The 57,671-nt window shown below is 37.5% G+C and carries 48 protein-coding genes and 3 pseudogenes (2 of these 51 cut by a window edge); 40 read left to right on the forward strand and 11 right to left on the reverse strand.

Going from position 1 to position 57,671, the window contains the following annotated elements; genetic code table 11:
- The 5 genes from GSM42_RS14540 to GSM42_RS14560 all read left to right on the forward strand — a co-directional run.
- A protein-coding gene (locus tag GSM42_RS14540; RefSeq protein ID WP_160802269.1) for a hypothetical protein crosses the window boundary here: on the forward strand, positions 1 to 90 show its final stretch. 171 nt of this gene lie to the left of the window's left edge; only the last 90 of its 261 coding nucleotides appear in the window; its start codon lies beyond the left edge, outside the window; it ends in the stop codon at positions 88 to 90.
- 148 nt (positions 91 to 238) lie between these two features.
- The gene (locus GSM42_RS14545; RefSeq protein ID WP_160802270.1) at positions 239 to 1,216 is read left to right on the forward strand and encodes a polysaccharide deacetylase family protein; all 978 of its coding nucleotides are present in this window, start codon (positions 239 to 241) and stop codon (positions 1,214 to 1,216) included.
- Positions 1,217 to 1,280: 64 nt separating this feature from the next.
- The gene (locus tag GSM42_RS14550) at positions 1,281 to 2,510 is read left to right on the forward strand and encodes an insulinase family protein (RefSeq protein WP_160802355.1); all 1,230 of its coding nucleotides are present in this window, start codon (positions 1,281 to 1,283) and stop codon (positions 2,508 to 2,510) included.
- A 30-nt stretch (positions 2,511 to 2,540) separates the two neighbouring features.
- Positions 2,541 to 2,984 (forward strand): dUTP diphosphatase, encoded by a 444-nt coding sequence (gene dut / locus GSM42_RS14555; RefSeq protein ID WP_160802271.1) that lies wholly within the window; start codon positions 2,541 to 2,543, stop codon positions 2,982 to 2,984.
- A 92-nt stretch (positions 2,985 to 3,076) separates the two neighbouring features.
- Positions 3,077 to 3,253 carry an aspartyl-phosphate phosphatase Spo0E family protein gene (locus GSM42_RS14560; protein ID WP_160802272.1) on the forward strand — a complete coding sequence of 59 codons (177 nt, stop codon included), beginning with the start codon at positions 3,077 to 3,079 and terminating at the stop codon, positions 3,251 to 3,253.
- Positions 3,254 to 3,613: 360 nt separating this feature from the next.
- Here GSM42_RS14560 and GSM42_RS14565 read toward each other — a convergent pair whose 3' ends face one another.
- The 5 genes from GSM42_RS14565 to GSM42_RS14585 form a co-directional block, all read right to left on the reverse strand.
- Entirely contained in the window at positions 3,614 to 4,540 is a 927-nt protein-coding gene (locus GSM42_RS14565; protein WP_160802273.1) for a phosphotransferase family protein, read from the reverse strand.
- 78 nt (positions 4,541 to 4,618) lie between these two features.
- Positions 4,619 to 5,335 (reverse strand): hypothetical protein, encoded by a 717-nt coding sequence (locus GSM42_RS14570; RefSeq protein ID WP_160802274.1) that lies wholly within the window; start codon positions 5,333 to 5,335, stop codon positions 4,619 to 4,621.
- A gap of 27 nt (positions 5,336 to 5,362) precedes the next feature.
- Positions 5,363 to 5,740 (reverse strand): GyrI-like domain-containing protein, encoded by a 378-nt coding sequence (locus GSM42_RS14575; protein ID WP_160802275.1) that lies wholly within the window; start codon positions 5,738 to 5,740, stop codon positions 5,363 to 5,365.
- Positions 5,741 to 5,983: 243 nt separating this feature from the next.
- A complete protein-coding gene (locus GSM42_RS14580) occupies positions 5,984 to 6,232 on the reverse strand; it encodes a class I SAM-dependent methyltransferase (protein ID WP_160802276.1) in 249 nt (82 codons plus the stop codon).
- A gap of 173 nt (positions 6,233 to 6,405) precedes the next feature.
- Complete coding sequence (locus GSM42_RS14585) at positions 6,406 to 6,762, reverse strand: THUMP domain-containing protein (RefSeq protein ID WP_160802277.1); 357 nt, start codon at positions 6,760 to 6,762, stop codon at positions 6,406 to 6,408.
- Positions 6,763 to 6,943: 181 nt separating this feature from the next.
- On the opposite strand from GSM42_RS14585, the gene GSM42_RS14590 reads away from it, so the two are divergent.
- The 8 genes from GSM42_RS14590 (at position 6,944) to GSM42_RS14620 (ending at position 26,984) form a co-directional block, all read left to right on the forward strand.
- Complete coding sequence (locus GSM42_RS14590; protein WP_160802278.1) at positions 6,944 to 7,825, forward strand: AraC family transcriptional regulator; 882 nt, start codon at positions 6,944 to 6,946, stop codon at positions 7,823 to 7,825.
- Between the two features lie 399 nt (positions 7,826 to 8,224).
- A complete protein-coding gene (locus GSM42_RS21190; RefSeq protein WP_338055310.1) occupies positions 8,225 to 8,521 on the forward strand; it encodes a DUF418 domain-containing protein in 297 nt (98 codons plus the stop codon).
- Positions 8,522 to 8,566: 45 nt separating this feature from the next.
- Entirely contained in the window at positions 8,567 to 9,247 is a 681-nt protein-coding gene (locus GSM42_RS21195) for a DUF418 domain-containing protein (RefSeq protein ID WP_338055311.1), read from the forward strand.
- Between the two features lie 67 nt (positions 9,248 to 9,314).
- The gene (locus tag GSM42_RS14600; RefSeq protein WP_160802279.1) at positions 9,315 to 9,920 is read left to right on the forward strand and encodes a TetR/AcrR family transcriptional regulator; all 606 of its coding nucleotides are present in this window, start codon (positions 9,315 to 9,317) and stop codon (positions 9,918 to 9,920) included.
- Positions 9,921 to 10,302: 382 nt separating this feature from the next.
- Positions 10,303 to 14,787, forward strand: coding sequence for a non-ribosomal peptide synthetase (locus tag GSM42_RS21200; RefSeq protein WP_160802280.1), 4,485 nt, complete (start codon positions 10,303 to 10,305; stop codon positions 14,785 to 14,787).
- 13 nt (positions 14,788 to 14,800) lie between these two features.
- A complete protein-coding gene (locus GSM42_RS14610) occupies positions 14,801 to 22,444 on the forward strand; it encodes a non-ribosomal peptide synthetase (protein ID WP_160802281.1) in 7,644 nt (2,547 codons plus the stop codon).
- A 1-nt stretch (position 22,445) separates the two neighbouring features.
- Positions 22,446 to 26,267 (forward strand): non-ribosomal peptide synthetase, encoded by a 3,822-nt coding sequence (locus GSM42_RS14615; protein ID WP_160802282.1) that lies wholly within the window; start codon positions 22,446 to 22,448, stop codon positions 26,265 to 26,267.
- 93 nt (positions 26,268 to 26,360) lie between these two features.
- The gene (locus GSM42_RS14620) at positions 26,361 to 26,984 is read left to right on the forward strand and encodes a DUF4291 domain-containing protein (RefSeq protein ID WP_160802283.1); all 624 of its coding nucleotides are present in this window, start codon (positions 26,361 to 26,363) and stop codon (positions 26,982 to 26,984) included.
- Between the two features lie 52 nt (positions 26,985 to 27,036).
- Here the strand turns inward: GSM42_RS14620 and GSM42_RS14625 are convergent, their stop codons facing one another.
- Both GSM42_RS14625 and GSM42_RS14630 read right to left on the reverse strand, forming a co-directional pair.
- Positions 27,037 to 27,330 (reverse strand): hypothetical protein, encoded by a 294-nt coding sequence (locus GSM42_RS14625; protein WP_160802284.1) that lies wholly within the window; start codon positions 27,328 to 27,330, stop codon positions 27,037 to 27,039.
- 169 nt (positions 27,331 to 27,499) lie between these two features.
- Entirely contained in the window at positions 27,500 to 28,759 is a 1,260-nt protein-coding gene (locus GSM42_RS14630; RefSeq protein WP_160802285.1) for a helix-turn-helix domain-containing protein, read from the reverse strand.
- A gap of 348 nt (positions 28,760 to 29,107) precedes the next feature.
- Here GSM42_RS14630 and GSM42_RS14635 point away from each other — a divergent pair, with 348 nt between their 5' ends.
- The 4 genes and pseudogenes from GSM42_RS14635 to tnpA all read left to right on the forward strand — a co-directional run.
- Entirely contained in the window at positions 29,108 to 29,344 is a 237-nt protein-coding gene (locus GSM42_RS14635; RefSeq protein ID WP_160802286.1) for a hypothetical protein, read from the forward strand.
- Positions 29,329 to 29,649 (forward strand): hypothetical protein, encoded by a 321-nt coding sequence (locus tag GSM42_RS14640; protein WP_160802287.1) that lies wholly within the window; start codon positions 29,329 to 29,331, stop codon positions 29,647 to 29,649. The genes GSM42_RS14635 and GSM42_RS14640 overlap by 16 nt, the downstream gene beginning before the upstream one ends.
- Before the next feature lie 83 nt (positions 29,650 to 29,732).
- On the forward strand, positions 29,733 to 30,488 hold the full coding sequence (gene nfsA, locus GSM42_RS14645) for an oxygen-insensitive NADPH nitroreductase (RefSeq protein WP_160802288.1): 756 nt from the start codon (positions 29,733 to 29,735) through the stop codon (positions 30,486 to 30,488).
- A 185-nt stretch (positions 30,489 to 30,673) separates the two neighbouring features.
- Positions 30,674 to 31,002 (forward strand): annotated as a pseudogene (gene tnpA / locus GSM42_RS20690) (IS200/IS605 family transposase); the annotation flags it as partial.
- A 456-nt stretch (positions 31,003 to 31,458) separates the two neighbouring features.
- On the opposite strand, the pseudogene GSM42_RS20695 reads toward tnpA, so the two are convergent.
- Positions 31,459 to 31,725: pseudogene (locus tag GSM42_RS20695) on the reverse strand (hypothetical protein); the annotation flags it as partial.
- A gap of 329 nt (positions 31,726 to 32,054) precedes the next feature.
- Here GSM42_RS20695 and GSM42_RS14655 point away from each other — a divergent pair.
- From GSM42_RS14655 to GSM42_RS20700, 4 genes and pseudogenes are all read left to right on the forward strand, one after another.
- The gene (locus tag GSM42_RS14655; protein WP_160802289.1) at positions 32,055 to 32,660 is read left to right on the forward strand and encodes a TetR/AcrR family transcriptional regulator; all 606 of its coding nucleotides are present in this window, start codon (positions 32,055 to 32,057) and stop codon (positions 32,658 to 32,660) included.
- Positions 32,661 to 32,857: 197 nt separating this feature from the next.
- Entirely contained in the window at positions 32,858 to 35,524 is a 2,667-nt protein-coding gene (locus tag GSM42_RS14660; RefSeq protein WP_160802290.1) for a phosphoenolpyruvate synthase, read from the forward strand.
- A complete protein-coding gene (locus GSM42_RS14665; protein ID WP_160802291.1) occupies positions 35,517 to 36,887 on the forward strand; it encodes an MFS transporter in 1,371 nt (456 codons plus the stop codon). The genes GSM42_RS14660 and GSM42_RS14665 overlap by 8 nt, the downstream gene beginning before the upstream one ends.
- 512 nt (positions 36,888 to 37,399) lie before the next feature.
- Positions 37,400 to 37,634, forward strand: a pseudogene (locus GSM42_RS20700) (transposase); the annotation flags it as partial.
- Here GSM42_RS20700 and GSM42_RS21410 read toward each other — a convergent pair.
- Positions 37,619 to 37,723 carry a hypothetical protein gene (locus GSM42_RS21410; RefSeq protein ID WP_420821003.1) on the reverse strand — a complete coding sequence of 35 codons (105 nt, stop codon included), beginning with the start codon at positions 37,721 to 37,723 and terminating at the stop codon, positions 37,619 to 37,621. The pseudogene GSM42_RS20700 and the gene GSM42_RS21410 overlap by 16 nt on opposite strands.
- A 776-nt stretch (positions 37,724 to 38,499) precedes the next feature.
- Between GSM42_RS21410 and GSM42_RS14675 the strand changes: the two genes are divergently transcribed.
- The 11 genes from GSM42_RS14675 to GSM42_RS14725 all read left to right on the forward strand — a co-directional run bounded on the left by GSM42_RS14675 (position 38,500) and on the right by GSM42_RS14725 (position 49,011).
- A complete protein-coding gene (locus GSM42_RS14675) occupies positions 38,500 to 38,754 on the forward strand; it encodes a YlmC/YmxH family sporulation protein (protein ID WP_160802293.1) in 255 nt (84 codons plus the stop codon).
- Between the two features lie 76 nt (positions 38,755 to 38,830).
- Complete coding sequence (gene dpsA, locus GSM42_RS14680) at positions 38,831 to 39,727, forward strand: dipicolinate synthase subunit DpsA (RefSeq protein WP_160802294.1); 897 nt, start codon at positions 38,831 to 38,833, stop codon at positions 39,725 to 39,727.
- Entirely contained in the window at positions 39,724 to 40,326 is a 603-nt protein-coding gene (locus tag GSM42_RS14685; RefSeq protein ID WP_160802295.1) for a dipicolinate synthase subunit B, read from the forward strand. The genes dpsA and GSM42_RS14685 overlap by 4 nt, the downstream gene beginning before the upstream one ends.
- A gap of 65 nt (positions 40,327 to 40,391) precedes the next feature.
- On the forward strand, positions 40,392 to 41,429 hold the full coding sequence (locus GSM42_RS14690) for an aspartate-semialdehyde dehydrogenase (protein WP_160802296.1): 1,038 nt from the start codon (positions 40,392 to 40,394) through the stop codon (positions 41,427 to 41,429).
- Between the two features lie 13 nt (positions 41,430 to 41,442).
- Entirely contained in the window at positions 41,443 to 42,663 is a 1,221-nt protein-coding gene (gene dapG / locus GSM42_RS14695) for an aspartate kinase (RefSeq protein ID WP_160802297.1), read from the forward strand.
- 14 nt (positions 42,664 to 42,677) lie between these two features.
- Positions 42,678 to 43,553: a 4-hydroxy-tetrahydrodipicolinate synthase gene (dapA, locus tag GSM42_RS14700; protein WP_202404941.1), complete on the forward strand. Its 876-nt coding sequence runs from the start codon at positions 42,678 to 42,680 to the stop codon at positions 43,551 to 43,553.
- Between the two features lie 96 nt (positions 43,554 to 43,649).
- Positions 43,650 to 44,843, forward strand: a complete 1,194-nt coding sequence (locus tag GSM42_RS14705; protein WP_237446627.1) for an MFS transporter — start codon at positions 43,650 to 43,652, stop codon at positions 44,841 to 44,843.
- 167 nt (positions 44,844 to 45,010) lie between these two features.
- Positions 45,011 to 45,181 (forward strand): hypothetical protein, encoded by a 171-nt coding sequence (locus tag GSM42_RS14710; protein ID WP_160802299.1) that lies wholly within the window; start codon positions 45,011 to 45,013, stop codon positions 45,179 to 45,181.
- Between the two features lie 721 nt (positions 45,182 to 45,902).
- Positions 45,903 to 46,184 (forward strand): hypothetical protein, encoded by a 282-nt coding sequence (locus GSM42_RS14715; RefSeq protein ID WP_160802300.1) that lies wholly within the window; start codon positions 45,903 to 45,905, stop codon positions 46,182 to 46,184.
- Between the two features lie 253 nt (positions 46,185 to 46,437).
- Positions 46,438 to 48,105, forward strand: coding sequence for a ribonuclease J (locus tag GSM42_RS14720; RefSeq protein WP_160802301.1), 1,668 nt, complete (start codon positions 46,438 to 46,440; stop codon positions 48,103 to 48,105).
- A 288-nt stretch (positions 48,106 to 48,393) separates the two neighbouring features.
- Positions 48,394 to 49,011: a histidine phosphatase family protein gene (locus GSM42_RS14725; protein WP_160802302.1), complete on the forward strand. Its 618-nt coding sequence runs from the start codon at positions 48,394 to 48,396 to the stop codon at positions 49,009 to 49,011.
- A gap of 236 nt (positions 49,012 to 49,247) precedes the next feature.
- On the opposite strand, the gene GSM42_RS14730 is transcribed toward GSM42_RS14725, so the two are convergent.
- Together GSM42_RS14730 and GSM42_RS14735 are read right to left on the reverse strand one after the other, a co-directional pair.
- The gene (locus tag GSM42_RS14730; RefSeq protein ID WP_160802303.1) at positions 49,248 to 49,955 is read right to left on the reverse strand and encodes a YdcF family protein; all 708 of its coding nucleotides are present in this window, start codon (positions 49,953 to 49,955) and stop codon (positions 49,248 to 49,250) included.
- On the reverse strand, positions 49,952 to 51,091 hold the full coding sequence (locus tag GSM42_RS14735) for a helix-turn-helix domain-containing protein (protein ID WP_160802304.1): 1,140 nt from the start codon (positions 51,089 to 51,091) through the stop codon (positions 49,952 to 49,954). Before GSM42_RS14735 ends, GSM42_RS14730 begins: the two co-directional genes overlap by 4 nt.
- Before the next feature lie 472 nt (positions 51,092 to 51,563).
- Between GSM42_RS14735 and GSM42_RS14740 the strand changes: the two genes are divergently transcribed.
- From GSM42_RS14740 to hisJ, 8 genes are all read left to right on the forward strand, one after another.
- Positions 51,564 to 51,842, forward strand: coding sequence for a PqqD family protein (locus tag GSM42_RS14740; RefSeq protein ID WP_160802305.1), 279 nt, complete (start codon positions 51,564 to 51,566; stop codon positions 51,840 to 51,842).
- Positions 51,843 to 51,870: 28 nt separating this feature from the next.
- On the forward strand, positions 51,871 to 52,002 hold the full coding sequence (locus GSM42_RS14745; protein ID WP_160802306.1) for a lasso RiPP family leader peptide-containing protein: 132 nt from the start codon (positions 51,871 to 51,873) through the stop codon (positions 52,000 to 52,002).
- A 459-nt stretch (positions 52,003 to 52,461) separates the two neighbouring features.
- Positions 52,462 to 52,992 carry an ABC transporter ATP-binding protein gene (locus GSM42_RS14750; RefSeq protein ID WP_160802307.1) on the forward strand — a complete coding sequence of 177 codons (531 nt, stop codon included), beginning with the start codon at positions 52,462 to 52,464 and terminating at the stop codon, positions 52,990 to 52,992.
- A 15-nt stretch (positions 52,993 to 53,007) separates the two neighbouring features.
- Positions 53,008 to 53,433: a lasso peptide biosynthesis B2 protein gene (locus tag GSM42_RS14755; RefSeq protein ID WP_160802308.1), complete on the forward strand. Its 426-nt coding sequence runs from the start codon at positions 53,008 to 53,010 to the stop codon at positions 53,431 to 53,433.
- 85 nt (positions 53,434 to 53,518) lie between these two features.
- Positions 53,519 to 55,141 carry an asparagine synthase-related protein gene (locus GSM42_RS14760; RefSeq protein ID WP_160802309.1) on the forward strand — a complete coding sequence of 541 codons (1,623 nt, stop codon included), beginning with the start codon at positions 53,519 to 53,521 and terminating at the stop codon, positions 55,139 to 55,141.
- Between the two features lie 18 nt (positions 55,142 to 55,159).
- Complete coding sequence (locus tag GSM42_RS14765) at positions 55,160 to 56,581, forward strand: S8/S53 family peptidase (RefSeq protein WP_160802310.1); 1,422 nt, start codon at positions 55,160 to 55,162, stop codon at positions 56,579 to 56,581.
- A gap of 150 nt (positions 56,582 to 56,731) precedes the next feature.
- Positions 56,732 to 57,490 carry an alpha/beta hydrolase gene (locus tag GSM42_RS14770; protein WP_160802311.1) on the forward strand — a complete coding sequence of 253 codons (759 nt, stop codon included), beginning with the start codon at positions 56,732 to 56,734 and terminating at the stop codon, positions 57,488 to 57,490.
- 81 nt (positions 57,491 to 57,571) lie between these two features.
- Positions 57,572 to 57,671, forward strand: partial view of a histidinol-phosphatase HisJ gene (hisJ, locus tag GSM42_RS14775; RefSeq protein WP_160802312.1) — the beginning only. The gene runs 731 nt beyond the window's last position; 100 of the gene's 831 nt are visible here — the first part of the coding sequence; the start codon lies at positions 57,572 to 57,574; its stop codon lies beyond the right edge, outside the window.

Genomic DNA, 57,671 nt, shown 5'->3' on the forward strand with positions numbered 1-57,671 from the left:
GTACCATCACTATTGAAATGGACTGTAGAGAAGGGCAAAGATTCTCTACATGAAGAAGTTCGTGAGGCATCTAAAGATTTTGCAATATAATAACCGAAAGTGGGCTTCTATACAGGAGCCAATAAAGTCTTTCTATTTTCTTTTTATCTGAGAACTCCATCATGCTTAGAACAACGTTTTGTTTTTCATTTTTTCCTTTTCCTCTCATACAGTAAAAGAGAGAGGAGATGACATAATTGTGAAAAAGAACTATTATATAGCAAGTGTTTTGACGCTCATTATTGTAACAATTATCTGCTATCATTCTCCTGTATTCGTATACATATCAGCATTGCGTAATCAAACTGCAACTCCTGTGTTTTTATCAGATGACGTTGGATTAAAGGCAAAGATCGATAAGGAAGCTTCCAGCCATGAATCAGCTCCTATTAATGCACGAAATGATCGAGTATGGAAGCTAATTCCTGGTTTAGATGGGCTAATAGTGGACAAAGAAAAAACATTTGAAAAAACAAAACAACTTCATAGCAAACAAATCCAGTGGGTTTACAAAATTGTCAAGCCTGTTATTGATCTTAAGGATTTGGGGACAGGACCTATTTATCGAGGCAATGAGCAGAAAAAAGCAGTGGCACTAATGGTTAACGTAGCTTGGGGAACAGAGTACTTACCAGAGATGCTCAAAATTTTCCAAAAAGAAAATATCAAAGTTACCTTTTTCTTAGATGGTACATGGCTCAATGATCATCGTAAAGAAGGTCTAGCTTTAGAGAATGCAGGGCACGAAATTGGCAATCATGGATATACACATCGTATGATGAGCCAAGTGACCGTAGATAGAATGCAAAGAGAAATAGGTCGTACAGAGGAAGTAATCAAACAAGTTTTTCATCATCCAAGCAAATGGTTTGCCCCTCCCGCTGGGGATTACAATACAAAAGTTGTTCAAATAGCCAATGAATTTCGATTGGGTACTGTACTCTGGACCTTGGATACGATTGATTGGCGAAAGACGACTTCGTCTTCTTCTATGATACAAAAAGTTAGCACAAAGGTAGAACCCGGAAATTTGATTTTGATGCATCCTACTGATCGTACAGTAAAAGCATTGCCAGGTATAATTCATGCAATAAAGCAAAAAAATCTTGTTCTTACCACTGTTTCAGAAGTACTCTCTACGAAACGTATGAACCCCCCGTTGAGGGTTCATCCTTAATCTGGTATAGTGAAAATACTTCTTGAATTTGGAATCAGGAGTAGTATACTAGGAGGTTTTTTCAATCATTTCCCATACCTTATCGAATGGAATACGCATCGTAGCAGAGCAAATTCCTCACGTTCGTTCCATTGCATTAGGAATTTGGATAGGTGCAGGATCAGAGGGAGAATCCAAGCAATTAAATGGAATCTCTCATTTTATGGAGCACATGCTTTTTAAAGGGACAACGACTCGAACAGCAAGACAAATTGCAGAAGGCTTTGACCAATTTGGGGGTCAAGTCAATGCATTCACATCCAAAGAATTAACGTGTTATTATGCAAAAGTGTTAGATCAACATTTCTCTATGTCACTCGATCTTTTAGCGGATATGTTTTTTCACTCCACGTTTGATGAACAAGAGATGGAGAAAGAGAAGAAGGTCGTCTTAGAAGAGATTTCGATGGTTGAAGATACTCCAGATGACCTCATTCACGATATGCTTTCAGAGATTTCGTTTTCTACCCATTCACTTGGTTATCCGGTTATTGGAACAGCTGAAAACGTTTCATCTTTTACAAGAGAGCAACTCTTAAAATATAGAGAACATCATTACAATCCGAATAATGTTGTTATTGCCCTTGCTGGAAATCTCCCTAATAACTTCATGCAACAAGTAGAGAAATATTTTTCTCATCATCGAGGCGAAGCCATGCAAAGAGATGGGCATATACCCATCTTTACTCCTCAATTGATAGCAAAGCAAAAAACAACAGAGCAATCCCATTTGTGCATCGGTTTTGAAGGGGTTTCTGTAAAGGATGCTCAACTATACCCAGTTATTTTGTTAAATAACATTTTAGGTGGCAATATGAGTTCTCGTCTCTTTCAAGAAGTTCGAGAAGAAAGAGGATTAGCTTACTCTGTATTTTCATATCATTCTTCGCATCGCAATACTGGGTTGTTTGCAATATATGCTGGGACAAAGCATGGCCAAGAACAAGAAGTATGTAATGTGATAGAAGATGTACTGTGTCAAGTAGCGGAACAAGGAGTATCGTCACAGGAATTAATAAAAGCTCAAGAACAACTGAAAGGCAGTATGATGTTGGGATTGGAGAGCACCAATAACCGTATGAGCCGATTAGGGAGAAATGAGTTATTGCTGCAGAAACATTTATCACTCGATGAAATCATTGGAAAAGTGGAACAAGTAACCTTAGATAGTGTTAACTTCATGGCAAAAAGAATTTTTCAATCAGCCAAGTCGCTTGTCATTATTTCACCTGATGGAAAATTACCTACTATTTAGCAATTTGCAACAAAGGAGTAATCATATTACATGCAAACGGTACAAATATGTCGTATAGCTGGAAATGAAGATTTAATATTACCAAAGAAAATGTCTACTGGGGCAAGTGGATTTGATTTATCTGCTGCTGTTACAGAAGAATTAGTGCTAAAACCTGGAGAATGGAAGTTAGTCCCAACTGGAATCTCGATCGCAATGCCTGAAAATTTAGAAGCCCAAGTACGTCCAAGAAGTGGTCTAGCTTTTAAACACGGAATTTCCATGTTAAATTCGCCAGGGACCATCGATGCAGATTATCGCGGGGAGATTAAAGTGATTATGGTCAATTTTGGTGATCAACCTTTTCGTGTAAACAGGGGGGATCGTATTGCACAGCTGGTCTTTCAAGAAGTGGCAAAAGTCCATCTAGAGCAAGTAGAAGAATTGATCGGTACAGTTCGTGGAGCAGGTGGATTTGGTCATACTGGCGTATAAGTAAAGAGAAGAGATATATGGGTCAAAGGTTAGAGAAGAAGTGTATAGCTACCAATATTCATTATTCTATGCTAGGGCAGGGGGATCTTTCCATGGGAGATGCATGTCCATTGAAGAGTTTAGAAGAAGAGTTGGAGCGAGTACGCAAAAAGCTACATCAATCTGTAAAAGGGGAACCAAGTAGATTACTGGACCCCACCGTTTTACCCATTAGTCGAGAACTTGATTTGCTCATTGTACGGTATCAACATTTGAAGCATGGAATTTAGCAAGTATTGTTCAAACCCCAGAGAGTATTAGCTCTCTGGGGTTTTGTGTGTAGTGTGTCCAGTAATTCGTTTGGAATGAAATAGGGAAAGTTGAAGAAAGGTAATTGCTTTTTCATTCAACCATTGGTGGAGTCCTTTCGTTCGTGGTAATCTTTGTTGTAACTTCCAGTTCACTCAACCAAATACATAGCGTAACCAGATATTGTCACTGAAACTTGCTTGTTCTCCCCAAAATGAAATTCTTCTTTCATGCCTACTCTTACAGAAAACACGCATTCTTTAAATGATTCCTAAAGAATGGCGTGTTTTTTTGTTTTGAGGGATTCATTTTGGCTTTAACTTGATGGGCGTGTTTCCTCTCTAATTGGTCAAGCTTAAAAGCTCTTTGCGAAGTCCGAAATAAGCATCCTTCCAGCCCATCTTTGCATAGAATCGTAATCCAATCAATCCATTATAATACTTAGCGCCAATTATTCTTTCCTCAAAATTAGGAATAGAAATGTCAATTTGCTGCTGATAATTCTGATATTGCTGAATCACATCGAGTGTCTGTAAGTGCCAATCTAATGTAGCAAGGTCGACTAGAAAATCGCCATATTTACCATTACTGTCAATAATGCCTGTTATATGTTGACCATCAGATAAGATATTAAACTGATGGAAATCACCATGAATAAAATAGCGATGTGGTTCATTATAGGTCGAGTAAGCCAATAAACGGTTATAACATTCATCGAACACATCCTTTTCAAGGCAGGAAGTTTTGAACAAGTCGTACCACCCTTCCCAGAAGGAGCCCGTTTGATTCTCTGCATTAACGGCAATTACATATTCTGTCCATGAGTTATGGGTACCATTTCCGTCCGAATTTATCATGCCATAACCGTTTGTTTCACCTAACTCAACGTGGTTCATTCGTGTTAACAACTGAACGACCTCTGGCAGCAAGTGTCGTCGTTGTTCAGGAGAACAGCTTGCTAAATTGTGACCACTGATCTTTTCAGAAATGAGATAGTCTAATGATTGGAATTTACCTAATCTGTGACAGGAAGGAAAGGGAATTCCTTGGGATGATAAGAGTTTGGAAATAAATCTTTCCTTTTCAAAATGCCCTGCCAGATCGCTAAATTTAATCACATATTCCTTATCCAAAACCACGAAGGAGAATACAGTGCTTAAGTTTCCCCCTTCCAATGGCGTTATCTCTGTCACTGTCGATTGAAAATATTCACTTAACACAACTTCCACTTGCGGGATCTCCAATGTTGGTTTTTCGTATACAGTCATCTAATCTCATCCTTTTCCTATGAATTAAGGGGATATCATCCCTGGTACTTTCGTAAGAGCAAGCTAGTGTTTAACGAATCAGGTGAATGGCTTCAAAAATGTTATCTTTCGTTTACCATGATGAAATGCATGAATTTTTTCAAAATTTCCATGTATTACTTTTTGTTTTTTATCGCAAACGATGGCAACGATCGAATTGTTTAAGTCCAATATCTGATAAATATTAGTGAGCATTTGTTGTATATGATTGTCCTTAGATCCTTTCCAATCGACAATATTTCCATAAGGTAGGTCTGTAAAGACTATATTGACGTTTTGTATTGGAGGGCGTGTAATTCCCGCTATATGAAAGGGAAAACATTGCAGTTGTTTAACCGCTGTTTGATTTAACCTTTCAAGACGTTCTACACTTTCCAAGGCATGCAGATGAGATTCTTTTTGATAAATATCAAAATCCCTTTGAAGCTGTTCCTTTCTTGCAAGAAGACCTTCCTCAGTTAGAAGTTTTAAGTTTCGTTTTGCATATTCAAGGACCTGCTCATCAATATCCGATCCATAGATTTCAGCAAAGTGTTCCCTGTAAAGAAAGCCAATGAATGTTAATAGATGTGCGCCACCACAACATGGATCATACAGAATTAAGTTTTTATCGGTCCTTAATTGGGTTAAACATCTAGACATAATCTCCTTACCTAACCTGGCAGGAAATCCCGTTGTATTCGGAGCATTATGTAATACCCTGCCACTTGCAAAATCACTATAATCCTCTTTCTCCATTTCATATTTATAAATCATTGTTCCTCGTCCCCATTTAAATACTGATTACGATTTGATTCTTGCCACTGGAATCCATAGCTCATATAGAGCATCTGCTTTTATAACTCGAGAAAACTGTGCATTTTCTACAAGTTCGTACCGATTCGTAAGAAACCACACGGAAAATAAATAATACCAGGTGTTATAAAATTCACGCTGCGATGTTGAAGAAAGTACAAAAACTGCCCACTGTTGCTTAGCAATTATCAACTCTATAAAAGAATTAGGACATTCTGCTACTGCATGGTCAACTGCTATATATAGGATTTCATCTACTTGTTCCATAGATACCTGCTTAAAATAAGTTTGCATATTTTTATATGTGGTTTGATCAATACCCGGAACAAAGACACCATTTTTATATATTGGTGCAGTATCTTTCATACCGAAGACAATCTTGAAGGATTCCTTAGATACAAAAACGGCAGTTGACTATCTACCAATCTTTCAATTTTTTGCCTTTAAAACTTCTTGAAAACATAGATAGCAGGGTACAGTCCCTTGAGACTTAGCGGGAATGCTTTTATTAATCGCAAATGTAATGATGCAGCAACTTGTAAAATCTCAGACCAATTTCCTGATAGAATGACAACTTTCCCTTGAATTTTTATCACTCGTGATATTTAATCAAGATTGATCGGTTGATTTCGTTTGTTTCTCTCCCGAATGAAATTTGCCTTCCAAATGAAGATTTTTGACGATTTTATCAATAGAAGTATCGGCAAAGGCTAATTCACGAGCATCCCAATGAATGACCTCTGCATAAGTATCCATGAGATTATCTTTCGCTACATCCAGTATTTGATGATCGATATCTCCTCCGATATAGGTAGAGGAATACGATAAGATTGTGCCTGACCCCACAACATGGATCAACAAAAATATCCTCTTCTACAGGATCTGAAAGCCAAACCATGGCATGCGCGAGAATGGGTAAAAGAGATGCTGCTGAGAAACGTCTATCATTTCGTCTGAATCGATACGATGCATTCGTTAACTTAAGTGAAAAAATACCTTGATAATCCTCAATGTCTAGTCGAAATTCCACATCAGGCTGACAATTCGTACTCATTTTTTTGTGAGGGTAACGTTTTTTTATTCCTTCCATTGCAGCGTCTGCTACTTCCAATTGGTAAGTATGTGATCCTTAAGAATGGCTTAAGATTTATATGAAAAACTTGATTACACCATTGTTGAAGATGTTGACGATGCAATCCAACTTCTAATTCAGTGATAACGTAATATAAATTATTTGCTAATCTTTTTAGATCTTCAACATCTAGTATCGAGGTAAAGAAAACTTTACCTCGATTTGCTTTTGTAATCATAGTTTCAAAACATCTATGTTTAATCTCCTGAATAAAAAGATCCTCTAAACCTGGTAACACTGTAGCAAAATAGTTCATTTAAGAAGCTCCTTTCTTCTTAAATGAACATTAACACCATTGGCATCATTGTTCCCGACAAAACTGATATTGTTTTGGTCGGATCTAAAGCATTAAACTTAGTTAGAGTAAAGTTTTTATAAACATTAGATACGGATTGTCTGGAGCATTTCATTGATATCAGAGAGAGGAGGCGGAAGACATGAATTCACTAAAGGATATGAATGATGCTTTAACTTATATTGAGAAAAACCTTGATAATGAAATAGATATGGCTGAAGTAGCAAAAATTGCACGATGCTCAGAATTTCATTTCAAAAAAATATTCTCCTATTTAGCAGGCATTACGTTACTTGAATATATAAGAAGAAGACGGTTAACCGTGGCTGGTTTTGAATTAAAAGATCAGCATAAGAAAGTCATTGATGTTGCTGTCAAGTATGGCTACCATTCACCTGATTCGTTCGCGAAAGCTTTTTATCAATTGCACGGTGTTAACCCTTCTCAGGTTAATAAAGAAGGAAAATCCTTAAAAGCTTTTCCACGCTTGACTTTTCAATTAACCATTAACGGCGGGAGTGAATTGAATTATCGCATTGAAAAAAAAGAGGCATTTACGATTGTAGGTATAAAAGAAACAATTCCTCTCGTATATAAAGGAGAAAACCCTGCTATAACAGAAATGCTTATGAAAATAACAGATGATGTTTATTCCAAGCTAAAATCTCTTGCAAACGTGGAGCCTTTAGGCGGCTATAATGCTTCCTTTCATTTTAGGGAAAGAGAAGATGAGGAAAAGGCTAAATTAGATCATCTTATTGGTGTGGCAACAACAAAAAAAGATTTATTAGGTTTGAATTCTATAGATGTTGCACCATCTACATGGGCTATCTTCACGGTGTCTAGTAGTCCTAGTAAAATACAGGAAATATGGGGACAAATCTATGCGGGATGGTTTCCCTCATCTAATTATCAAGTAGTAGAGGGTCCTGAGATTTTATTTACAGAATACGAAGATACTGATAGTTCAGGATATAAGAGCGAAATCTGGATTCCTGTTTACAAAAGGAGTTCGTTAGGCTAATCAGCAGATTTAGATATATGAAAGCATCATTTACTATAATGCTTTCATATATCCAACATGTTGACATATAGGGGAATGAATGGTCAGGGTCCAGATAGTATAAAACAAACATCTTCTGTTACTGACAACATATTAACCTATATGGACAATATGAATTTAATACCTAACAAGAGTCCGTAAACATGAATGTAAGTATACATAAATTAGGAATAGAACTTGTTTTTTATCGTACGACTGTGCTTCTATTTTTATAGAACGATCGTGTTATAAAAAGGACTGATTTGGATTACTCAAAGACAAGATAGAATCAGAATATTAGATATTTTACGTGGTTTTGTCATTTTCGGGACACTCGGGACAAATATTTGGATTTTTTCCCACTTAGGTGATATAAATGCCATGCTAACAGATCCAAACAATGTTTGGTGGTCATCGGCGGATACCTTTTTCTCCACCCTTATCCTTTTGCTGGTGAATGGTAAATTTCTCGGGCTATCTAATATGTTCGGGGTAGGGCTGGAACTCAAATATCAGCAGTCTCTACGAAAAGGGAAAGCTTGGCCAAGTATGTACATTTGGATTTCTCTCATTTTAATGGTAGAAGGTTTCCTACATTTTATGCTTGTCATGGAATATGACATCCTGATGAGCTATGCTGTCGCTGCAATTATAGTATCATTTATTGTCAAAACATGAGAGAAATCTATAAAAAGAGCAATGGTGATCTTTGGGAGCATCCATGTGCTTTTCTATCTGGGGATTTTATATTTACAATTCAATGGATTACAGATTTCTGGCGGAGATGCAAAAGAAGTGATAGCTCTTTATCAAAATGGAACATGGGGAGAGCAGGTTATCTATCGAATGGAAAATTTTATTGTACTTCGGCTTGAGCTGATTTTAGCCTTTAGTTCAAATATACTTTTATTTCTAGCTGGAGTTCTACTCATGCGAATGGGAGCCTTTTCACCCGATGAAAAAGGAAGCATGATTTGCGGGAAAATGTTGAAGTTTGGTTTATTCATAGGGATTCCTCTTAATTTACTTCTGTTTATTCCGGGTGGTTATTTTGATGTAATTGTTCGTTATGTTTTTGCTCCGGTTATGGCAGTAGGGTATATGGGTTTGCTTGCTCGATTAGTAGAAAAACAAGAAAAATGGGTACTATGGAGATGGTTTGAGAATACAGGGAAAATGTCACTCAGTTGTTATGTCTTACAAAATATTCTTTGTTCATTTATTTTTTATGGTAGGGGAATGGGCCTTGGTGGAAAGATGGATTCTATCACGATTATTGGTATTTGGATAACGGTCATGTTTTTCCAAATTATTTTTTCTCCATTATGGTTACGTTTCTTTGCTTTAGGTCCAATGGAAACAGCACGAAAAAGGGTAGCTGGGACAATCCCATCTACGAAGTAAGTTTCCTTGAGCATGGAATCACCATTATTTTAATGGTACAATTGTACAAAAAAGGAATTGGAATCTGATGCCTAAGATCGTTGATCATCAAAAGCAAAAGGAGAAAGTGGCGCAAGCAGTCTGGCAAGTGATTTTAAAGAGTGGAATTGATAAAGCCACTGTGCGTAATATTGCCGAGGAAGCCAATTTATCGGTAAGTACCATGCGACACTATTTTACCAATCAATCTGAGTTACTTTACTTCTCCATGAATCTCATTATAGAGAGAATGGAAGCAAGAATCCAAAGTAGGGTTCAACAATTTGACGGTTCTCCCCTTGAAGCAGCTCAAAAAATAGTCCTATTTTTCATCCCGCAAAATAAGGAAGAGCAGATAGAATTACAAGTATGGCTTGCTTTTCATGCAAAAGCACTTAGTGATGCTAAGATGATTGAATTGAGTGATAAGATGTACTCAGATGTGTATAGAGGGATGGAATGGGCTCTTCATATACTGAAAGAATCCAACTTGTTAAAACAAGATTTAGATATGGAATTAGAAATAGATCGTTTATATGGTTTAGTGGATGGTTTAGCCATTCATCGAATTCTAAAACCGGATTTGTTACCACCTGAGAAAATCAGAGCTATTGTATTCCATCACTTGAAAGAATTATGTACAAAACAATGTTAATAAAAACAGCGATACTCTTTGTTTTACCCATGAGGGGAGGATAGAGCACCGATTTCGGTGCTTTTTATTCTTTTATTAGGTGAAAATATGGATATTCTTTTTCACTTGTACTTCAAAAAGGAAAAAAGCTTTCCAACTTTATTCTGCGAAAGGCTTAGTTAGTGGTATTTTCATCATTTTAAGCATGAACTTTATCCGTTTAAAATTTTTAAATACTCCACTAATCCTATCAAGAAAGATTGTTTAAACAACGATTTGAGCGTTCATTCATATAATGTTAATAAAATTTCGTTTGTCAGGATAATTGAAAAATGAGTTTTTTTGTTTATAATGTAAATTATTACAAAAAATTCCATGATTTGACGAAGGAGGTATATATAGGGTGATTGAGTTCTTTCCGTTAACAGATGCTCAAAAAAGAGTTTGGTTTACCGAAATGTTCTTTCCCAATACCAGCGTGAGCAATATTACTACTAGAACAAAAATGGTTAAACCAGACCTAGCGCTTTTAAAAGAAGCAATAAAAACTTTTCTTTCTCATCAAGAAATGATAAGAGTGCAAATTGCTATGGATTCGACAACAGATGAACCAATGCAGTTGGTGGAAAAGGCGAAGGAAAAGTATGACATAAAGGTAGTAAAAATATCTGCGAAAGAGGAAATCAATACATGGTTTGATCATTATGCAAGTACTCCAATAAATCTCTATAATCAGGAATTGTACCAGTTTACCATTGTTCAATGGAAAGATATCTGTTATCTAGCAATTAAGTGCCATCACATCATTATCGATGGTATTTCGATCACTTTGATCATAAAAAAGATAAAGGAAATATATGAATGCCTGAAAAGAGGACAGCCTTTCAAAGAAAAGGAAGTAAACTTGACACTTTCTGACTATATTGAAATCGAACAAAGATATAAATCATCTCCCAGATATAAGAAAGATCAGCAGTTTTGGAGAAGTGAATTTGGGAATGAACTTCCTGCTTATATTGCAGATGAACTAGATCAGCTATATGCTGGCAGTTTAACTGCAAAAAGAAAAGATTTTCTAGTACCAGATGATTTGAAACAAAAAATAGAAGCATTTTGTAAAGAAAACAAGACAAGCATTTATACGTTATTTATGTCATCGTTATTTCTCTACTATTCGCGAATACACAATGAAAAAAATATCGTACTTGGAACATACTTTGCCAATCGATGGTCAGGAGAACGAGATTTACTTGGTATGTTTGTCAGTACACTGGCATTTCATATGGAAATAGTGGATGGACTATCTGTACAACAATGGATCCAAGCTGTGAATCGGAAACAAATGAAGTTGTTACGTCATCAACGATATCCTTACAACCAGTTGATTCAAGATGACAGATTAGAAGGAAAGGATCGAAAACAACTTTTTTCCGTTGGGGTGGAGTACCAAGAAATAAGCACTGAAGATTCACAGCAGGTATTTGGTGGAACAGATGCTAATTTAATGAGTATACATATCAAAAATTTTACAATTTGGGATAAGCTACATATTCAAATTGATTATCAACTAAAGGCATTGAAGGAAGAGGAGATAGATCAATTTATAGATCGTTTGTTTTCTCTAATGAAAGCCATGATAGAAGCTCCTTCTTCCAAAATAAATCAATTGGATATTTGTACAGATGCAGAGAAGTCGATTCTCTTGGAGGAATGGAGCGGAAAATCCAGGCAAAAAACATCTGAGAAACAAACAATCCAACAAGCCTTTGAAAAACAAGTCAATCAGACACCGCACCAAGTAGCCATTGTTGATCAAACGAGAAAGCTTACTTATCAAGAACTAAATCGAAAAGCAAATCAGATAGCTCATATTTTACGGAATCAAGGAGTACAACCCGATGATCGAGTAGGTATCGTGATGGAACGTTCTGTCGATATGGTAATTGCTATTTTAGCAGTCTTAAAAGCTGGTGGAGCTTATGTACCACTCGATGCTTCCTATCCAGCGAAGAGAGTGCAATATGTTTTAGAAGATAGTAATACCCGACTAGTTCTAAGTCATGCAAAAACGATGGGGAAATATCAAAAGGTAAATATGATGACGAATAACTGGTTATCCATAGAAGATTTGGAGAAGAGAAGTATAGCAGATAGTAATTTACCGATCGTCAATATCCCCACAGGTCTAGCATATGTGATATACACTTCTGGAACTACTGGTAATCCCAAAGGAGTAATGGTAGAGCATGCTGGTTATGTGGAAATGATCGATCACCTGAAAACAGATCTATCCATCACAACTTCGGATCGGATCGGCCAGTTTGCTAGTATTTCCTTTGATGTTTCGATATGGGATATCGGAATTGCTATTCTTACTGGTGCAACCCTTTATGTCATATCTGATGAAGTGATTTCTGATGTCCGTGTATTTGAAAAATTTGTGCAACAAAATAGTTTAAGTATGATTACGTTACCACCTCCCTATTTGCGTCAATTGGATCGAAGGAATTTATCTTGCCTCCGTCAAGTGATCGCTGGAGGATCTGCAAGTACCATCGAAATCGTAGAAGAGTGGAAGGATATTTATAGGAATGGCTACGGCCCAACAGAAGCTACAGTTTGGGCTACGATGTGGAAACCAGACGTACAGCAAGATCATACAGTTGTGTCAATAGGTAAACCACTTACAAATAAACTGATCTACATTCTAAACGATCATTTACAGTTACAATCGATCGGTTCACTGGGCGAATTGTGTATCGGTGGTTCTGGTCTAGCACGTGGATATCTCGGTAAACCACAGTTAACAAGGGAAAAGTTTATCGATAATCCATTTATCCCAGGTGAAAGAATATATCGAACAGGGGATTTGGCTCGTTTTCTGCCAGATGGAAACATAGAATTTTGCGGGAGAATAGATCATCAGGTTAAAATACGTGGTCATCGGGTCGAAATAGGGGAACTGGAATCCGTTATAGCCGCTCATCCGATGGTTAAAAATGTAACGGTTCGAGAATGGAAAGATATTCATGGTGAAACCTATTTGTGTGCATATGTAGTAGGTAACAATTTCTTTTCAATCATTGAAATAAAAAAAGACATAGAGCAGAAGCTTCCTGGATATATGATCCCAGCTTTTTTCGTGGAATTAAAAGAGCTACCTTTGACAACGAATGGGAAAGTAGATCGTAAGGCATTACCAGAACCTACAAAGTTTCAAAGAATAGATGAACTGGTCCCACCCAAAACAGATGATGAACAATTATTGGTTCAGATTTGGGAACAAGTACTTGGTATAGGAAAGGTAGGTATAACAGATCATTTCTTTGAATTAGGAGGAGACTCCATAAAAGCAATCCAAGTCGCTTCCTTATTACAAAAAGAAAACAAAAAGTTAAGTATTCAGCACTTTTTTCGAGCCCCAACCATTCAAAAACTGATTCCTTATTTAGAAGACAAGAAACAAGAGATTTATCAAGGAATGATTGAAGGGAATGTTCCTCTTAGTCCTATCCAGAACGATTTTTTAGTGAAAAATGATCCTTCTGTTGTGCACCATTATAATCAAGCTGTATTACTCTATCATTCATCCCTACTAAGTCACGTCCATTTGCAACAAGCTTTTTCACATTTGATGAGACATCATGACGCGTTGCGCATGAAATTTCAGCAAGTAAACGGTATATGGGAGCAAATAAATCAGCCAATGAGAGATAATTTGTTCGATATTACTACAGTGGATTTAAGCAACGAAGCAGAAGTAGAAAAGAAGATGGAAGAATGGGGAAACTACTTGCAACAGAGTATTCATATATCGAATGGGCCATTGATGCGTGTGGGACATTTTCACACTTCCCAAGGGGATTACCTGTTATGGATCATTCATCACTTAGTTGTAGATGGAGTTTCTTGGCGAATATTACTGGAAGACTTCCAACATGTCTATCAAAAATTGATCCAAGACAAGCAACCTGTTTTATCAGCAAAAACTCAATCTTATCGTGATTGGGCTAGGTTGATACAAAATGTCGCACTAGATAGCAAAATACGTGAAGAGTTTGATTATTGGGAAAAGGTAGGACAAGTAGATATACCGCCATTGCCAAAAGATTATATTCATCATAACAGTAAAGTGGAAGATTGTGACGAAGTTACCTTTTTTCTATCCAAAGAACACACGACTCAGCTTATTAGTAACATACATCGTATTTATCAAACAGAAATAAACGATATATTGCTAACCGCAATAAGTTTATCGATTAAAAATTGGATACATTCGGATCGGATTGGATTCATGTTAGAAGGTCATGGTCGAGAGGAAATAGTAAGTGATGCCGAGGTTCATCGAACGGTAGGTTGGTTTACGAGTATGTTTCCTGTTGTATTTGACTTTTCTTCCCAATCAACAAAGGAGGTTGGACAGATCATAAAAGAGGTGAAAGAGACACTCAGACGTGTGCCAAACCGTGGGATTGGATACGGAGTCCTGCATCATTTAAATTCAAATCACCTTCGTACTCCAAAGCATCCAGAAATCTTATTTAATTACCTAGGGCAATTTGATGAGATATTTACAAAAAAATCTATTTTTTCATTATTTAATCAACCAACTGGAAAATGTAGTCATCCACAAATGAAACGAGCTTATACCTTGGAGATAGATGCCATTGTACTAAATGAAAAGTTTACCTTATGTATCCGTTACAGTAACAAAGATTATGACAAAGAAACAATGGAGGAGATATCAACCAATATAAAAACCCAGTTGGAAATGATTATCAAGCATTGTCTTGATCAGACAGAAATAGAAAAAACGCCAAGCGATTTCGGAGATACAGAACTTTCATTAGAAGAATTAGCATTTATTCAAGCGTCATTTGAGAGTTAAGGAGGATGGATATATGGCAACCGAGGTAAAAGTGGAAAAGATTTATTCTTTATCGCCAATGCAAGAGGGAATGCTTTATCACTCCCTAATGGATGAGCAAAAAGAAACTTATTTTCAACAGATTTCTTTTTCCATTCAAGGCGATTTTAACGTTGATAGATTTAGTAAGAGTGTACAGATAATGATTAATAAACATGATATCTTACGAACTAATTTTATTTATTATAATATGGACAAACCGCGGCAAGTAGTACTAAACCATCGTGAAGTTCAAGTATATAGGGAAGATCTATCACACCTCTCTGTCAAAAAAGCAGAGAAAGTAATGGAATCTTATGAACTGCAAGACAGAAAAAAAGGATTTGATTTGAAGAGTGAACTTCTCATGCGTTTTGGAGTTTTTCAATTAGAAAAAAATCATCATCGAATTGTTTGGAGTTTCCATCATATCCTAATGGATGGTTGGAGTTTGGGGATTTTTCTGAAAGATTTATTTACAATATATTTTTCTAGTAAAGCAGAGATACCAGAAGGAAGACCATATATCGAGTTTATCAATGGTCTTAAAAAATTTCCTCAACAAGAAGCAGAGGACCATTGGATGGAATATTTAAAGGGTTATGATGATTTATCTATCTTTCCAAGAAATAATAGAAAGGTTATATCTGCAAACTATCAACAAATTCAATTTTCTATTGGAGAAGAACAAACATCAGCATTAACAAATATGAGTAAACAGTACCAGCTAACAACCAACAATGTTTTTCAAGCTATTTGGGCGATATTATTACAGCGGTACAGCAATCAGGATGATGTGGTATTTGGCTCTGTAACCTCTGGTAGATCTCTTGTAGAGGGTATGGAAAATACGTTAGGACTATTTATAAATACTATTCCAGTTCGGGTTAGGGAATTTCAGGATTCTTTTGTAAATCTGGCAACCAAATTGCAGCAACAAGCACCTATCTCAGAAAAGTTTAGCTATTGTCCATTGTATAAAATGCAAAAACGCCAAAGTCAGCAAGATTTATTTGATCACATAGTAGTATTTGAGAATTACCCATTGGATGAAGAAATTCAACACTTATGGGAGGAACAGGATCAAGGATTGTCGATTCATAATGTACAGATTTTTGAGCAAACCAATTATCCATTGACATTGGTGATTCACCCAGGGAAAACATGGAATATTAAAATGATCTATGATGAGAGCATTTTTCATCACTCCTTTATCTTACAAATGGAAACCCATCTAAAAAGAATCATAGAATCGGTTTTATCTCAACCAAAAATGCAAGTGAATCAAATCGATATTTGGAACGAGGAAGAAAGATATTCAATCAGTCAGAAATGGAATGGTACGAGGAAAGCTTATCCAAAAGAAAAATTGGTACAGGAATGGTTTGAAGAGCAAGTTGAAAAGACACCAGACGAATTAGCTGTTGTTTATAAAGAAAAATCGCTTACGTATCAAGCACTAAACAAAAGAGCAAATGGATTAGCGCATATATTGAGAGAACAAGGAATAAAACCAAATGATCGTGTTGGTTTATTGGTTGACCGATCTGTCGATATGGTTATTGGGGTCTTAGCTATTTTAAAATCTGGTGGATCATATGTACCAATTGACCCCATTTATCCCAAAGAGCGCATTGCATATATGTTGGAAGATAGTGGTGTAAAATGGGTGTTAAGCCATGATTCTATCATTAAAAATTTATCGATCAAGCTTTCATGGATTGACATGGAGAAGTTTGATCATCATTATGCTAACATAACCAATTTACAACTCATCAATCAATCTTCCAACTTAGCATATGTGATTTATACTTCGGGTACCACTGGGAAACCAAAAGGGGTGATGATGGAGCATCAGCAATTGATCAATTTGCTCTATGATCAGATTACTCGTGACCAAGTACCATTTTACAAAAACGTGCTACAATTTAGCTCGATCGGATTTGATGTGGGCTTTCAAGAGATTTTCTCTACGCTTTTATCTGGGGGTACTCTGTTTATTTGTAGCCAAACATTAAAACAAGATGTGCAGAAGCTGCTCCAATACGTAGACACCAATGATATTTCAGTTGTTTTTTGTCCTGTAACTTATCTAAAAGCAGTTGCTAGTTTTATAGATGATGAGGAGACTGTTTTTCCATCGGTATGTCAACATATCATTGTCGCTGGAGAACAATTGGTAGTTCCTTTGCCTATCAAAAGAATGATTGAACAAGGACGAATCTGTGTCCATAATCATTATGGTCCTTCCGAAACCCATGTTGTGACCACGTATTCCTTGGATTGTTCCCAGAATTGTTTGGATACGCCTCCGATCGGTAAACCAATTGCTAATACAAAAATCTATATTTTAAATGAAAAGCTCCAACCACAGCCAGAGGGAGTAGCTGGAGAGCTGTTTGTAGCAGGCGACTCTGTTAGTAGAGGATATATGAATAAACCGAATTCGACAGAAGAAAAATTTTTACCCAGTCCTTTTATAGCAGGAGAACGAATGTATCGAACAGGAGATCTCGCTCGGTATTTACCTGATGGAAATATCGAATTTTTGGGGCGAAAAGATACACAAGTAAAAATCAGGGGTTATCGGATAGAGTTAGGGGAAATCGAATCAACTATTTTACAATATCATGGTGTAAAAGATACTACTGTTCAGTATGAGACACCACTTCATGGTGAGGGTTATCTTTGTGCTTATGTAGTCTGGAACCAATCTGCAGCTACAGATAAATTGAGACAGTACTTAAAACAAAGACTGCCATCGTTTATGATTCCAGCTTTTATTACGTCTGTGAAAAGCATCGCAACAAATGCAAATGGAAAAGTGGATCGCAGTGCACTCCCAAAGATGAATCTGTCTAGTTTACAGCAAGAATATGTGGAACCTACTACGGAGTTAGAAATTCAATTGACAGAAATTTGGAGTCAGATCCTAGGTATTGAGCAAATAGGAATCATGGATTCATTCTTCGAATTGGGCGGACATTCTTTGAAAGCAATTCAACTGGTGTCCAAAATAAAGAAGAAGTTGCAAACGGATGTTACAATCAAAGCTATTTTCGAAAATCCAACGATTCAGCAATTAGCTGTATATTTACGACATAAAGAGTATCGCAGGTTTCAAGCTATAGAACCAGCTTCCTTTCAATCGCACTACCCAGTCTCATCAGCACAAAAAAGGATGTTTATTTTACAACAATTGGAGCCTGATGCAACTCACTACCATATGAGTGGAATGGTTGTACTGGAAGGGAAATTGGATCACAAACGATTGGAAAATGCGTTTCAAACCGTTATTGACAGGCATGAATCTCTCCGAACATCTTTTGAAATTTTGGATAATGAGCCTGTCCAAATTATCCATTCAAACATAGATTTTCATTTGCCTTTGAGAAAAGGGAGTGTTGAGGAATCCAACCAGTGGGTTGCTGATTTTATCCAGCCATTTGATTTAAGTAATCCGTGTTTGTTGCGTGCGGAAATTTTTCAAACAACCAACAGAAAGTTTTTGTTGTTGGTAGATATGCATCATATTATTGCTGATGGTGTTTCTATCGACATTTTGCTTGAGGAATTAACAATGGTTTACCGTGGATCAAATCTTCCAAAATTGAAAATACAATACAAAGATTATTCCGTATGGCAACAAGAATGGATGAAATCAGAGGAGTTTCTGCACCAAGAGAAGTTTTGGCTGCAATACTTCCAAGGAGATATCCCTTTACTAGAATTACCCACTGATTTTAACCGGCCAGAAATACAGACATACAAAGGAGATCGTTTTTGTTTTACATTTAATGAAGAACAAACACAAGCGATCAAACAGTTAGCGGTGAGAACTGGTACAACTTCTTTTATCATTCTTTTCACTGCGTATAACATTTTATTATCAAAATACACCAGACAAATGGATGTAGTTGTAGGTACACCTGTTTTAGGCAGAAGTCATGAAGATGTTGGATCAGTATTAGGAATGTTTGTCAATACTTTGGCATTACGAAATCAATTAAAACACGATGAACGTGCAATTGATCTGATTCAAAAAACAAAAGCAAATGCTTTGTCTGCATTTGATCATGGTGATTATCCTTTCGAAATGCTAATCGAGAAATTAACATTGGATCGAGGTAAGGGTCGAAGTCCATTGTTCCAAGTATTATTTTCTATGCCACATATAAACCGTGATCTTTTTCAATTAGATGGGATAACAGCCCAGTTTCAAGAAGTACAACGAGACATCTCTAAATTTGATTTGAGTTTATTTGTAGAGGAAGACAAGAACACGTACCGATGCCAATTTGAATACAATACCAGTTTATTTCGTTCTGACACAATAGAGCGAATGATGGGGCATTATATGCAAATTGTAAAACAAATTATTTTACAGCCTGAGATAAAACTAGATGAATTAGATATGTTAACACCAGAAGAGAAGCAACGAATTTTTTACACATGGAATGATACAAATGTAGACTACCCAGACCAGCAGTCCATTGTTGATTTGTTTTTAGAGCAAGTGGAGAAAACACCGACTAATACTGCTCTGTCCTTTAAGGGGCAAGAAATAACTTATCTAGATCTGGATGCAAAGGTAAATCAATTTGCGCACTTCCTCCTACAAGAGGGAATTCAGCCGGGAGATCACATTGCAATCATTTTGGAACGATCACCTGATGTGATCATAAGTATGTTGGCCATTCTAAAAGTTGGAGCAGTGTATGTTCCGATAGAACCTAACTATCCAATCGAACAAATAACATATATGTTAAAGGACAGCCATGTGAGCCTAGTCCTTAGTTGCGAGTCTTTGCGAACTAAGTTACGGGTGTCGAATCGGGTTAATTGGTTGGATGTAGAAAAATGTGTGGAAGCAGAGGGAGAGGTTTGCAGCTATTTCTCTCCAGAGATTCAACCTGATAGTGTAAGTTATATTATGTACACTTCGGGAACAACAGGAAAGCCAAAAGGAGTGGAAGTAACACACAGAGGGGTTATACGCTTAGTAAAAGGGGCTAATTATACAGATTTTAGAGAAGATAACGTTTTTTTGCAGCTAGCACCAGTTGCTTTTGACGCTTCTACATTTGAAATCTGGGGGAGCCTTCTTCATGGTGCAAAGTTAGTCATTATGCCAGATGGGCATCCTTCTTTGGAAGAGATTGCTGCTGAGTTGAAAAGACAAAAAGTTACCACATTGTGGTTAACAGCTGGTCTATTTAAATTAATGGTTGATTACCAATTACCTAGTTTATTGGGATTAAACCAATTGCTTGTCGGTGGAGATGTTGTCTCCGTTTCTCATGTGCAAAGAGTGTTAGCCAAAGGAAATGTACAAGTGATTAATGGCTATGGACCTACGGAGAATACAACTTTTAGTTGTTGTTATGCGATACCACAGGATTGGAACGCGAATGAACTCTTACCGATTGGTCGACCGATCAGCAATACAAAAGTGTATATACTCGATCAGTTTGGCCAACCTGCTCCGGTCGGAGTCAGAGGTGAGCTTTATGTAGGTGGAGCAGGCTTAGCAAGAGGTTACCATGGGAAACTAAATTGGACAAAAGCAAGATTTCATCCTTCTCCTATTGCCCCTCATGAAAGGTTGTATCAGACAGGAGACTTAGGGTACTACCTACCAGATGGAAATATCGCTTTTTCCGGCAGGGTTGATACACAAGTAAAAGTACGGGGGCATCGAATTGAACTAGGCGAAATAGAATCTGTACTGCTTAAACAACCCAATGTAAAGGACATAGTGGTATGTGCTTGGAAGGATGATCGGGATGAAACGTATCTTTGTGCCTATGTGATAGCGGATGAGAAAAATGTTATACCCACTTTACAAAAGGTAGCGGAACAAAAACTACCTTCTCATATGGTTCCTGCATTTTTCCTCCCAATGGATCATCTTCCTCTTACATCTAATGGGAAAATAGACCGAAAATCACTTCCAAAGCCAAATGCATCCACACAGCAGCGAGAGTATGTTCCTCCAGCAACGAAACAAGAAAAGCAATTGGCTCGGATTTGGCAGTATGTATTGGGCTTGGGAAGAGTAGGAGTGACAGATCATTTCTTTGAACTAGGTGGAGATTCGATTAAAGCTATTCAAATCGCTGCGATGTTACAAAAAGAGAATAAGAAACTAAGTATCCATCACTTGTTTCATGCACCAACGATTCAAAAATTAATTCCATTTCTCGAAGATGTGAACCAACAAATTGATCAACATCCTGTGGAAGGAAAAGCTCCTTTGACACCTATTCAAATGGAATTTTTTAACCAAAATGGATCGATTGTCCATCATTTTAACCAATCAGTCCTTTTATTTCATCAAAAACCTATTCAAACAAGCGATTTACACCAAGTTTTTACCAAGTTAGTAGAACACCATGATGCACTTCGAATGAATTTTTATCAAGTAAATGGCCAATGGTTCCAAGTGAATCATTCTATGCATGATGCAGTTTTTCAAATATGTACCGTTGACTTGAGGAAAGATAAAAACCCTCTTGTACGTATGGAAAAATGGGCGAATCAAATCCAACGCAGTCTTCATATCACCAAAGGACCGCTCATGCGCATTGGGCATTTTATCACAGATGAAGGTGATTATGTCCTGTGGGTGTTGCATCATCTTGTGGTGGACGGTGTGTCTTGGCGTATCTTAGTAGAAGATTTTCAACATGTATACCAACAAATCAGAAAAAAAGACCACATGCAATTGCCAGCTAAGACCACATCCTACTTGGATTGGGCTAAGCGTTTAAACTCCTATGCAACAACTTACAAAATGAGAAAGGAAATACCCTATTGGGAGAAAATAGAGCAAATGGAGTTAATGAAATTACCCAAAGATCATTTCATTTCAGAAAGCATGATGGAAGATTCAACAGAAGTTTCTTTTACTCTAACGAATCATCAAACAAATCAGTTATTGAGTCAGATTCATCATGCGTATCAGACAGAGATAAATGATATTTTGTTAACTGCTTTAGGTTTGGCTCTAAAAAAATGGACAAGGTTCAATCGAGTTGGTTTCGTTTTAGAAGGTCATGGGAGAGAAGACATTGGAGAAGATTGTGTGTTAAATCGTACTGTCGGATGGTTTACCAGTTGTTTTCCTGTTCTCTTGGAATTAACAGATTCTGATGATGTTGGTTACACCATAAAAGAAGTGAAAGAAACACTTCGACGAATTCCAAAGCGTGGAATAGGTTACGGGATACTCCAGTACCTGACGAAGAGAGAAAAGCCAAGCAATACCCCAGAAGTACGATTTAACTATTTGGGACAGTTTGGGCAACAGAAGGAAAATAGCCAATTTACTTTTTCGTCCCTACCATCCGGGCAGCTACAGAACCCAAAAATGAAGCGTACTTACACACTCGAGCTAAATGCGGTGGTGGTAAATGATACGTTTACGCTAAATCTTCAGTATAGCAATAAGGAATATAAGAAGGAGACGATATTGGCATTTTTAGATCTACTTCAGCATCAATTGAAAAGTGTAATGAATCACTGTCTTCAACAAAGTAAGACCCAACGAACTCCAAGTGACCTAGGAAATGCAAATCTTTCCTTACAAGATTTTCAATATATTGAAGAAATATTTTCGTTGAAAGGGGAGATGTAAGTTGAATTTACAAAATCGTATAGAGAGAATATATGATTTATCACCAATGCAGGAGGGAATGCTCTATCATTCCCTCTCTCTCTCGAATAAAGAGACTTATTTTGAGCAAATTGGTTTTACGTTGAAGGGCAATGTAGATGTTACGATCTTTGAACAAAGTTTACAAATACTTGTAAATAGACATGATATTCTCCGTACCAATTTTGTTTATCAAAATATTGAAAAGCCCCAACAAGTTGTCTTTCAGCAAAAAACAATTCCTGTCTTCTATCGAGATCTATCTACTGAATCAGATAGACATGAAATCATCAAAGACTATGAGACTTTAGATCGTCAAAAAGGTTTTCATTTGACCAAAGATGATTTAATGCGTTTTGCAATCTTTCAATTGGATAAAAATACGATTCATATCATATGGAGTTTTCATCACATCCTGCTTGATGGATGGAGTTGGGGAGTCGTAATGAAAGAGTTGTTGTTCATTTACCACGCAAAAATGAGTGGTCAAGCTTTTCACTTACCAGAACCAAAAGCTTATATTCGATTTATTGATTGGTTAAAAGAACAAGATCAGCATGAAGCACTGAATTATTGGAATCAATACCTCATGGACTATACGGAACGAGCAATGCTGCCGATAAAATCAGCACCATCCCTTCAAGAAACTGACTTTCAACAAATCCAATTCCATTTGGGTGAAGAGTTATCAGATCGATTAAACGAGTATGCGAAAAAAAATCATCTGACGTTAAATACTGTCTTTCGAGCTATATGGGGAATTTTGGTGCAACAATATACCAATCAGCAGGACATTTTATTTGGGACAGTAGTATCTGGTAGATCTGCACTTTTAGAAGGAATCGAGAGTATGGTAGGTTTGTTTATTAACACGATACCTGTACGCATAACAAGCGCTGATCATTCATTTTTGGAATTGACAAACCAATTGCATGAAGAATACTCGGCCGCTGAAAAATACAGTTATTGTCCACTCTATGAAATACAAAATCAAACATCTCATAAACAAGACCTACTGGATCATATTGTTGTATTTGAAAATTATCCATTGGATCAAGAAGTACAAAATATACTTCATGGAGAAGATAGATTTTTACAGATGAGTAAGATGACTGCTTTTGAAAGAACAAACTATCCAATCACTGTGATTGTTATTCCTGATCGCTCTATCGCAGTGAAAATGATGTATGACAGATCCAAATACGATACGGAGTTTATCTGTCAAATAGAAAGCCACCTAAAGGTAATTGCTCAAAAAGTGCTTGCCAATCCTTTTCTTAGTATAAAAGAAATGGACTTATTACCAGAAAATCAAAAGGAGATGCTGCAACTCTGGAACACAACAAACGAAGAATGCCCCACTAATAAATTGATTCATCAATGGTTTGAAGAGCAAGTAGAAAAAACTCCAGATAAAGTTGCTGTCGTTTGTCAAAAGGATCAACTTACGTATCGACAACTTAACAAGAGGGCAAATCAAATCGCACAAGTGTTACGAGTGGAAGGTATAGGTCCAGATGACCGTGTTGGTTTGATGTTGGAACGTTCGGTAGACATGATTGTGGGAATACTAGCCATCTTAAAATCTGGTGGGGCATATGTCCCAATTGACTTGGCATATCCAAAGGACCGTATCAACAATATGTTAATAAACAGCAAAGCAAAGTGCGTGTTGAGCCAATTCGCCGTGATAGAAAAATTTCATGGATTACAAATGGACTTACCTTGGATTGATATAAAAGAGAAAAAGTATAAAGAATACACAACAAGAAATTTACTCCCGATTCAAAAATCTAATCATCTTGCTTATGTTATTTATACATCAGGAACTACAGGAACCCCAAAAGGAGTAATGTTGGAACACCGAAATCTAGTGAATTTGCTACATTATCAATTACATAAAACGGATGTCTGTTTTGCTCAAAACGTAATGCAATACCAAAGCATTGGATTTGATGTTTCTTTTCAGGAGATATTTACAACTCTTTTGTCAGGTGGCCAACTTCATATTGTCCCAGAAGAAATAAGAAGAGACGGCAGTGCACTACTACAGATGATAAGCCGTCATCATATATCTGTTGCCTATTTCCCAGTTGCACTCCTAAAACATATATTTGAATACCAAGAAAATATTTGGCCGGACTGTTTACAACACTTAATAACTGCTGGAGAACAACTAATGGTTACTCCATCATTAAAAAAGTTTTTGCAGACTAAAAAAGTCTCTCTGCATAATCATTACGGACCATCGGAGACTCATGTGGTCAGTACATATACTGTTTTGCCAGAGAGTGAATTTTTGGAAATTCCTCCTATTGGAAAACCAATCGCAAATAATCAAATGTACATTTTAGATCAAAATGGAAAGCAACAACCAATTGGTACATTAGGCGAGTTGTATTTAGCTGGGGCAAATGTAGGTAGAGGGTACTTAGGAAATGAAGCATTAACAGCAGATAAATTTCTTGTAAACCCATTTGATAGAAATACAAAAATGTATCGCACAGGTGATATAGCAAGGTGGATGTCGGATGGGAACATCGAGTATCATGGACGAGTAGACCAACAAGTAAAAATACGTGGACATCGCGTTGAATTAGGAGAAATTGAAGGAACGATCTTGTTATATCCAAACATAACAGATGTGACCGTGTTAGCTATTAGTACCTCCAAACAATCTTCCAGCTTATGTGCTTATGTAGTATCAAAGCAACCAGTGGAAAAAAACAAACTAAAAGCATTCATCCAGCAAATGTTACCATCATACATGGTTCCAACGTATGTGGCACAGGTAGAACAAATTCCTACCAATCAAAATGGAAAAGTCGATCGTATGGCATTGCCAAAACCTATTATTTCACAAAGTAAAGAAAAGCCCCAGTCAGAACTAGAATGTCAATTAGTAGAATTGTGGGAGGATGTCTTGGGGATAGAAAATATTGGAGTTACAGATGATTTTTTTGCGATTGGTGGACATTCGTTGCATGCGATATCCCTTATGAGTAAGATGCAAAAAACTTTTCAAGCAGCTTTTACCCCGCGTCTGTTATTTCAGAAACCAACGATACGACAATTAGCCACACATATTTTTAGTAAAGAACAAGATGAAATGCCAATGACTATATTGCATAACTCAGGTGAAAAATGCATCTTTTGTTTTCCACCTATTACAGGGTACGGGATGGTCTTCGCTGAATTGGCTAGATTGGTCGGTATGTATACGTTTGTGGGATTTGACTTTATCGATGAGAAGAATCAGGTTGACCTATATTGCGACATGATCCTCAAGCTGCAAAAAGAAGGCCCACACATTTTACTGGGTTACTCAGCTGGAGGTCCGTTAGCATTTGAAGTTGCAAAAATGTTAGAACAAAGAGGGTTTGAGGTATCTGATGTCATCATAATGGATGCTGAGCCTCGAAAAAAGGAATTTATTCACGGTGAAATAGAATTACAGGAAACAGCGCAACAAGCAACTGATTATTTTACTTCCCACGCGCGTTTTCATCACTACTTTGATGAGGTGGCAAAAAAAGATTTAGCCCAAATGATAACCAAATATCTGCGTTATTGGAATAACCTAAGGACAACTGGAACCATTGAGGCTACGATTCATCAAATTATTGCAGAAGATGTAGCCAAAGATCGTGTCCACTGGACCCGTTTTTCTCCCTATTCTCATTTTTACCATGGTAAAGGAAAACATGATGAGATGTTGTTGGAAGAAAATCTAGCACATTTAGTACAGATTGTAAAAGGGATATTATCCTCCACGTCAGCAAAGACTGCCCAGTACAGTATATAAAAGCTTTCCCTTCGATTGCATATATCGGAGGGATTTTATTATATTCTTCTCCTCTTATTCGAGATACAATAAAATTTGTGAGGAGTGGGAGCCATGAGTTTTATTACACCAACAAATTACATAGAACAAAAGAAACAATGGCCAGAAAGAGGTAAACACATTTTAGCTACCTATGACGAAAATTCGATTATCATGTATCAAGCATATAATCCAAAGATAGGTATCTACGCAGCACAGAATCAAAAGTTCGGTGGCGATTTCTCCATGAACCGAATGACTTGGATTAAACCTAACTTTTTGTGGATGATGTATCGATCTGGATGGGGGACGAAAGTAAATCAAGAAGTAACATTAGCCATACGATTGAAACGAGACGGTTTTGAACAAATCTTGAGATCAGCAGTACATAGTAGTTATCAATCTTTGTATGGGACCGAAGAAAACTGGAAACAAGCCGTAAAAGAATCTACCGTTCGCCTTCAATGGGATCCTGATCATGATCCATTTGGGAGAAAGGAGGAGAGAAAAGCGATTCAGTTGGGATTAAGAGGGGAAAGCTTAAAGCGTTATGTCAGCGAGTGGATTATCGAGATAGAGGATATTTCTTCGTTTGTAGCAGAGCAACGTCAGATCCTTCAAGAGCACAATCTATCAAAATTGATGGTGCCAAGTGAAACGGTTTTTCAACCTATCTATAAATCTTCTGCGTTAGATTAGTCATGATGAGAGGTCTGGATGATGACGAATCATCATCCAGCTCGATATTCTCCTACGAAAGTAGCTCTATCAATTCCTTAGGTGTTGCTTGCTCAAAAAATTCGATGGGAAAACTCATACTACCTCTAACCATGTCAATAACTTTTCGATAATCCGTTCTCTTGAGTACGTTTCGATCTGTTTTCTCTATAACGTGCAAGAGTCGATCAGCATCTGTAATGTGTTTATTAGTTAGAAAAACGCGGGCAGTAGCAGTAAATCGGATGAGCTCAAAGCATTTAAATTCTGGCTTTTTTGTTATTTCATTCAACACATTTTCAAGTTCCTTTTTTGTTCTGCCAGCCATTGATAGCTCCTTATGTATGTCACGCGGAGAATTCTATTCTATTATAAGATAACGGTATGGTATTTCTAAACAACAAAATAGCCATTCCCGTTGTATTTTAAAGGAAATGGCTAAGTTTTTCATCAATCCCCAGATGGATGAGTCCCATAAAGCATGGAGAGACCTCCTTTCAGGATATCTTTGCATTTGAAAAATATTGTTTGGAGTATTTAAGATAATTATCGTAGTCTTCCAGCTGAAGATATACTTGGGCAAGTCCAGACAGAGTTTGTAATTTAGTCGGTTGGTCTATTGCATTCTGTAGTATTTGCATGTAGTACTGTATTGCCTCATTGTAATTCATATTAAGTTGAAAGGTTTTTGCGAGTTGTAACATGGTTTTGGTGTATTCTAACATGTTATTTTGTTTTTTCGCAATACGAACGGTTTTCTGTAAGACTTTTTGAGAAAGAGAGTATTTTTGTTGTTCTTGATAGAGAATGCCTAATTGCAAATATGCTTGAAGAACCAACTGATGTCTTTTGGTTATGCTGTCTTCTAAGCTGATTGCTGTTAAAAGACATTTTTCAGCATGGCGAGCATAGTTTCTGTTTTTGTATATATGAGAAAGGGTGATATATAGTTCCAGTTGTCTTTCGTAGTTATTATTGATATGAGCTAGTTCCAGCCCTTTTTTTGCACAAGCAAATGCTTCCTCATACATTTTGATTTCAAGATTTAATTCTGCTTGAAAATCATAAATTCCTATAACCGTATCCATGTTAAGATCAAAGGAATCTACCTTGATCTGACTGATAGTTTTCAATGCTTCCTCTGTTCTGCCTAAATTGTATAAATAGATCGACCGATTGGATAACAATGTCGTGTGAAGATATTTGCGTTCTCCATTTAACACAAAAGAAGATATTCCTTCGTTTGTAAAATGAAGAGCTTGTTCGTATTGGTTTTTACGAAAAGCAATGATTGCTAGGTGGTTAAGACAGTATGGTTTTAAATTTGTTTTCTCGCTGTCAATTTCTTTTTCTAAGTTTTTTAGGCATTCTTTAAAAAATGTAGTTGATTTTTCATCCTGATTTAGCTTAAAGTAACAACGACCCTTCAGAAAATCGAGAATCGCTCCTTGGTATTTATTTTGGAGTTGATTTATTTTTTTTAGTACAGAATTAGGACTTCGGTTTATTTTATTTTCGAGCGAGAGTAAATCAAGATATTTTTCTTCTTTCTCTTCTTGTTCTTGTTGGGTTAACTCATAAAGATGGATATCTAACTTTCTTAGCAAGTAATTGATTTTAGCCGGATTTTTGGATAGTCCTCTCTCAATTGCAGAAAGTGTTGCTCTTGGTATATATTCATCAGCAAGGTCATCTAATGTCATACGGCGTTCTTTTCGAACTTTGCGAATATAAGATCCAATTTTAGGGATATCCATGTTATTCCACCTCTGATTGGAACATTTATTATAATAATCTATAAATTATGATTCGTTGTCAATTCGAGAATTATCGACTGTTATGAGAAAATAACATGAAAATGCAGTGTATAAGTATATTTCTTCTAGGATTATGATAATACATAAAAGATTTATCTTGTTTTTGTAATATATTGAATTTGGATTTTTTAACTTTTATACTAAAGATAAGTGGAATAAGTAGTCGAATTCATTCTATTTTATAAATTTTTTCAACTATTTTCTTCAAGAGAAGCTCCGTTTTTTTAGATGAAGTATTTCTGTTATTTGAATTTAACTTTACAAATAAACAGAGAAGGGTGAGAAAAAATGGGATGTAAATTTGAGAAATTCCAGTTGGTTTTGAAGACAAACCAAGAAAACAAAGATATTGAACTGCATTTGGTGGATGGCGGAACCATCAAACTAACTTTTTTAAATACAGAAATTTTTGATATGGCAAACGGAAGTACATTTGTATTGGGGAGAGCAGTTGATCAGGAAGCAGGCTTTATTGATGAGTTGTGTGTCTATTCCAGTGAGGAAGAACATTGGAAGAAGCAGTAAAGTATCTAGCTTGGCATTTGCTTCATTCGTGTGAAGATACCAATCTCCATGAAAAATTGACGTCGTTTTCTCCCAATGATCGAAAGCAAATTGTCCAACTTATTCAATGGTGCCTACAAAACGGAAAAAAAATCCAAACACTACTCACACAAGCACATCTGAATCAAATTACCTCCATTCTTAAATTTGGAGAAGAGGAAGAAGTAGAGGAGTTTCATTTTCATCTCACCATGTATGTTTTTACATTTGGGTTGGAGAAAATGAAAGGCCAGCTAGATGAGTTACTGGAAACAAAAGAAGATTAACTTTTGTTATCATGGAAAAGAATAAACAGTAAAATGCCACCAATGAGGTGGTTTTTTTTATCATTTAACTTAAGGAGTAAAAAATGAACGAAACTATAAAAACAATATTAGATCATCGGTCCATTCGGTCTTTTCAAGAGAAGGAATTAGCAGAAGATCAGATTAAGTTAATTGTAGAGAGTGCGCAAGCAGCTTCCACGTCAAGTTTTGTACAAGCATACACCATTATTGGAGTAAAAGATCCAATAAAAAAAGCTGAATTAGCAAAACTTGCTGGAAATCAAGCATATGTAGCTAAAAATGGTCATTTTCTTGTTTTCTGTCTAGATTTGCATCGTATACAACTGGCAGCAGCTATGGAAGGAGTAGAAGAGGTTGCTATGTTGGCAAGCTTGAGATCTACTGAGCTTTATACAGTGGGGGTAGTCGATGCTTCCTTAGCAGCTCAGAATGCATCTATCGCGGCAGAATCAATGGGGCTAGGTATTTGTTATATTGGAGGACTGCGAAATGAACTGGATCAAGTATCTGCTTTATTAAAGACTCCAGAATATGTTGTCCCCTTATTTGGTCTGTGTATTGGGTATGTGGATTACCGAACGGATAAGAAACTACGGCTACCCATACCAGCCATATATCACGAAGAAGAATATCTTTCAGACCAGAACATGAAAATGGAATTGGAAAAGTACAACAAAGATATAGCTGCGTACTACAAACAGAGAACAGGAGGTAAACGAGAAGATCGTTGGACTCAGATGATGGCGAAACAGTTGTTAAACGCAAAAAGATTGTATTTAAAATCATATTTAGCTAGAAAGAAACTCACCCTTGAATAAAGAAAGATGTTAGATCCACTAGGACATCTTTCTTTATTCTGGCTTCAGCCAGTTGTGCACGATTTTTGTGCACAACAGAAAATCACCTGCTATGCGGATGAATGACAATTTGGTTATACCAAAAATCTCTTCCTCCGTTAGAATGTAGTTGTTCTGGCTATATTGTAACGAAAGGAAGAGGAGAAATGTTCAAACAAAGCGAATACTTATCCCACACGAAGTGGTTTGTAAGTATCATATTGTTTTATAGACGAAAAGTTCTATACGATCAATATCGGAAGAGTTTACGAGAGATCATTAAAAACGATTATATGCATACAAAGGAGTAGAGATATTAGAAGGTCATATGATGCCAGATCATGTGCATCTTCTATTGAGAATCCCACCCAAAATAAGTATGTCGAGTTTCATCGGGTATTGAAAGGGGAAAAGCGCATAGATAATGTGATGTTCGATAAACATGCAAATTTAAAAATATAAAATTGGAAATCGTCATTTTGGGTCAGAGGGTTACTTGTATTGATAAGAACCTTACACTTTTACAAGTTTTGCTGAATCAACCGCATTGGTAAAATAATAACATGGTTTACTAGACAACAAGAGGATATCCTATCCTATTTAGAATGGCTGGTTACAAAACTAAACTGGCTTGCTTAATGTTTGGATTCAGATAAATATTTTTTTGTGTTAACTCACAGGTGATTTTGTATGGAACCTAAAGCAACGAAAATATCTTGATCATCTTCCCCTTTTGAGAAAGAAAAAGAATTTCAATATAAAGTGAGTAATACAAAACACCTACTATTTACTTAACGTGTAGGTAAATAGTAGATGTTTTGTATCTAGAATATGTCTAAATGTGTGTTTTTTACCGAAATGATTCGTGGACCCCATGCCCCTCAAGTTAATAAGGCCTAGTGACAGGGTTCCTACCAAAGACCGAAAGGACCGAAAAGTAGAAGGTAAGATATTCATTGAAAAGATCGTCATTTGCTTGAGCAGTTAGTTCCAAAGCTTTAATTCTTCTAAACGTGTTTTCTGGGGACTACCTACCTTTGACTAGGCATAATTGTTCTCAATTGATGGAAATAAACCAGTAAGAACATTGCGAGCTTCAGCTAAATCTTCCTGAGTGTAATAATGAGGTCTTTGGTTCCAGACGAGACGTTTTCTAGTATGGATAAACTGATGTACATAACATTGAGTCGTTTTTTACTAAGGTAGTATTTGTGCCTTTCTATGTCATTTGAAACAATTGCCGAACAACCAAATTGTCAGTACAATAACCTTATGAAAGTATGAAAAACTAGACTTGATACCTGTATTTTCTAAAACAATCTTCCAGCCGTGCTATACACCTCTACTTTGCGATCTATGGTAGGAACCCTGTCGCTGTACCTCCTTGCTGTACACAGCTAGCAGTTTTTTAACGGTTGTCTCTGTTGCAGAACCAAAGATTCCATCAATTAACGATGACTATAGTCATTTTCCGTTTTCAGATAAAAGCTGTTTCAAAATTACCTGATCTGAATTAATATAAATAATATGAGGAGAGGAGGATGAACAATGGATCAAGCAGCACATTTACGAATTATCAACACTGCTTTTGAGTTATTTAATGTAAAGGGGTATCGTAGTGTGACTCTGAGTGAGTTGGCAAGCAAGCTAGGAATGAGTAAGAAAACACTTTACCAACACTTTACAGGTAAAGAAGATATCGCCGAAGCAGTAATAACGGAAAAAATGAAACAACTTACCTACCAAATCAATCAATCGAAATCAGTAAGTGATAACCCACTAGCTGAGATAAAGCTCACATTACTGGGAATCAAAAAACAAATCATGATGATTAACCCTTTATTTCTATATGATATTGAAAAGTACATTCCCTCTTTATGGGCCAAGATAGAACGATTTCGCGCAGAAAAGCTTACTTTTATGATCAAACTACTCGAACAGGCTCAGGAGAAAGGTTGGATCAAGTCTATCCAACCCAAATTAGCTGCTCACGTATTTGTTTCAACTGTGCAAACGATTGTTCAACCAAAGTTTTTGAGTCAAAACCACTATTCAGTAGGCGAAGCGCTCGATGCCTTGATTGAAATTTTTTTAACAGGGATTGCCTCATCTATCTATGTTGAAGAAAATGGCGATATTGCAGCTACACCATAATTCGGAGATCGACTTTTTCAGAATAGTATTGACAGTAGGATTCTTTTTATATACTATGGAAACTAATAATAACTAATTAGTTTCCGTGGTACTCTTCAATAATTGATGTATAGGTTTCAAATTTTTTTATAACTAGGAAACCTATAAAAATAATTTAGTTTCTATAGTTTCGTCACTAAGATAGGAGCCGAAAAATAATGGGAAAATTTATTAAGAAGTTTGATGAAATCGATCATTCCATGTTAGGGTCTGTGGGTGGAAAAGGTGCAAATCTAGGCGAGATGGCAAGCGCGGGTTTTCCGATTCCAAATGGTTTTTGCGTCACAACAGAAGCTTATTTAGATCTCATTGCTAACAGTTCTGAGATGAATCATTTATTCGAATCATTATCTGAAGTAAGTGCAGAAGATCAAGAACAAATTCGCGAACTAGGAAAGCGAATTCGCAAGCACCTTACTATGATTAACATGCCTAATGAAATCGCTCAATCGATTATCCAAGCGTGGAAAGATACGGGAGATCAATACGCTTACGCTGTACGATCCAGTGCAACTGCTGAAGATTTACCCATAGCATCATTTGCAGGTCAACAAGAAACATTCCTAAATGTAAAAGGGCAAGAAGCATTACTACATGCAGTACAAGAGTGTTGGGCTTCCCTTTTCACAGATCGCGCTATTACCTATCGAGCCAAAAATGAATTTGATCATCGATCTGTTTACCTGTCAGTAGTCGTTCAACGCATGGTGTTCCCAGAAGTATCGGGGATTATGTTTACTGCTGATCCGATCAATGGTCATCGTCGCACTGTATCGATTGATGCCAGCTTTGGTTTAGGCGAGGCATTGGTTTCAGGATTGGTATCCGCTGATTTATATCAAGTTCGTGATCAAGAGATTATCCAAAAGAAAATTGCCACAAAAAAAATAGCCATTCTCCCTGCTCCCGAAGGCGGTACGATCATAACTGGTCTACCAGAAGAGAAGCAAAATGAACAGTCACTATCGGATGAGTATATTTTGAAGTTAGCTGAGATGGGAAAGCGAGTTGAGTCTCATTATGGATCACCTCAGGATATTGAATGGTGTTTAGTTGATGGAGAGATTTTTATTGTGCAAAGTCGTCCAATCACTTCCCTTTATCCTGTACCAAAAGTAGCAGATGATCATTTGCATGTAATGTTCTCCTTTGGACATCAACAAATGATGACCAATGCGATGAAGCCTTTGGCCCTTTCCGTGTGGAAGATATTATTTCCCTTCGGCAAGGACAAAGTGGGGGAAGAAAGTCGGGCTACATTAGATGCAGGAAGCCGACTCTTTATGGATGTGACTCCTCTCATGTATCTAAAACCTGCACGTAAAATTTTGCCACACGTGATAAGTAATATTGATGTAAGGATCAGTAGCGCATTGAAAGAAGTGGTACATCGAGAATCTTTCCTAAAATCAGCTAAAGTAAATCCAGCTGTTCCCATAACTGTTTTGCGTTTCGTCGGACCCATCCTATGGAATGCTTTTAATAATATGTGGTTTCGTGACCTCAAGAAGCAGCAAGCGGGACTTGTGCAAATGATTGAGGACTCCATAAAGCAAAGTGTGCAAGCACTGGCAAACAAAAGCGGTGTTGAACTCATCGATGCGATAGTTCAGGACGCTTCTCTACTGCTTTATAACCTGTTTCGACATGGACTATCTCGACCTTTGACGGGCATTCTCTCGATGTCTATCTTGAGAAAATTAACTAACAAATGGCTTGGTGAAGAGGTTGATCTGCATTTACTCAACAAATCACTTCCCGGAAATATCACGAGTGAGATGGGGCTGGAAATGGGTGATTTAGCTGATATTGTACGGAAATATCCACAAGTCTACGCATATTTGGAAACAGCAAAAAATGAAACCTTTTTCACTGGTTTAGAAGGAGTTCTAGGTGGAGCAGAGTTTGCCAAATCTTTCCAATCGTTCCTTAACCGATTTGGGATGCGCTGCTCTGGAGAAATCGATATCACGCATCCACGCTGGGAAGAAAAACCGACCCTGTTGGTATCTGGAATATTAAGCCATATTCGCAGTGTTGGAGAAGGTGAGCATCGCAAAAACTTTGCCGAGGGTGAAGTAGAAGCGCAACAGTTTGCAAAAGAACTTATCTCAAAGGTAAGAAAAACTCCTTTTGGATCGATGAAAGCAAAAATCATCTCTCGACTGATCTATGATTTTCGCAACTTAATGGGGATGCGTGAACATCCGAAATATTCCATGGTTCAACATATTACCCTGTATAAAAAACACATTTTGCAAGAAGCAGAGAGATTAGTGAAGCAAGGAACGCTTTTAGAAGCAGAAGATATTTATTACTTCTCATTGCCTGAACTCAAAGATCTTCTGCAAGGTAAATTGACTTCCGTACAAAAGTTAATCCAGCAACGTAAAGATCAATTTAAGATTGATGAAAAACGCATACCACCTCGCGTGATGACTAGCGAAGGAGAAATCGTGGAGACAGCTGCCGAAAATGCGTTAGCCCCAGAAGGTGCACTCATCGGCACTCCTGTATCAAGTGGACAAGTAGAAGGATATGCACGAGTTGTACTGAAACCAGAAGAAGCCAAGCTACACAAAGGGGAAATCCTCATCGCACCGTTTACCGACCCTGGCTGGACACCCCTGTTCCACTCTGCTAGAGGCTTGGTGATGGAAGTAGGCGGCATGATGACACATGGTGCTGTGGTAGCTAGAGAATACGGAATTCCCGCAGTTGTTGGGATTGATCAAGCAACTACTAAAATCCGTGATGGTCAATATATTCGCGTCGATGGAACCAACGGTTTTGTAGAGATTATTGAGGATAAGAATCATGAATAAATCCAATTACCTTGCATTTACAGGTGTTTTAATGGCCACCTTTGTCAATATGCTTATGCAAACGCTAGTAGCAGCTATTCTCCCCCAAATAGTTCAAGATATTGGGGGGGAAGCACTATATGGGTGGGTGTTTAGTAGTTTTTTGCTCATTTCCACCATCACCATTCCTTTGTTTGCCAAACTAGCTGATCAATATGGATATAAACAGTGGTTTTTAATCGGGATGGTGCTTTTCTTGGTCGGAGCATTCGTATGTGGCATCGCCAGCTCTATGCCTCTCTTTCTTACGGGTAGAATTATTCAAGGAATAGGTGTTGGAGCGATCGGCCCTGTGACAATTGCTTTAATTAGTCATCTATTTTCAATCGAAGACCGTGGTAGGGCGATGGCTCTCTATGCTATAACACAAATTGGAGCCAATATTTCGGCACCGCTGATGGGTGGATGGATGGCCCAAACGTGGGGTTGGTCGTACGCGTTTTATGTAGCCATTCCCTTTGGAATCTTATCTAGTCTATTGATTATTTTATTTTTACCTCAAATAGAAGTACAACAATGTGTAGAACATAAACATAAATTTGATTGGTTAGGGGCCCTTCTCTTAGGAGGAACGATTGCACTCTTTATTCAAGGATGTACGATGTGGGGAAAAAGCTATTCTCAGCTCATGTATGCCACGTTTCTATTTAGCTTGATGATGGGCATCATCTTTGTTTTGCAACAACGGAAACACGAAAATCCAGTGATACCCACAAAATTAATTAAAATTACAAATATCCGCCTTGCCAATGCCAGTGCTTTTCTAATTGGATTTTTAATGTATGGATTGATTGTGATATTACCGTTGTACAGCTCGGTCAATAAAGGAGATCGAATCTCAATATTACAAGATAAGCTTCTAGTTTCTTTAATGTTAGGATTCGGTTTAGGTGCAATTCTATCAAGCTGGTTGATAAAAAAAGTCTCATTCAAAATCTTAGCTATGATTGGTTGGTTCCTGATATTAATAGCTTGTGGTGGGTTGACGTTTATCAGCCTTCACAACATCATGAATCTAGTGACATTTGGGTTGATACTATTGGCTGGATGGGGAATAGGTACATTGATACCTACTTTCTTACTCCCAGCGCAAAATGCAGCTCCTGCTAGTGATCAAGCTGTTGTAGGTGGAATTGTTCAACTGAGCCGTAATAGCGGTGGGGCGGTTGGTATTCCCATCTTAACAACAATCCTCACTCTACCTAATCCTTTTTTTGGCGGATCAAATGGCTATAGTTTCGTTTTTTTTCTTCTCGGACTCTGTACAGTAGTCGGCTTCTGTATTGGCACACAATTTACAACAACTAAGAAGAAACAAGCATAAAATTGAATGAAGACTCCTTAATGGATCTCCTTTAGTCTATTCAAACCAAGTTCGGACAGATCGGCTCGAAAGCAGATTGAGCTCCATATTAATGGTGGACATAATCTGCTTGGTATTCATGTCGTTTGTCAGGGCTGGACTAAAATTCAATCGATGAAGCTCCCCATAAGGGCCGTGTCCGTCCATTCCAGAAATATCAGGATGTTATTGATGAAGCGATTAAAGAAGCCCCAGACATGCCCATAAAGCTAAGAAGGGCATATTTTCAATAGTCTCTTACGAATTGATCTACCTAAAAATCTAGTATTATTTTTATAAAGGGAGTGCTAAAAATGGTTAAAAGAGTAAATCTATTAGAAAAGTTTTCTACGATTCATGAGTTTTTTATTTCAAAGATTAATTGGCGAAGTTTGGATCGTCTACACTTATCTGGACAGAAAAATAAGGTCACGTACACTTAACTTAAACCAGATGAGGAGAGTTCAATATGAAACGTCGGACATTCACGTAACCGACTTACCAATGTTCAAGTGAAGAAAAGACGAAAAGATCAGACTTACAAAGAGAAGAAGAAAGGGAGAAGGTATTTCGAAAATAGCAAGCAGTTAACCGAAATCAACATCTATATTACCAATATTGTCTGAGAGATCATTTTTCAAAGAACGCGTTCACGAGCTCTATTCTTTGCGGTGGCAAGTGGAGGTCGTATTCAAAACTTGGAAATCGTTTTATCAGCTGGATCGGTGCAAATTATCGAATGGAACATGCTCTGTAATATGGGCATTATTCACAAGCAAATTTATCGTCCCGAATCTCTCCACAATTCTATCAATCATTTCTTCTACTTCCTTGTCTTGAGACACATCCGTTTGCCGAAAAAGTAGTCAGACATATACAGCTATTTATAGAAACTTCTGTTTTTTATCCTAAAAACAATAGTGGACGACTGAACAGCAGCGTAACCTTATATCAAATAACACATAAATAAAAAGTGCAAAAAACGTATGAAATAATTCTTCCATACGTTTTCTTTGTATGAACATATATTATTATCTGAGCCCAAACATCTATTTGGAGGCAGTTGTTCAGATGTACTCCATTGAGGAGGACATCTACAGGAAAATGCACTTGATAATCGAAGGAGTTTCCCTTCGGGTCAACAGAGTCGGCTACCGTTCTGGTCGAGGTGGGAGCGAATCACGGTGCCGTCGGATTCGATGAGGTGCTCGTTTTTTGTTGTCGACGTAGTAGGACAGCCCCGTGTGGAGTCTTTGATTCACGTTTAATTTCCAGAAAGATTTACATGACTATAGATCAATGGAGTCAATGCCTGATTCGCAAGAAGGTCATATCTGACCATCTGATCGTATTGTTGTTTAATTAATTTCCCATTGAATCGACCGTGAATCGAAGTATCTAGTTCATTGATCAGCTATTTGAGGCTTTGTGGCAAAGGAAAAGTGGAAAGCTAGTGCCTTCAGACGCTAGCCAGTAACAAAGCCTTATAGGCCTGAACAAACCACCTGTCAAACGATTGTTCATGATTTGCATTCTTATTGCTACTTCTGAATCATACTTTTGTCCCATAATCTAAGGATAAGAGGTGATCAATATGCGTTGGAGTCATTTTATTGAGAGAGAATGCGTCAATATGGATACAGGAGAGAAGTTAGGAACCTTTCATCGTTCCGATCTCGTTATTGATCCAGGTACAGGACAGATAAAAACGATCTTACTTCCAATAGGAAGCTCAATTTTTCGTCGTAAAACTGCAGAAATGTCATTAAGTTGGTCAACGATACAAAAAATTGGACCAGAATTAATTCTTATTCAACAACGATCTTATACGACGGAATCAGAAGGATGAAAAAATAGGCAATTGGGTAACCGTCAAAGCCCCAAAAGAATATAGTGCAAACATGTGGGGAAAGGGGTTTGAACGGATGCTGACAGATAAACATTTTATCTTCATCGGTGGAGATGCTAGGCAACTTGAAGTGATAAAAAGCTTTATAAAGATGCGAGCAAATATAACACTTATCGGATTTGATAACCTACAAACTCCATTGAGTGGAACGATGCAAAAGGAATTTGAACCAGCTATTTTAGCAAGAGCGGATGTAGTAGTCCTTCCCGTTATCGGCACAGATGATAAAGGGGAAGTCAGTAGTATTTTTACCACCAAGACACTTATTTTGACAGAAGAGCATATGAAGGCATTACCAAGTCATGCGACCATATTTACGGGGTTGGCTAGACCATATCTTAAAAATTTATGTTCCAAATATCAAGTTACTGTAACAGAACTGATGGCAAGAGATGATGTTGCCATTTACAACTCCATCCCAACGGTAGAAGGCGCTATGATGATGGCGATTCAAAACACAGATATTACCATTCACGATTCCAATACTCTTGTATTAGGTCTAGGAAGAGTAGGAAGTACACTTGCCCGGACCTTACAATCTATTGGGGCACGTGTGAAAATGGGAATATCTAATTCTGCTGACTATGCAAGAGCTTTTGAGATGGGATTAACACCTTTTTATTTACAAGAATTAGAGGAATATGTGGAAGATGCTGAACTTATCTTTAATACGATACCAGCCCAAATACTTACTGCTACAGTCTTAGCCCGTGTTCGTCATGATGTGGTGATGATTGATATTGCTTCAAAACCTGGTGGAATTGATTACCATTACGCAGAAAAAAGAGGATTAAAAGCGATTTTGTGCCCTAGTTTACCTGGCATCGTAGCACCAAAGACAGCTGGCCGAATTCTAGCTGCCACCATCCGTCAGTTGATGATGGAAGAGATGGCCAAGGAGGTAGGACAATGAGTTTAGAAGGAAAAACAATTGGTTTTGGCTTAACTGGCTCTCATTGTACGCATGATGAAGTACTCCCACAAATGAAACGCCTTGTCTCTCTAGGTGCAAATATTATTCCGATTATGTCTCATACGGTTGCAAATGTAGATAGTAGATTTGGAACCGCAGAAGATTGGAAGCGTAAAATAACAGATATAACTGGTCGTCAGCCATATACAACTGTTCAAGAAGTGGAACCGTTAGGACCGTCGGGTCTTTTAGACTGTTATGTAGTAGCTCCTTGCACAGGAAATAGCATGGCACGCCTAGCAAACGCATTGACGGATGGACCTGTTCTGATGGCTGCGAAGGCTATGATGCGAAATCATCGTCCAGTTATTTTGGCAATTTCTACAAATGATGCACTAGGATTAAATGCTGCAAATTTAGCAAAATTACTTGCAGCGAAAGATATTTATTTTGTTCCATTTGGGCAAGATGCACCTGAAAAGAAACCAAAATCGTGTGTTTCTCGCATGGAATTGATCCCTGATACATGTGAAGCTGCAATGGAAGGAACACAACTTCAACCATTACTAGTTGAAAAATACCGTTACTTCCCTTCATAATAGGAAAGAGCTATAATTTTAGTCCCCTAAAGGGGACTTACCCTTATTTGTAGGAGGAGAAAGTTGTGACTTATACTGTAGCTGTAGTAGGGGCGACTGGAGCAGTTGGACAACAAATGATAAAATCCTTGGAAAAACGTAATTTTCCAGTTGGGAAATTGATACCTTTGGCTTCTTCTAGGTCAGCAGGTGGAACTGTTAAATTTCAAGGAAAGGCAGTTACCGTATTAGAAGCTACCCCAGATGCATTTGAGGGTGTTGATATTGCCTTATTTAGTGCTGGTGGTGGGGTGAGTAAGTTTCTCGCTCCAGAAGCAGTGAAACACGGTGCAATTGTCATAGATAATTCTAGTGCATTTCGGATGGATGAAAATGTCCCTTTGGTTGTTCCAGAGGTAAATCGTGAAGCTTTAACGGATCATCAAGGAATCATTGCCAATCCTAATTGTTCTACGATTCAAATGGTCGTTGCATTGAAACCATTACAAGACCAATATGGATTAGAACGGATTATTGTCTCCACCTATCAAGCAGTTTCGGGTGCTGGTTCCCAAGCTATTGAAGAATTAAGAGCACAAGCAGCTGCTATGTTAGTAGGGGAAGAACCAGTTTCCAACCTCCTTCCAGTTGGAAAATTGGATCAACATTATCCCATTGCGTTTAATGCCATTCCACAGATTGATGTTGGTTTAGAAAATGGGTTTACCTTTGAAGAGATGAAAATGGTTCATGAGACGAAAAAGATATTAGGTGATGACAGCCTTGGTATTACACCCACATGTGTAAGAATCCCTGTATATCGTGGACACAGCGAATCTATTTATGTAGAACTAAAAGAGAACTATCAATTGTCAGAAGTACGTTCTTTACTTGAAAATTTCTCAGGAATTATCGTGCAAGACGATATCGAACAACAAGTATATCCGATGCCAATCGATGCTACAGATCATGATGAAGTTTTTGTGGGCAGATTGCGAAGAGATTTAGCACATCCAAAAGGGCTCAACATGTGGGTAGTATCGGATAATCTGTTAAAAGGAGCTGCTTCCAATGCAGTTCAGATAGCAGAGGCATTGATAGAGGATCACTTGATAAGAAGATAAGAAGGGGTAAAACATGAAAGTAATCGTACAGAAGTTTGGTGGCACTTCTGTTGCAACATCTCAGATGAGAGAGCGTGTTTTGTATCATATTCAAACAGCTCTCTCGGAAGATTATCAAGTTGTTGTAGTAGTTTCAGCCATGGGTAGAAGAGGAGAACCATATGCTACAGATACTCTATTGGAGTTGACACGTGGAGAGCAATTGGAAAACCTGTCATCAAGAGAACAAGACCTGCTGCTAAGTTGCGGAGAAATTATATCCGCTAGTGTCTTGAGTAGCTTACTAACCCATCATGGAATCGAAAACTGTGTACTCACTGGTGGACAAGCGGGCATTATTACGAATAACCAATATAACAACGCTCAAATTGTTTCTTTAAATCCAAAGCGACTTCAAGATGAACTAAACAACGGAAAAGTTGCTATCGTTGCAGGGTTTCAAGGGCAAACTGCTGATGGAGAGATCACGACATTAGGCAGAGGCGGAAGCGATACCACGGCGACTGCTTTGGGAGTAGCCCTCCAAGCGGAATATGTAGACATTTTTACTGACGTCGATGGTGTCCTCACTGCTGACCCACGAATTGTGGAAGAGGCTGCTTCCCTTGAAATGGTGACTTATACGGAAATGTGCAATCTCGCCTTTCAAGGAGCGAAAGTAGTACACCCAAGAGCAGTAGAAATTGCCATGCAGACGAATGTGCCGATCCGAGTACGTTCTACCTTATCTGATGGGATTGGAACACTTGTCGTAAGTCGACCTGAACGATTAGGATTAGCGGAAATATCCGATCGTCTTATTACAGGTATCACCCAAATGCCGAATGTTACTCAAATCCGTATCCCTACAAATTCCGATCATCTCGACTTGCATTTGGATGTTTTCCGAAAGATGGCATCACAAGGTATAAGTGTTGACTTTATCAGTGTGACACCTAGCAGTATCGCTTATACCGTGAGTGATCCACTCGGAGATTTAGCCAAATCTTTACTTGTAGAGATGGGATTAGAGCCAGAACTTTATCCAGGATGCGCAAAAGTTTCTGTCGTTGGAGCAGGGATAGCAGGTGTTCCGGGAGTGATGGCAAAAATTTTAGAGGCGCTCACAGAAGAAGATGTAAAAGTGCTCCAATCAGCAGATTCTCATACGACGATTTGGGTGCTTGTTTCTGGAGAAAATATGGTAAAAGCAGTTCGAGCACTACATCGTAAGTTTGAATTGCATAAATATTAATGGGGGTTGAAATCATGTTATTTGGTCGCCTGCTAACTGCGATGTGTACTCCATTTACACCAGATGGCGAGATTGATTGGGAAGCACAAGCATCTCTCATTGATCACCTCATTCAAACGGGAACTGAAACAATTGTTGTTTCTGGTACAACAGCAGAATCTCCTACTTTAACAAAAGAAGAAAAACTAGCATTGTTTTCTTTTGCCATCAAACAAGCTGCAGGAAGAGCAAAAGTTATTGCTGGTGTTGGAAGTAATAACACAGCAGAAACCGTTCAATTTACACGGTTAGCATCTGAGACGGGTGTAGATGGTGTTATGGTGGTCACACCTTATTACAATAAACCTTCACAAGAAGGCATTTATCAGCACTCAGTAGCTGTTGCAAATGCGACGACACTGCCAGTCATGCTCTACAATGTACCTGGTAGAACAGGTACAAATATGACAGCTGATACGATGGTCCGTCTAGCTCAGATAGAAAATGTAGTTGCTATCAAAGAAGCGAGTGGTAATATTTCACAAATAACCAAAGTGATCGCTTCTGTTCCTGATGATGTGGTAGTTTACTCAGGAGATGACAGTATGACGCTTCCGGTATTAGCCGCTGGCGGAGATGGAATTGTAAGTGTTGCAAGCCATTTGGTTGGTTTGGAAATGAAAGAAATGATCGATTCCTATCTCATTGGAGATGTTCAAAAAGCTGCTAAATTACATCAGAAGTACCAAGCCGTTTTTGAAGGGATTTTCCTCACTTCCAGTCCATCACCACTTAAATATGCATTATCAAAAAAAGGATTGGTGAATCCTACCGTTCGGTTACCACTTGTGGAAATGACCGATAAGGAAAAGCAACAAGTGGATAATTGGTTTTATGAACTTGTTCAATAGCAATGTGGAAAGATCCGTAAATTTCGGGTCTTTTTTTTGCAATTAGACTGAAAATTAATTAAAATACATGAAAGACATACCTCTACCTTTGGAGTTATGATGGATCGCAAACGATCCCAAGTATCAATCAGAAAACTAGTCGGGCTTATCCTATTGATCGTTGGGCAGGTCTTCGCCGTCGCAGCGATTCAAGATGTGATTGCCCAAGCTTTGCACATTTTGTTGAGTGCAGAAAGTGCAAGTGTTGTCATGACTTCATACATGGCAACCGTTATGCTTGGCAGTCTTTTTTTCGGAAGGCTGATCGACAAAGTAGGTGAGAAAAGACTACTTCTGTGGAGTTTGCCATTTATGGCAGTAACGCTCTGCGGCTATCCTCTTGCACAAAGTACATTTTCCCTTACTTTGGTGCGAGTATTGCATGGGATCTCTTACGCTCTCATGGTGAGTGCTATCTTTCTTGTCACGAGAAGGAGTTTTTCATCTAAGAACCAAGCTCGTGCCAGTGCTTTTGTCTCTACTTGCATGTATTTGGGTTCTGGCATTGCCTTGTCAGTCGGAGTGTGGATCGCCAAGAAACCCTATCTCTGGGAAGTTGTCATCGCTCTTGGCATTAGCTCTGTGCTCTTCATGTACACCGGACTGGCTCTTTTGGCTAGGCATAAGCAGACCTTTCTACAGAATGAGAAAGGTTTGGATCATAACGTTCTGACTGCATATAACATCAGAAGGATGATGAACAAAGAGGCATTCTTTCTTGCTCTTCCAGGAATAGGAGTATCATCCGCCTATGCTTCATTCCTTGCATGGATCGCTAGTTACTGGGTAAACGAGCCAGGATTGATACTAAGTGTGGCAACAGCGGGGAATGCGGTGGTTGCATTGACATTCATGCCTCGGTTGGCTAGTAATGCAAAGGGATATTTCCCTCTTATGGTGGGCAGCAATCTGACTATGATCATTTCTTTTTTCGTGATCTGGTTGGCACCACCAAAGCCCTTCATGTTGCTAGCTGGTATTTTGGTTGGCATTTCCATCTGTGGCGTTAATCTTGGGATTACAGAGGAAATCAGCCGGAAAATTAATTATAATCAGCATGGGTCTGCCTATGCTACTTCTGGTTTCACTAGGCAACTAGGTGCTGTAATTGGGACAGGTTATTCAAGTCTCATGTGGGGTTACTTAGGTACTGCGATGTGGCTCACAGTGATCCCGCTGCCTTCTATGGCGCTCGTGACACTTCTTTTGATGAAGAGAAAAGATAGAAAAAGAAAGCCGCCAGCAAGGTGATCTTGTGACAAATCGCTCACAACAGAAGGTATGTCTCCATGCTTGCTGAGAATGGACACGATGAGACCTTTTAATCATATAAGAAGTTGCAAAGACTCCTGAAAGAGAAAGGGAGTAGGCAGATTCCTTCTCTAAATGGAGTTTACGCGGAAAAGATTGCATTCTTCATGAGGCTGAAAAATCTTTATCGGACATTGAAGCTTCTCGTGAAGGTAAAACAAGAAACACTGCCTCTGTTGATCGACGACTCTATTGAGAAGGCGAAAGAGGTGCTCTTGCAGCTTTCGAGGGAAACCGAGTATCACGGAATAGAAGAAGTATATCATTCACACAAATAAGTCATTTTCATTTTTGGCTCTTCGAAGTTAGTGTAGAAAAGCTTCACGCAGGTTTGGTAGAGAGCAATTAAATCAAATCGGCTGAAGCTGAAACTTTCACAAAAAAAATAGTTTGGATTTACTTTAGGCGATCCAACTTCTTGGGTTTGTGGATCTCCAAGAAGTTTTGGAGTTATATGAAAAAGAACCACAAAAGACTGTCAACGCTTAAAAAAGTGTTTTGGCAGATGCCCTCTCTCATGTAAATGGGCGGGGGCTGGTCGTTTTTTAGGTGAAATCAGAAAAAATATGTATGTTGGCTAATATAAAATGGCATCTCCTGTTTTTTAGCAACAGTTAGTCATGGGATAGTCAGCGTTGCAAGCCATTTAGCGGGACTCGATATGAAGAAATGATGGATGATTAACCAAGCTGGGATTATGGACAAAAGCTGCAAAACTCCATAGACTCTATCAAACATTCTTTGAAGGGATTTTCTTCCTTAAGTCTCTCACCTTTGAAGTGAGGGTTAGCGAAAAAATAACTCATGAATTCTACCGTTCGTTTGCCGTTTCAAAAGCTGATGCTTGTAGTGAGATAGTGAATTAAGCCTCTTTACGGGTCTTTTTATTTTGAGTGAAGGATATAAATTTTGATTAGGAAAATTAATAAAAAATATAATTGTATATCTATTCCTTGATATACTATAATTATTATGTCAGAACTAGTGAAAAGAGGAGACATGACCCTTCCATTCGACAACAATACTTCTGTTCGGAATCTGCTTGGAGAGGTTTTTCGAGCCAATCCTGAACTGAAGGATATTGGTGGCTGGATTCTAGAGCGCAGTGGTGGGAAGCAACGACGAAAGCGCCTGAATCGAAATGTAAATGCCCTCGTTGCTGCAATCGAAGACCTCAACAAAATGATGGAGCGTGTTGCAGAAGGGAGTAGCACTTATAACAAGCTGGTGGAAGTGAAGAAGCACATCGAACAGTCGATGAACAATCGCCTCAATTCCTAGTTCACCTACGATACTGAACATATAGTTTAGTTTGATCGGACAGTGTTTCTTGCAGAGCACTGTCCGATCAACCAATTTATACGAGTAAAACACCAGTTAGGTGTTTTTTTATTTCTGCCTTATATTTGTGACATTTTCGTTTTTCTTATTCGCCATCTTGCATAGCCTTTTTCAATTCGTATATAATGAATAACAAGTGAGATTTGTGCGGTTATAGGGTGAGCAACAAAAAGATATGTAGGAGGTAAGTTTTTTGACAAAGAACCAACGAGGCAAGTTGCATGTATTTGCTCTCGGTGGGTTGGGTGAAATCGGAAAAAACATGTATGTTGTCCAATACGAAGATGACATCGTTGTAATTGATTCAGGACTAATGTTTCCTGAGGAGGATATGCTGGGGATCGACATCGTTATTCCAGACATATCTTACCTCATCGAAAATCAGAGCAAATTAAGAGGTATAATTCTTACACACGGACACGAAGATCACATTGGTGGATTAGCCTACATTTTAAAACAAGTCAAAGCACCAGTTTATGCTACACAACTTACCATGGGTCTAATCGAACATAAGTTACGGGAAGCACATGTACATGATGTGAAGCGGATTGTTGTTACCAATCAATCAGAAATTCAACTGGGTCGGTTAAAAGCGAGCTTCTTTTACACCAACCATAGCATTCCAGATTCTGTAGGAGTATGCGTTGACACTCCAGAAGGTTTAGTCGTACATACTGGTGACTTTAAATTTGATATGACACCAGTCAACGATAGTCAATGTGACTTCCATAAAATGGCGGAGATTGGGAGACGGGGAGTACTGTGTCTTTTATCAGATTCTACCAATGCAGAACGTGCTGGATTTATAGGAACAGAGCGATCTGTTGGGGATAGTCTGATGGAAGTATTCCGCAAAGCGAAACAGCGTGTGATCGTTGCTACATTTGCTTCCAATATTCATCGCATTCAACAAGTGGTGGATGCTGCATACCATCATGGTCGTAAACTTGCAGTGGTTGGTCGAAGTATGGTAAATGTAGTAAATATCGCATCTGATCTAGGATATCTGAATGTGCCGAAAGACTTAATCATTGAACCAGATGAGATTAATCGTCTACCTGCTCATCGGGTAGCAGTAATCTCTACGGGAAGCCAAGGTGAAGCGATGTCAGCGCTTACGAGAATGGCAAATGCATCTCATCGGAAGATTGAGATTCTTCCTGGAGATACGGTTGTCATCGCGGCTACCCCGATTCCTGGTAACGAAAGAATGATTGGTCGCACTGTCGATCAGTTATTCCGTATTGGTGCAGATGTAGTATATAGTGCCACCTCTCATGTCCACGTGTCCGGACACGGTGCGCAAGAAGACCTAAAATTAATGCTCAATCTTATTCGTCCTAAATTTTTTATTCCGATCCATGGTGAGTATCGGATGCTCCGTGCTCATGCCCAACTAGCCGAATCAGTCGGTGTGAAAACCGAAAACATTTTTATCTGCGATAATGGAGATACAGTAGAATTTTCAGGTGGAAAAGCGAGATACGGTCCCAAAATCTCTTCAGGCAAAGTTCTCATCGATGGACTTGGTGTTGGAGATGTTGGTAACATCGTTCTAAGAGATCGCAAACTCCTTTCCCAAGACGGTATTTTAGTTGTTGTTCTTACCCTAAGTAAAGCAAATGGAACCATACTATCTGGTCCAGATATTATCTCCCGTGGATTTGTCTATGTACGCGAATCAGAGAGACTTCTGGATGACGCAAACAATGTTGTTAACCAGACAATGGAAAAATGCATGAAAGACCAAGTAAGTGAATGGGCATCGCTTAAAACGAGCATTCGTGACTCTTTAAGCAAATTTCTATACGAACGTACCCGTCGTCGCCCCATGATCTTACCAATCATTATGGAAGTATAATCGACACTCACTAAACGAGAGCCAATTTTCCTTGATATATCAGGGGTTTTGGCTTTTCGTTTTTGTTTACAACCTCATTTGACCACATTTTGATAACCTTTATTGTACTAAAGTGTTTTTCCTTTCTTATCCCTAGAAGCATTCTCGATTTGAATTCAAAATTATCTGCTAATTACTGTTGGGAATCTTAATTATGGATTCCCCTTTACTGCTATAATAAGTACTTGTAACTATTAATTTCAATAATCTATTAAAATGGATTGTCCATTCACGAAAGGTTTGATTTTGTTGGATACCACTATTTATATAGTAAGACATGGACAAACAGAATGGAATTTAGAAGGGCGTTTACAAGGAAGACTAGACTCTCCGTTGACAGATGTCGGTGTGGAGCAGGCTCAGCAATTAGCAAAGCGATTACAAAATATTACCTTTGACTCGATTTATTCTAGTTCAAGTAACCGTGCATTTTCTACTGCGCTTCATCTGAGAAAAGATCGAGAAATGGAAGTAATCAAATCAGATCATCTCATGGAAATGGATTTTGCATGTTGGGAAGGTAGAAAGTGGAGTGAAATTCAAGATTTATTCCCTGAAGAATTACTACTCATGAATGAACACCCAGAACTTTTTGAAGCAAAGAAAACAAAAGGAGAAACTTTTCATGATATGCAAAAGAGATTAGCATCTTTTATTGATAAAATTTTAAAGCAGCATGCTGGACAGAATATTTTACTTGTATCTCATTCCATTACGATTAAGGTGCTGATTAACTATCTCCGAGGAGGAAATTTAAAGTATTTATGGGATGGACCAGATATTCATTGGGCAAGTCTTTATCAGGTTTGTTTTACAGAAGATAAAACAAAAATATTTTTTGAAGGAGAGGAAATCTCCCCTTTGTAACCTTGAATTACAACCTGATCATAAATAATGGTTAAGGTCATTTTTTATGAAGTTAAAAGTTATGAAGTTTTAATAGGCGGTGAAAGATGGACCTGCAACTTCATAGATCTTTCATTCGTTACTTTCCTCTATTTTCTTGTGAACTTCCAAAAATTCGATATTCATTAGGTTACATTTCTTCGGATCCCCGGCTACACGATTTTCTTTAGGACATCTCATAATTAATTCGTTTAGAGCTAAAGATCGCCTTTCGCTCTATATAGTTTAATTCGTTCGATTTCACCCTGAACAATGTGACGATTTTTTCTTGATAGAAACCAAGTGGCGGGATGCCATCCATTTGTATCAGAGAAATTCGTGATCTTTATGCCATGTAAATCATAAACCTTCTTGAATGTAAGATAGGTGCGTAGTTGATGGAATGGAGAGGTCACTAAGATGATGTGAGTGAAATTATGTTCCTTTAGCAGATTAAGCACATATTCCGCGTTTTCACGAGTATGCAATGATTGATCTTCCACTAGAATCGAGTCCGCAGGAACCCCCATAGCCAAAGCTTTATTTCGTAAATAGTTGGCACCAAGATTTACATCCCATGTTTCAGCTGCCTTCGCAATATCTTTTTCCTGAATCCGTCCGTTTCTAGCAGCATCTTGAAGATCCTCTAAAGGGATAAGGTTTGGTTCTCCAGAATCTGCTACTTTCGCACTAAATCTGCCGCTACAAACGATGTAAGGAGCCCACTGCCTGTGGTACAAAGAGATAGCTGTCTGAATTTTACTGTCTAAAAATTTGATATTTCCCCGCGTACCTGCGAGTACAACGATTGCATCAGCTTTATGTAACCGATTCCTCAGTGCAAACCGTTTTCCCTTCATGTAGAAGATCAGCCATAGGATCAACAATAAGACGCTTGAGCTTGCTGTAAGAAGGATTGTTTTCATTTTTCACCAGTGAGTATGTTGCTTAAATCAGTAACATACTGATCCTTTCTCCAAGGGGATTGTAACAATTTTCGGTGTAGGTCTTTCACTTTACTTATTATCTTACTAGAGCCAATGGAGTTTGCAAGTTGAAAAGCACCTTGTGCATAGCGGACAGAAGCATCAACAGCTCCCAATTTATAATAAGCCTCTGCTTTTTGAATTAATAACCTTGCACGACCTCTCGTATGAGTTGGATTGTATTGAGCAAGACTGGTGTCAATTTGATTAATCGATTCTTTATAGTTGTGCAAAAGTACAGAGTTAACTCCTTTCTGTGCTGTTAAGGAAGACAGATTATATTGAGTTAAATTGTTTTCAGGACTAAGTGATTGAAGTTCAAAATTTTTCTCTGCTAGCCCAATACTGCGATTGCTCTCTTGTCGTTGCAGTGCTTTCGCTTGAGCTTCTGAAAGACCCTGATAAATATACCCTTCCAACTTGGTATATCCTAAATGTTTGATTGTATCAAGTGCACGGTTGAAGCAGTTGATAGCCTCCATCGGGCGATCTTGATGGTTTAAAGTAACTCCTTCACGTACTAGCGCTGCAGCGATTAGTTCAGGATGAAACAATCTGTCAGCAATCAAAAATGCTTTTCGATGCGCCATGTTTGCTTCTGTAAAAAGCATCATGTCTCGCAATACAGATCCTTGCAGTTGATATCCCATAGAAAGTAGTCTTAGTGAACGCTCATGGAGATCGTCATTTTTTAGTTGATTTGCACATTTTGCAATTTGTTGTATCCACGAATTTAGCCCCTGAAAAACTAGTTGTGTTCCTCCAGTATGATACAACGACCAACGAAGTTTCATTTCTTCTTCCAGTACCAATAAATAATCATTGAATGAAACAAAATGCAATTGTTCAGAAGAGAGGTTGTGAGTTTCGTGCAGCCTAGTAGTTAACGATAAGCCTAGTTCTACAGGTCTCTTTTGCAAACATATACACAATCGCCTGACACTATCTATTCTGATTGTTTCACCACGTTCGGCACGTTCAACAGTAGAAAGGGAGAGTTCAGCGAAATCTGCTAGCTGTTGCTGAGTCCATCCCTTCTGGCGTCTTGCTGTTTGTAATAACGTATTTTTCACCATCGGACCTCCTTTTGATGCATAAAAACATTAAAATGCCATCACAACTGAAGGGAAAAATGACGGGTTTCTGACGGATTGAGATACAAAAATTGGTTTATCATTAAATTAGAAATATATTCTAAATGATCTGCCATTTCCTAATTACGGATATTTTAACATTGGTGATTTAGTAAATGGAAGATGAGATCATGAAAAAACGCCTTAGAGAGCATCGATTTAGCAGAAAGATGTAGGAAAAATCGAGATTCTATGAAATTGAACTTAGAATGAATTATCGATAACAAAACAGTTCCTAGCCAAGTTACAAAAGCTTTACAGATGATTGCAGATAAACACCATCTCTCTGTGTCAGGTAAATACTATCAGAATATCCAGTAATGTATTGAGGCGAGGTGAAGACTTTATTTCATCGTGGATATTACATCTCAATTTAGATAGTCAAACTATCCAAATTTATGTTAGGAGTGTTTCCATGAATGACATTTACCAAATGAGATTTAAAATTTCCTCGAATATAGTTGCTCAAAATTTTGAGAATAGCATCTTTATTTATGATGAAAATACTGGATTTTGCTTTGGGCTAGAAGGAATAGGGTCAGAAATATGGCAGCTAATAAGTGAAGGGAAAACAGTACAAGAAATAATAGATTCAGTTAAAAAAGAGTATTGTGTTGATGAAAATACTGTTCGTGACGACCTTCAGTTGTTAACCGATCAGCTTACAGCAAAAGGGATTATCCGTATCATGTGAGTTTCTTTGAAAGGAGGTGATTAAGGAAATGGAAGAGTCAAATAAAGAGTATACATCTCCACGTCTGATTGAGTTAGGAGATGTAGTAGAAATAACATTTGGCGGAAAAAGAGGACATGGATCAGATACCTTTTCAACAAGACAAGATCCTAGTCAATAGTAGTGAGTGCTATGGGAGTACAATTTGTACTCCCTCAACATAGGGGTGGATATATGAACTATTATGAAATGCTTGGCCTCAAAATCAAAACAAAGATAGATTTTGAGAAGTCTACTCTATCAAACTCAAACAAAAAATGGAGAATTTGACTTTCAAATCATCTATGATCCATTGTTTCTTGAGAACTCACTTTTCACTCAGTCAGAACTGAAATATAGAAACTTTCTTATAGGTGAAGCAAATCCTTTTAAAGAAGTTTATCAAGTAAATGGGAACTGCTTTCTAATCAAATGGTTAAACAAATATACTTTTTTTATAGATTCAATTCATAATCGATTGATTGTGAACAATCAATCGATTATGAATGGTGAATGGATTGGGATTTTATTCTCAAAAATAATTTCCTTATTACTTTATATAAAAGGTTATTCTCAACTACATGGTAGTGCTGTAAGGTACATGAATCAAACGATATGTTTTATCGGCGAATCTGGATCAGGAAAATCAACTGCTGCTTCTCTTTGTATTGATGATGGAGGAAAAATGATTACAGACGATCTAATTGCATTTAATCCAGAAGATCTTTTGGTAATGAGTGGTTTCCCAAATATAAGACTCACTCCTTCAATTATAAACCTAAGTGAAAAAGTATATTTCGAGGAATATGGTAAGTTGAGATATCATATTACAGAAAATTTTCACTTTAGGGAAACTTCACCTTTGCATTGTATTTTTTTTCTTGAAGTAAATGATCAGAAAGGTTTTTGCTATCGCAAGTTAAGAGGCAATGAACAGATCATTGATTTATTGAAAAATGTCTACAATAAAGAAGCTCTACATTATATCTTTTATGATTCTTACTATAAAAGGATCATGACAAGTTTCTTACTTCTTGCCTCGACCATCCCTACGTTTAAAGTTTACAGACATTCTAAAACAAAACCAGAGGAACTATTCTCTCTTATTCATTCTCTATTACGGAGTCTTTAATGAGGAGGAAAAATTATGGGTAAGTTTTGTTCATTCCTACTTAGCTACTGGTACTTGATATACTTTTATATAGAGGTAAGAAGAAAGGGACTTCCAGCTGTTGTAAATATAATGAAAGGTAAAGGACAGAGGAAAAAAAGACGATGGATCAGTGAACCATTCATTGTTAGCGGATATCAATTGGCTTGTAAAATGCACTTCTTAAATGTGGAATGTTTGGAGAGATCGCTTGCTTTATATCAACTGCTGTCTATTAATAGTTATGAAAGTCGATTCTGTATTGGAATAAGGTATAAACCATTTTTAAGCCATGCTTGGGTGGAGTCAAAAATTAAAACAATCGATGAAAGTGATAACAGGAATAAATTCCATGTGTTTCTTACTTTACCGGTAGAGGGGGTTGAAGATGTTGAGTATCGTTTATCCTCCAATTCGATCTAAAAACCACCCACAAGAACACATTGTTTTTGATGATTTTTTTGCTATCACTCCCGAGCTACATTTCCATCAGATCCATCATTATATTTTGGTCGTATTTGAAGATATCCATAACATTTACACCAGTGTTATCCAGTCTATACAAACTCATTTGAAATTTGATAAAAACGCAATAATCAATCAAAAAGGTATGTTTTCTTTTCTTCTTTACAATAGGGAAACCAAAGAACTAAACTTGTTTCGGAGTCTTACTGCTAATCCGGTCTTTTATTATCAAGATGCAGAAATACTAATTATTTCGAACAAATTACAGTCATTTAAAAGGTTTAGTAATGATCTTAACGAAGAGTATTTTAGGTTATATCTAAATACGGAGTTAACCGAAACAGAACATTCCCCTTATAAGGGTGTTAGAAGACTTTTACCAGGACATCAACTTTCAAAGAAAAAGGGTTTCGCTCTAAAACTAAATAAATTTTGGTCAATGAGTTTAATGGAAAGTAGAAGTTCTGAAGAATATATAGAAATATTTTCAGAAGTGATGAAGGAGATTCTTCAAGATTATGTACGAGATCAAAAATCATTTGCTTGTGAGTTAAGTGGTGGTTTAGACTCATCTAGCATATGTTGTTTGGCAGATCAATTACGCAATGAAAAATCAAGCTTTTATGGTTACACTTATATTTTTGATCGTTTATCAGATGGTTCATCCAACAAAGAAACAGTCGATATCATCTATCAAAATACAAATCTCATCCCCAACTACCTCAATCTTTCCAACTACTGGTCCTTTAAAGATACGAAAAAAGACATTGTTTATTATGATGAGCCAAGCCAACTAATCTTGAACTATGCCATGTTTCGAGATCTTCATTTAGCTGCTAAGCAGAATGGATCTACCATTGTTTTATCAGGAGAAGGAGGAGATGAACTACTATGTTCGAGCTCTCATTATCTTCGAGATCTACTGTTCCAAGGAGATTACAAACGATTGTTTTATGATTTGCTAAGGTTGGCTGCAAAGCATAAACAGCCTATCTGGAAAACATTTGGGACACACGTCTTTCCATCCCTGCTGACAAATAAATTAAAGTACAAATTTGAAAGTAAATTTAACAATCAAACATGGCAAAACACTGGATTTTATCTAACTTGGTACAATACTCCTTCCTGGATTGGAGAAAAACTAAAAAAAATAAGTTATCAAGAAGTTGAATCGGAAAGAAAGAGGATAAGAGATTCGAGAATAAGAAGTAACTATCTTCGAGAAAATTTTGAAAGACTATTGTTAATTAATCCTTGTACGTGGATTGATACTAACATTAGTAAACCATTAGATATGACCCGAGTTTATCCATTTAGGGATCAGCGGATGATTGAGTTTGTTTTTTCGATTCCTTCTTTAGATCAGCTAGATTTTAGTCATAAGAAGAGATGTATCCGTGAAGGTTTTAAAAATGTTGTTCCACAAGAAATTTTAACTAACCCAGATAAAAGTAACTTCGTAGAGATATTTCGCAAAGGATTTTACAAAGAAGCAAACTTTATTAACGAACTCATTCAAATGTCTAGAGCGGATGCATTTGGATGGATAAAAAAAGAAAAGTTACAACATGCAATAGATAAATTTAAATATGGGTTTAATGATGAATTTGGGTTAATTTCAAAGACATTAGGTTTAGAAATATGGCTTAGACATCAAGGATATTAAATTAGGAGTAGATTCGTAATGAATATGGAACCAACTTGGAAACGTATAGGTCTATTGGAGCCGCCTGCGGATAACTCAGGTCAAGAAGTCTGTATGGTTATTCTTGATGACATCATTCCACATCACACCATTAGTCATTTAAAAGGTAGAGTAAAGAAGGTGAGAGTTCATAAAGATCTCACGGTTACTTGTAATGATATATTTCAAGAACCACTTGTTTCAGAAGTAGATGATTATTTAAACCATGGTTTAATGGTTCTGAATTTGCTAGCTCACAAACCTCTTGAAGATAGTCAAGCTAACGTCCACAAAGGATTATCACCATCTGCAAACTTTGTATTCCTGCCAACTTCTAATCCCGAACGTATAAAAGTGGGTTTAATATGGATCTTAAAGCAAAACTGGAATCTCAAAATTGTATTGAATTTGTTTGTACCTCAAGAATATGGATGGATGTCGCCTGCTTCTGAAGACCCATATGTCCAAGCATTACAGCCTGCTATTGATGCAGGGTTACTAGTTATTGCTGCTGGAGGTAACTCCAAAGTCCATAACAATTTGCATCCTAATCGATTTTTTGTGGTTAGTGGATATAACGACAAAGGATCAAATAATTCAAAAAACTATGAGCAACATCTATCTGCTGCCTGTGGTTTAAATGCTGAAGGTTATTGGAGACCAGATATTCTTTCACCTTATACGTATTTACCATTGCCAAGCCTAACAGGAACTGGTTTTGATTACTTTGGAGGTACTTGCGGTAGTGCCGCCTTAGTTGCAGGGCTATGTGCTTCTTTACTTTCAGCCATTCCAGATATTACATCGAATACCCTAAGGAACGTGTTGATAGAGACAGGATGCGATATAGATGGTTTTCCAGCACCTATTCTTAATGCGGAAAAAACGCGAAATGCCTTACAAAATGGTTACCGAAATAATACTTCACCATCATCAAATCCATTAGTTAAGGTTACAAATGAAAATATATCTATCCTATCAAAAGATCCATTGGAAAGATCACTTGCTTTGACTATCCTACTAAAAAATGACCAAATGAAAAGAGAGGAGATATGGACATACACAGATGATATATCTCCAATGGTAAAAAAAGTTGCTATACAAGGTTTGGGAGATCCAATAAGTGATTTGGAAAGAAAGCATTATTGGAATAAGGTTTATAAAGAAAAGAGTGATTTTGGAGTAAAGGAGTCATGGTTGTATACATTACTTCGAACTTCATCTGCACATGAGGTAGATAAATGGATGTCTCTTGTAGAATTTATAACGATTGATGGTTTGATTTGTATCCATTTATTTTTACAAAAGCACTATCCAGAAGCACCTAGAATGGTTATTTCACCTGATCCTAGTATGTTGGTTTCTACTTTCTCACCCGTTTTGGAGTGGTATCAATTTCACATAAAATCTCTATTAAACTGACTGATTTAGTAATATATTTCTTTCGAATTCCCTAAAAAGGAAATGAAACCTGCTCCAATGATTCAAAATTAAATTTAATTGAAATGTTTCATTTCATGGATACTACTGAATTAGTTATAACTCTAGAAACAAGAAAGGAGAAGTAAAAGCATGGAAAAAGTAACCTTTAAAAATTTCCGAAATCTAACATTGGTAGGTAACTTTTATCCATCATCTCCCGAAAACATTATTATCATGTGTCATGGTTTTACTTCAGATAAATCCTCTAGGGGAAGATTTGATAGGTTTGCAAACGCTTTTCATCAATTAGGGTATAGTGTTTTAGCTTTTGATTTTAGTGGCTGCGGGGAAAGTGATGATGAACGATTAACCATGACTACACGGATTGATGATTTACATGCTGCTATTTCCTTTGTAAAATCCAGAGAGTTTAGTCGTATTGCTCTTTTTGGTCATAGCCTTGGCAGTAGAGTGTGCTTAGAATGCTACACGGATCAGATTGCCACGATGGTTTTGACAGGGGCATTAACTGGTTCAATGAAATACGATTGGAACAATATTTTAACAAAAGAAGAATTACAAGAACTAAAGGAAAAAGGCTACATCACAAAAAATCAAAAGCATAGAAAGGTCATCATCGATAAGCAAATGCTTATAGATTTTGAGTTAGTAAACCAAAAAGAATTACTCACAAATGTAAAGTGCCCAGTATTGATTATGAACGGGGATGCAGATGAGGAAGAACGGGACTTATACAAATTAAGCAAACATGGAATGAAATGGTTACCGAAAGACTCTAAGTTGGAATTGATTCAGGGTGCGACTCATAGCTTTACAGATCGCTTACCTGTGATTGAAAAGTTGGCAACAAAGTGGTTTTTAAAAAATTTTCCGCTTTTAAAGAAATAATCATGGCTCGTATTTTCATAATAAGTATATAAGTGTGATTTCTAATGGTTAGAAAAGAGAAAATAACGGGAGGGTATGAGGATGAAAGTAGACGGGCATACCCACACGCATTATTGCCCACATGGTTCTGGAGAAGAGACAGCAAAGTTTATTGAAAAAGCAATTGAACTAGGATTTGATA

Source organism: Shimazuella alba, from assembly GCF_009831235.1.
Taxonomy (GTDB): Bacteria; Bacillota; Bacilli; order Thermoactinomycetales; family Thermoactinomycetaceae; genus Shimazuella; species Shimazuella alba.

Excerpts from the sequence above, each read along its gene's own strand:
- GSM42_RS14585 (WP_160802277.1), bottom strand. The coding sequence starts at position 6,762 with ATGAACTATTTTGCTACAGTGTTACCAGGTTTAGAGGATCTTTTTATT.
- GSM42_RS14635 (WP_160802286.1), top strand. The coding sequence starts at position 29,108 with ATGGGATGTAAATTTGAGAAATTCCAGTTGGTTTTGAAGACAAACCAA.
- dapG (WP_160802297.1), top strand. The coding sequence starts at position 41,443 with ATGAAAGTAATCGTACAGAAGTTTGGTGGCACTTCTGTTGCAACATCT.
- dapA (WP_202404941.1), top strand. The coding sequence starts at position 42,678 with ATGTTATTTGGTCGCCTGCTAACTGCGATGTGTACTCCATTTACACCA.
- GSM42_RS14740 (WP_160802305.1), top strand. The coding sequence starts at position 51,564 with ATGAATGACATTTACCAAATGAGATTTAAAATTTCCTCGAATATAGTT.
- nfsA (WP_160802288.1), top strand. The coding sequence starts at position 29,733 with ATGAACGAAACTATAAAAACAATATTAGATCATCGGTCCATTCGGTCT.
- GSM42_RS14590 (WP_160802278.1), top strand. The coding sequence starts at position 6,944 with ATGAATTCACTAAAGGATATGAATGATGCTTTAACTTATATTGAGAAA.
- GSM42_RS14625 (WP_160802284.1), bottom strand. The coding sequence starts at position 27,330 with ATGGCTGGCAGAACAAAAAAGGAACTTGAAAATGTGTTGAATGAAATA.
- GSM42_RS14660 (WP_160802290.1), top strand. The coding sequence starts at position 32,858 with ATGGGAAAATTTATTAAGAAGTTTGATGAAATCGATCATTCCATGTTA.
- dpsA (WP_160802294.1), top strand. The coding sequence starts at position 38,831 with ATGCTGACAGATAAACATTTTATCTTCATCGGTGGAGATGCTAGGCAA.
- GSM42_RS14620 (WP_160802283.1), top strand. The coding sequence starts at position 26,361 with ATGAGTTTTATTACACCAACAAATTACATAGAACAAAAGAAACAATGG.
- GSM42_RS14655 (WP_160802289.1), top strand. The coding sequence starts at position 32,055 with ATGGATCAAGCAGCACATTTACGAATTATCAACACTGCTTTTGAGTTA.
- GSM42_RS14575 (WP_160802275.1), bottom strand. The coding sequence starts at position 5,740 with ATGAAAGATACTGCACCAATATATAAAAATGGTGTCTTTGTTCCGGGT.
- GSM42_RS14745 (WP_160802306.1), top strand. The coding sequence starts at position 51,871 with ATGGAAGAGTCAAATAAAGAGTATACATCTCCACGTCTGATTGAGTTA.
- GSM42_RS14630 (WP_160802285.1), bottom strand. The coding sequence starts at position 28,759 with ATGGATATCCCTAAAATTGGATCTTATATTCGCAAAGTTCGAAAAGAA.
- GSM42_RS14735 (WP_160802304.1), bottom strand. The coding sequence starts at position 51,091 with ATGGTGAAAAATACGTTATTACAAACAGCAAGACGCCAGAAGGGATGG.
- GSM42_RS14565 (WP_160802273.1), bottom strand. The coding sequence starts at position 4,540 with ATGACTGTATACGAAAAACCAACATTGGAGATCCCGCAAGTGGAAGTT.
- GSM42_RS14675 (WP_160802293.1), top strand. The coding sequence starts at position 38,500 with ATGCGTTGGAGTCATTTTATTGAGAGAGAATGCGTCAATATGGATACA.
- GSM42_RS14685 (WP_160802295.1), top strand. The coding sequence starts at position 39,724 with ATGAGTTTAGAAGGAAAAACAATTGGTTTTGGCTTAACTGGCTCTCAT.
- GSM42_RS14665 (WP_160802291.1), top strand. The coding sequence starts at position 35,517 with ATGAATAAATCCAATTACCTTGCATTTACAGGTGTTTTAATGGCCACC.
- GSM42_RS14750 (WP_160802307.1), top strand. The coding sequence starts at position 52,462 with ATGAATCAAACGATATGTTTTATCGGCGAATCTGGATCAGGAAAATCA.
- GSM42_RS14560 (WP_160802272.1), top strand. The coding sequence starts at position 3,077 with ATGGGAGATGCATGTCCATTGAAGAGTTTAGAAGAAGAGTTGGAGCGA.
- GSM42_RS21410 (WP_420821003.1), bottom strand. The coding sequence starts at position 37,723 with ATGATTGATAGAATTGTGGAGAGATTCGGGACGATAAATTTGCTTGTG.
- GSM42_RS21190 (WP_338055310.1), top strand. The coding sequence starts at position 8,225 with ATGCTAACAGATCCAAACAATGTTTGGTGGTCATCGGCGGATACCTTT.
- GSM42_RS14765 (WP_160802310.1), top strand. The coding sequence starts at position 55,160 with ATGAATATGGAACCAACTTGGAAACGTATAGGTCTATTGGAGCCGCCT.
- GSM42_RS14705 (WP_237446627.1), top strand. The coding sequence starts at position 43,650 with ATGATGGATCGCAAACGATCCCAAGTATCAATCAGAAAACTAGTCGGG.
- GSM42_RS14730 (WP_160802303.1), bottom strand. The coding sequence starts at position 49,955 with ATGAAAACAATCCTTCTTACAGCAAGCTCAAGCGTCTTATTGTTGATC.
- GSM42_RS14715 (WP_160802300.1), top strand. The coding sequence starts at position 45,903 with ATGACCCTTCCATTCGACAACAATACTTCTGTTCGGAATCTGCTTGGA.
- GSM42_RS14600 (WP_160802279.1), top strand. The coding sequence starts at position 9,315 with ATGCCTAAGATCGTTGATCATCAAAAGCAAAAGGAGAAAGTGGCGCAA.
- GSM42_RS14710 (WP_160802299.1), top strand. The coding sequence starts at position 45,011 with ATGAGGCTGAAAAATCTTTATCGGACATTGAAGCTTCTCGTGAAGGTA.
- dut (WP_160802271.1), top strand. The coding sequence starts at position 2,541 with ATGCAAACGGTACAAATATGTCGTATAGCTGGAAATGAAGATTTAATA.
- GSM42_RS14770 (WP_160802311.1), top strand. The coding sequence starts at position 56,732 with ATGGAAAAAGTAACCTTTAAAAATTTCCGAAATCTAACATTGGTAGGT.
- GSM42_RS14570 (WP_160802274.1), bottom strand. The coding sequence starts at position 5,335 with ATGATTTATAAATATGAAATGGAGAAAGAGGATTATAGTGATTTTGCA.
- GSM42_RS14755 (WP_160802308.1), top strand. The coding sequence starts at position 53,008 with ATGGGTAAGTTTTGTTCATTCCTACTTAGCTACTGGTACTTGATATAC.
- GSM42_RS14610 (WP_160802281.1), top strand. The coding sequence starts at position 14,801 with ATGGCAACCGAGGTAAAAGTGGAAAAGATTTATTCTTTATCGCCAATG.